This is a genomic window from Enterococcus sulfureus ATCC 49903, from assembly GCF_000407605.1.
GTDB lineage: Bacteria > Bacillota > Bacilli > Lactobacillales > Enterococcaceae > Enterococcus_G > Enterococcus_G sulfureus.
On sequence record NZ_ASWO01000001.1, the window covers coordinates 519,043 to 576,713 of the forward strand.

Below are 57,671 nucleotides of genomic sequence, written 5' to 3' on the forward strand. Positions count from 1 at the left end.
GGGGAAGATCACGTAGTAAAAGATTTGCCAAGGTGTCGCTCCGTCGATTGCTGCGGCTTCATCTAATGCTTCCGGAATCTTCTTAATAAACCCTGTATATAAGAACGTATTCATCGGTAATCCAAAAATAATATACAAGAAGGTTAAACCAAAGATATTATCCATATTAAAAATTGAAGCCTGTTTTACTAATGGTAACATCAAAACATTAAAAGGGATAAACATTGCACTGATAAAATAATAATAGAGTAAGTTAAAGAGTTTTGACTTAGAGCGATTACGCGTGATTGCATACGCTGCTAAACTATTGGTAAAAATCGTGAATACTAAGTTTATTGCTGTGATAAATAAAGTATTGCCAAATTTACGTGGATAATCCGTCAATGTCCAAGCTTGACTAAAATTTTCCCAATGAAAAGTCGATGGCCATTTTAAAATATTATCCATTTGAGAAGGATCTTTTACAGCAATCATCAACGTCATATACAATGGACCAAAAATTGTAAATATCGCCAAAGCCATCAAAAGGATCGTTAAGGGCCAGTTGACCCCCCCATCATGTTTGCGTAAAAATTTTTTACTTGAATTCATCGCATATTCGCCTCTCTTTTCTCAAGGATACGTAACTGAATGATTGAAATCGTTACGACGACTAAAAACAAGACTACAGAGTTTGCAGATTGGTAGGCAAATTGACCACCAGTAAATCCTTTTTTATAAATCAATAGCGAAATCGATGTTGTAGATACTCCTGGTCCACCACCAGTCATGGCAACGATTTGGTCGAAGGCCATTAAAAATCCTTTGGCAGATAATACCATATTGATGGTAAAAAAAGGGGCTAATAACGGAAACGTCACTTTTCTAAAAAGCGTAAATCCACTTGCTCCATCGATATCTGCGGCTTCATAAATATCTTGATCAATCGTTTGTAGTCCAGATAAATAAATCAATGTAGTAAAAGCTAATGATTGCCATACTGTAACGACTACAATTCCGATCCAAGCATGTTCTGTTCCTAATATATTCACACTTAAAGATTCGATTCCTGCTGCAATCCCAAAACCTGGGAGAAGTTGTGCAAAAATAAAATTAAAAATAAATCCTACAATCAATGTCCCCAACATATAAGGAAGAAAATAGACGGCTTTCAAAAACTTTTGAAATTTGATTTTAGCATTCAAACCTAAAGCAATCGCTAGTCCAATAATGTTAACTAACACAGTTGAAACAATTGCAAATTTAAAGGTGAATAAGTAACTTTGCGCGATATCGGGATCTTTAAACATATGCAAATAATTGCGAATCCCAACAAAGTCCCACTCGCCATATCCACGCCAATTTGTAAAGCTATAAAAGATACCTTGTAAAAAAGGTATCGTATGAAATAAGAAGAATACAGCAACTAATGGAAGTGTCATCCAATAAAAAGCTTTATGAATTTTCATATTTTTCATGTCTTTTTCCCCTTTTATTTAATATTAGCTACATCATAAGTATCATCCATTTTATTTAAAATACGGTCAGTATTCGCTTTTAGATCTTTAGGATTGTTAGTTTGATCTAATGCAAATTCAGATAGCATAGATGCAAGATCGTATCCATTTGGCAATAAATGATCAATAAAATCAGTTACCTTTCCATCTTCAATATATGGACTGATCCCACTTAAAGAAGATTCTGTTTGTGATACTCCCTTGATTGCTGAAAAAGCAAATTGATCATCACAATAACGAGCAAGTTGTTGTTTTTCTAAAAGAAATTGAATAAATTCTTTTGCTTCTTTTTGATTTTTAGTCCCTTTTCCAATCATAAACATAACATCAACTCCACTTGTGACTACGTTTTTTGATGCTTCATTGCTAGCTGGAAGTGGAAAAATATTTACGTTTAACTCCGGATTTGCTTTCACGACTTCTGGAATCGCCCATGTTCCATTGATCAACATAGCAGATTCTCCTTTAGCAAATGCTTGAGTACCATCTGCATAGCTTGTTCCCATTGCATCTTTTTGAGTATACGTCATTGCTTCAGCCATTTTTTCTAATACTGTCGGCCATTCATTTTGAAATTTTGTTTTATTTTCTTTGCGATCACGCATCATTTCATCTGGGGATAACGTACCTGCGATTGGATTGAATAAAGCTTGTAACGTCCAAGCATCTTTAAAGGTCCCCTCGATTGGCGTAATATTATTTTCTTTGAAAATTTGACATACTTGAATAAATTCGTCCCAAGTTTGAGGGATTTCAAGATTGTAACGCTTGAATAATTCTTCGTTATAAATGACACCAGATGCATTCGCTACGTAAGGAACACCATAAAGTTTTGTGCGATCTTGTTGTAGATCCTGAGTCATTTTTTTATACGCTGGGAGAATGTCTTGCACAAAGGATTCATCGGATAGATCTTCTAACATCCCTACATTGGCAAGTTCGGTATATGTCACATCTCCGCCATATGCGATAATCGTTGGAATATCATCTTTAACTAAACGTGTCCGTAAAACCGTTCCCGCATCGGCAGGTGTACTCAAGACGATTTTGATATCTGGATGACTGGCTTCATATTCATCAACAAATTGCTTTAAAATAACTTGATTTTCTGATTTACTACTGAAAAATTCTACCTGCTTTTTCCCTTGATCTGCAGCAGAACCACAACTAGATAAAAAAATGGTAGCGATTACACTAAAAGCCAAAAAAATAATTTTTTTATTCATCCTTGATCCCTCTCCCAGGTGTTACGTCACACCTAACCTTATTTTTAAAAGGTGTCACGTGACACCTTATGGAAAAAGTATAGCATCTGACAAATAATTGGTCAAGATGCTTTTTAGTTCTTTTCAATTCGACAAACCGACTCTCTCACAACAAGTTTAACAGGAATGCTCACTGACTTTAATTCTGTAGTATTTTTTTTGATAGCTTGGATCAATAATTCTATAGCCGCGAGCGCTTTTTTTGTCACATCTTGTTGGATCACAGTTAATCGTGGGGTAGCATATTGTGACAATAGCGTCCCATCAAAACTGACAATGGATAGATCCTTAGGCAAACGAAGTCCATGTTGATAAAAATGTGAGATCGCTTGAACGGCTAATAAATCAGATGAGAAAAAAAGTGCAGTATAGTTCAGCAACATTTGCTCAACAAATTGTTCTAAATAGTTATGGTATGGTCCTCGTAATGCAGGCACACATAAAATATCTGCTTTGAGTTGATGTTCTTTAAATACATCTTGAAATCCTTTTCCACGAACTTGATCTAATCCTTCAATCCCCTTAGCTACTTCTCCTTGCGCCACAAATGCGACTTTTTCATGTCCCATTTCTACTAGATATTCGCCAGCTAAACGACCTCCAATATAGTCTTCAATTCCTACATTCATTTGAGCAAGTGGTGTATATTCCGTATACATATCTAGAAAAACGATTGGTACTTGAATTTTTTCACGCCATTTCTTCACTTCTGAACTATGTGAACCAGATAAAATCAAACCTTCTAAATTCCACATTTCCACTAAACGTAGTCCTTCTTCAATCGTAGAAATTCGTCGAAACATCATAAAATATCCTGCTTCTCCGATACTTTGCTCGACTGCTTGTAAAAATTCGCCTTGATAAGGATTATCATAAATATGATCCGAAACAGCGGTAGAGTCTTGGATGATCACACCAATAATTTTCGATCCATGTTTTGCTAATAATCGACCACCCATATGTGCAGTGTAGTTGGTTTCTGCTAGTGCTTGCTTCACCTTTTTTTGGGTTTCTTCAGACACTTTACTCGTTCGTCCATGGATTACGTTTGCTACTGTAGTCGGACTGACACCAGTCATTTGCGCAATATCTTTAATCGTCGCCATCTCTTCACTTCCTTTAAGTACAATTTACTTTAGTGTAACAGGAATTTTTAAAATTGACTATTTTATATCTAGTGATTGTAAAAAAACTACACAAAACAGAAAAACTAATTTCTGTTTTGTGTAGTCCTATATGTTTATTGCTTTTGAAATCGGAACTTACTCCAAGGATAGATATACTCTAATAAAAAGCGTTCTTCTTTAAGAATCGTGCCGATTTTATTTTTACGTGAATCTTCATGTGCCACTAATACCACTTGTAATTCGTTTTTATATTTTCCAAACGTATCGTTTCCTAATACGATATCTCCCACTTGAAAGACATGACTTTCTGTATTGAGTGGGTTGGCTTCTTCTTGATACTTTACGCGCACTTGTGTTGAACGAATAACATCTTCTGTGATATCCCCTCTACGATAATGCTGTTCAGCTAAAATCTTTTGTTCTAGATCGGTTTGGGTTGTAGTTGGCTCGTAACCAAATTCAATTTGTGTGCGATTGACTTTTGACATCGCCAGTAATTCTTCATCGCTTGCGTATCCATTTCCAATAATCACAACATCGATTAATTCAGTCGCAAAGAGATGTTTAACTTGTGTGGTCAATGGCAAATGACGATGCATTTCAAGTGTTGGCAAACCATCATTGATATCCCAAGGTCCTTGATCTTTTGACGCGCATGTGACGAATGCGGCTGTTTTTAATCCATATTTTTTAAAACGCTCACTACATGATTTAAAAAATTCATAAGGTAATCCTGTACGTTCTTGTGGATAAAAATTATGACAGCCATATAGTGCAGACGTATTCGCTTGATAACTTAAGATATTATCTAAATATGCAATATCATGACTCATATTTAATTCAATGATCAATCCTTGCTCATTATAGGTCATCATCGATTCTTTAAATCCGTCAAACCCCACATCCAAACGAATTCCATGCGCACCTAGTTCGGCAAAAAAGGACAGATCATCATAGGAAATCTCTAAGTCTGTAAAAATCGAAGGCGCGACATCTAACATCACTTCAAAGCCTAGCTTACGACTAAAATAAATTAAAGATTGAAATTTTTCTTTCGTTTTTTCTTTTGTATCTGTGATTTCTAACATGCTGATAAATAAGCGTGTAAATCCAAGATCAGCGGCTTTTTTTAAATACTCTTGATCGGTTTTTAGTTCACTGCGATCAGGATAAATTGAAATTCCAATTTCTCGTTTCATATACTCTCCTTTTTCGATCCAATATTAGGCATGTAATTCTTGTTCTTCTAATTGTGCGGCTTTATTTGCGGTAATGATAAATGGAATCCAAATCACTAATGCGACAACGATATTCACAATGGATAAAATAATCGAACGCCAGTCTCCTGCGGTAGCTAAAAATCCACTTAAGATCGGTGGCATCACCCATGGTACCGTCACGACTACAGGATCTACTAAGCCAACCATTGTGGAAACGTAGGCAATCGTTGCTGTACATAAAGGAGCGAGCACAAAAGGAATCATATAGATTGGATTCAACACGACTGGTAAGCCAAACATGATTGGCTCATTGATGTTGAACAATCCAGGTGCTAAACCAAGTTTTGCTACAGTTCGTTGATCTGCACGTTTTGAAAACCATAGCAATCCAATGATCAACGCCAGTGTCACACCAGCACCTCCAGGCCAAACAAATACATCAAAGGAAGCTGCAGACCATTTATAGGGAATGGCTTCTCCATTTTGAAAGGCATTCGTATTTGCGACCATTGCTGTTCCATATAAAGATTGTAAAACCGCTCCCATAATATTCGTACCGTGTAAACCAAATACCCATAAAATATGCACAAGTAACGTCACAATAATGACAGAAAGGTAGCCCTGAGATAAATTGATCAGTGGAGCTTGAATGGCACTAGCAATAAAATCAATCATACTTTGAGCTGTTACTTTTTCAAATACATAATAAATAAGTCCAGATGCATATAAGGCGATCGTTCCAGGAATGATTCCAGCAAAAGCTTTCGAAACCGCTGGAGGAACAGATTCAGGTAATTTGATAATAATATTTTTCTTCAATAAATAGACATAGATCAATACCGAAATAAAACTAAAAATCATTGCAGCAAACAAACCTGTCCCACCAAAATATTGACCAAATGAAAAATAACCCCAACCACTTGTACCGATCGTCGATACCCCATCTGCTGTAGTTACAGTTCCGCCAGCTTCTTGGATCATCGTTGCAGCCTCAGATGACAGTACTCCTTTTAAAACAGTGGATATCGCAGCCGTCTGTGGAATCCCCATAACAAAAGCGGATAAGGAAACAAACATTCCGCCAATTGGATTGACATCGTATGCTTTTGCCAATTGATATCCTAAAGAAGCTGAAAATACCAATGCCATAATCGCGAGTGACCCCGTCCAAATCAGTCCATTGATGGCAATAACAGGCTCAAAAAAATGAGTGATCGCATTTCCTTCTCCTAAATATTGATTCGGAAAATCACGCATGAAGGCATTTAATAATACCGCGATCGCTCCAGCCATGGTGATCGGCATCATCGTGATAAATGCATCCCGAATGGCAAGTAGATGTTTCTCGTTCCCAACTTTCATAGCAATCGGTAAAATGTATTTTTCAATCCCTTTTGAGAGCTTTTTCATATTTATCCTCCTACTTCATCGTGCTTATTTTTATTACAAATAAATTGTGCTAGCAAAATCAATTTGATTTGTATCTTTATCTTACGTTTGAAAGATACCGTTTTCAATAACAGTTGTATCGAACAAGACTAGCACAGATTGAAAACTATGCTATAGTAAAGAGACCAAGTATGGAGGAGAAATAGATGGAAAAATATTTAGTGATTAGTCATGATATTGCTAAAAAAATACGTGATGAGCAGTATGCAGTAGGCACAAAATTACCTTCGATCAATGAATTGGCACAACAATATGCTTGTAGTCGCGGGACTGTAATTCGAGCGTATCGACAGTTACTCGAACAAAACCTAGTTCATGTCCGTCATAAAAGTGGATACTATTCCTCTTACTCACCAACTATCGAAGAAAAAGCTACAGGATATCATTTGGAATCTGGAAATCCAACAGTGGGTAGTTTCCATCTTCCATTTGCTAAACAAAGTTTGGCTCTGGCTTTGGATCATTATCAATTAGAATCACTGGATGTTGGGGCGAATGGTGTGTCTTCTGTGATTGCAGCCTTGACGACTTCTTTAGAAGATGTTGCCGTCTATACTGAGGCAGATCACGTTTTTTTAACTATGGGAATCCAGCAAACAGTTCACGCTTTATGTAAGATGACGTTTCCAAGTGGTCATCATGCGATTTTAATCGAAGAGCCCACGTATCGATTTGTGATCGAGGCCTTACAAGCACAACCTGATCTAACCATCTACACCATCAAACGCGATGAGAACGGAATCGATTTAACTGAGTTAGAACGGCTATTTAAAGAGAAATCCATCAAGTTTTTCTATCTTGTTCCACGAAATCATAACCCATTAGGTACAACGTTATCGTTGAAGCAACGTAAAAAAATTGTTGCACTTGCTCAAAAATATCAGGTCTATCTAGCGGAAGATGATTACTTTTTAGATGCTTACAAAACTGCCAATTATACGCCACTTTATTATCTAGCTGCTGGTAAAAATTGTATTTATTTAGGTTCGTTTACTAAAATCTTGCCTTATCTTCGTATTGGATTTACCATTTTGCCACCTGAATTGCAAGCTTACTATATGGATACAGTCAATGAGATCATGCATTTGCATTACTACACGCCCCCACTGATCTCACAATCGATGCTTGGCGTATTGATCTACAATCAATTTTTAGATAAAAGCAAGCAAATGATCGATCAAGATTTGAAGAAAAAACTAAAAAAAATCAAATCGCTTACAAAAAAGTGGGATCCAAATATAGCTTTTTACACAGGATACGAAGGCTATTATGCTACGATTCGCATTCATCCTTTAATTCCTGTCACAACGATTATCAAAGCATTGGCTTATAAACAAATCTATGTCGTCAGTAATCAGTGTAACTTTTTTGATTCGACTCATTTCGATAACTCGATTCGAGTATCCTTAGCCAAAATTTCTGTTTCCGATATCGAGATCGTCTATCCTGAGTTATATGCAACTATTGCCTCTTTTGCTAAATAACCAATCATTTTTATGCGTTGCTTTATTTTTTAGCAAAATCGACAGATCGATTGAGCGTTTTCTCTCCCTATTCTGTGTATACTAGACAAAAAAGGAGTGTATATCATGCGATTTATTTATTTTTCTTCACTATTATTGGTTATTAGTTTTGTGTTAGCCGGTTGTACAACAAAATCAAAATTAACGGAAGAAACAGCTTTGACGACTTCCGTTAGTTCTTCCTCATCCTCTATTGAAACAACGGCTACCACATATAACTCGACATCTGCAGCTGAAATCATTCACTTTCCTTCCCAAAGCTTAATTGATGCCGTCAATACTAAAAATTTAGCCAGAGTACAGCAAATTTTAAAAGATAAAACCTATGATCTCAACGAAACGAATAACGAGCAAAATACTCCGTTGCACTTGGCTGTTCAACAAAATGAAGTCGAGATCGCCAAGCTTTTAATTGAAGCAGGTGCAAATGTTAATTTACAAAATCAAATCCAGGATTCTCCATTTTTATATGCCGGAGCTGAAGGAAGAACAGAAATTTTAGACTATATGCTCCAACATAGCCAAATAGATTTCACTGTTGTCAATCGTTTTGGAGGCAATGCATTGATTCCTGCAGCTGAAAAAGGACATCTTGAAAATGTACGCTTGTTATTAGAAGATGGACGTTCCGATATTGATTTTCAAAATAATTTTGGATATACCGCTCTAATTGAAGTCGCTGCTTTACGTGAAAATACCGAATTGTACCATACGATTGCACAAACACTGATCGATGCTGGTGCAACTACCGAAATTCGAGATCATTCCAATAGACGTGCAATCGACTATGCTCAAACAAAACAAGATACCGTCTTATATAATCTTTTGAATAAGTAGTTTTACACTTATGAGCTTTTCGCTTTCTTTTTGTAAGTATTATGCTATACTCACACTACTATAGCTATTCATTTTAATGAAAAGAGGAACTCTTATGAAGTATTTAGTTACAAGTGCTACTGGCGATTTAGCCTTTCAAAGTGTACAATTTTTAGTCGATTTAGTTGGAAAAGAACAAGTTGTTGCCACTGCACGTTCTTTAGAGAAAGCTCAACCTTTACGCGATTTAGGAGTAGACGTGCGTCAAGCAGATTATTTAGATAAAGAGTCATTGATCCAAGCCTTTACTGGAATCGATCGTGTGTTATTCGTTTCTTCAGGTGATCTTGAGACTCGTGAACAACAGCATCGTAACGTAATCGAAGCATTACAAACAGCTGGAGTTTCTTTTGTGGCCTACACGAGTGCACCAAATGCACAAGATTCAACGGCTTTAGTTGCTCCTGATCATAAAGTAACGGAAAATCTAATCAAAGAATCCGGTTTAGAATATGCTTTCTTACGTAACAACTGGTATTTAGAAAATGAAGGAGCGTTACTGGAAGCAATCGCAGCGAAACGTCCCTTTACATATTCTGCTGGAGAAGGTAAAACCGCTTGGGCAAAAAAACAAGATTATGCTGAAGCTGCAGCGCGCATCCTAGCCAATGTGGCACCTCAAAAAACCATTTATGAATTAGGTGGAACACCTCTAACCTATCCAGAATTAGCTGCTCTATTACAACACGATCAAACAGAAAAAATCGAATTGATTGCGACAACTGATGAAGAATATGCAAGCCAATTAACTGAAATCGGATTACCAAAAGACGCAATCGGCTTTATTATTGGAATCCAAAAAGATATCCGTGAAGGTCAGCTAGATGTGGATAGCCAAGATCTACCAAACGTTTTAGGGCATCCGTTAACACCTTTCAATTAACACAACACGACTCAGTGATGAGTCGTGTTTTTTTGTAAAGTTTCGCAGTATACCGCAATGCCTTAAGATAAGAAACGAACAGAATTGACAGTTTATACACATCTTCAAATCTGTCTATTTTCTTTAAGCTATGACTTGTGATAATTCATACGAAGTTCTACAATGACGTTGTAAATCTAACAGAAAGAAGATGGAATGTATGAAAAACACTGCACTTAAATTAGGAATCGGTGTTGGGCTTCTCGCAACTGGTCTCATCATTTTAGGAAAGAAAACAGGATTTTTCGAAAATGATGATGCACTCTATGAAGAATACGATACCAGTATGGAACGTTAAAGCGAAAGGAGCAAAAAAATCATGCGTAAAAATAAAGCAATTATGATCGGTGCCGGAATCGCGAATATGGCTGCGGCAGTTTATTTAATACAAGAAGGAAAATGGCATGGGTCACAAATCACGTTCTACTCTTTAGACGACCACGGCTCAAATGATGGTGCACCAACAGATACAGTAACAGATGAATATTGGAATAAAGAACATCCAATGGAAAATACGAAAGGTTATATCGCGCGTGGCGGTCGTATGCTAAATTACCGTACGTATGTCGATTTAATGGATCTATTAAGTCGCATTCCTTCTGCAACTGAACCTGGTATGACTGCAGAAGAAGACACACGTGACTTTGATGAAAAACATCGGACATATGATAAAGCGCGTTTACTAGAAGGCGGCAAAGGAATTATTGATGGCGGGAAACTTGGTCTAAATAATGAAGACCGTAAATTGCTCACAAAATTGATCATGATGCCAGATTCTGAAGAAGAAAAACTAGACAATGTGACGATTATCGACTATTTTAAAACATCGCCTCATTTCTTTGAAACAAATTTTTGGTTCATGTGGGAAACGACCTTTGCTTTTCGGACACGTAGTTCTGCTCAAGAATTACGTCGCTACATGCATCAAATGATCTACGAATTCACACAAATTGAACATTTAGTCGGCGTCAATCGAACACGTTACAATCAATTTGAAAGTATTATGTTGCCTTTGATCAACTATTTAAAAGCGCAAGGTTGCGAAATCGTACTAGATCGTTTAGTAACTGATTTTGATTTTAAAGAAACTACGATGCAAGATGAAATCACGGTAACCGGAATCCATATGACTGATACCGATACAAACGAAGAATTGTATATACCTGTTGATCAAGATACTGCGGTCCTCTTTACCAATGGTTCGATTACGGATTCGGCTACATTAGGTGATTATCATACTCCAGCCGCTGAAAATATGGATTATGGTGCAGCTTCGACCTTATGGAAAAATATCAGTGAAAAATTCTATAATCTGGGAAATCCTGATAAATTCTTTGCTGATCGTGATGCTAGTGAATGGGTAAGTTTTACACTAACTTCTAAAAATCACATCTTGCTAAATGAGATCGTACGCATTACTACGCAAACACCAGGAAATGCCTTGAATTCATTTATTTCGACTACACCGATCACACCTCTTGGTCAAAAAGATGTGAACATGTCGATCGTAGTCCATCATCAACCGCACTTTACAACACAAAAACCAAATGAAACGGTCATTTGGGGCTACTTCTTATATCCAAGACGTCGTGGCGAATTTGTGGACAAAGAGTATATCAAAATGACAGGTAAAGAAATGACACAAGAATTACTGGGTCAATTATCTAAAGTCGATCCTGGTCCAATCAATATCATGGAAAAAGAGGCCGAAATCTTAGACAGCATCGTAAACTGTATTCCAGTCTACATGCCATACGCTTCTGCTTTATTTAATAATCGTGCGAAAATCGACCGACCAAAAGTCATTCCAGAACATTCCACTAATTTAGCGTTCACTGGTGAATTTGTGGAACAACCGTATCAAATGATCTTTACTGAACAAAGCGCCGTCCGCTCAGGTGAAATCGCAGCGTTCCACTTTGCTGGTGTACCGATGTCTAAACTTGTAAAAACCCCTCGATATGACAAAGATATCCCTACTCTAATGCGTGCTGCGAAAAAAATGTTTGACTAACCAAAAAATCCCCTCGAATTTCGAGGGGATTTTTTTAATTGCGTAATTCACTCACCATGCCGCTAATAAATACATGGTGTGTATTTGGCATATCTAAGCGTTTATAACTTGCACCTAACGCTTCGACTTGTTCTTTGCACTCGATATCATTATCGTATAGTGTTTCTAGGTTATCGGCTACAAAACCAAATGGCATATAAATGATCTCTTCATATCCTTCGACCGTGATCAAGTGTTCTGTCACGTCTTCAACATTAGGACCGATCCATTTATCTGCTGTACGTCCTACACTTTGCCAGGCATTGTCAAAATCGACTTGACCCTTCACATGAGAGACGATCGCTTTTGCTGCACCTTTGATTTCATCCACATACGGATCTCCGTTTGCTAACAAGCGTTCAGGTAGACTATGTGCAGTAAATAAGAATTTTTGTTTTTTTGTCGGATCTAAAGTCGCTTCGATTTGGCTTGCCCAAAATTCTAAAAAGCCCTCTTCTTGCCAAAAATGATCATGTTTGACATACGTAATATCTGAAAATGACGCCAATTGATCCGTCACTCGTTCATGATATTGTTGGATAAATGTTGAATTATGTGGTGCTAATACCATACCATGAATCGTTTTAAATCCTTTTTTCACGATCTCTTCTAATACTTCTTCAATAAAAGGATGAATATGACGTAGTCCGTTGAAGACTTCATATTGGATGTCGCTATTTTGATTCATCGCAACTTCAATCGCCTCACGCTGAGCCTCTGTTACAGCAGCTAATGGAGACACACCACCGATTTCCTCATAACGTCCTACTAATTCATCATATAGTTCTTTTGAAGGTTCATGACCATGGCGAATATGGGTGTAATAATCCCAAATCTCATCTAAATTATTTGGTGTTCCATAACTCATTAATAAAATCGCTTGTTTTTCCATGGTTATCTCTCCTTTTTGCTTAACACTACGACACTCAGTACCGTACAGACAATCAAGACAAGTAACATTGGTTTTAATCCAATCGAATGTGTCATTACGGCAAATAAGCTAATGACTGTTGTTCCGACAACCATTCCCATTTTTTTAGAAATCGAAAGTAAACTCAATGAAACATTGCGATCACTAGGTGACGCTTCAACGACCATCACTTGTAACGGTACTGTCATCACCATTCCGATCGATAGTCCAAATAAAAATAAAGAAGCTAAAAATAAACCAAATGAAGATAAAGTTAAAAACATTAAAACCAAACTGATAGAAATCAATGCCATTCCACCACGAGTCGCACGCATCGCCCCACGTTTTTCTGTCCACATCCCAGCAACTTTCGCACCAATCAATGTGCCAATCGCCATCAATGTCATAAATGATCCTGCTTTACGACCATCGACTTGATAAGAAAATTCAATAAATGAAGGCAAGAACGCAAACAATGACATCACAAATCCTGTGACTAAACCACTGATGAGTCCGGTACGATAAAGCGGTTGTTGCCATAAACGTTTTGAAAACAATACGGTTTGATTTTGCGCTTCACGTTTTGCTTCAATTTTCATAAACCAAAATAATGCAAGTGCAATGATCACTACAAATACTCCGATTTCGATCGTATTTCCAGTACGCACACCGCGACTAAGTAGTAAGTTAAAGGCGACTAAACCAATCACAAAAATCGTATTTCCTTTGATATCAAAAGATTCTACTGTTGTTTTTTCGTCTTTTGGCATCAAGAAAAAGCCTAATAAAAACATTACTGCGATCAAAGCAGCTAAAATAAAGTAAATCGCACGCCAGTCGTGAGTTTTGACTAAACTAATCACACTGATGATCGGTGCGACAATCGTAGACAATGCCACTAAAGCTCCGACACTACCGACTTTATTGCCGACTTTTTGTGCTTGTGTTGCAAATACTAATGAAACCACTAGTGTTAATAACGAACTACTTCCAAAGGCTTGTAATAAACGACCGACCATTAGCATCATAAAAGATTGGCTCAATGCGATGCCGATTACACCGATAAAATATAGTCCTAATTCAATTAAAAAGACTGCTCGATATCCAATGCGATCGATCAAACTCCCCATGACCGGTGTCGCAAGTAATAATCCAATCGTGTAAATCGCAATGATCCAGCCTCTTTGTTGTGGTATTAATGCCAAGTCACGTGTCATTGAAGATAAATTTGTACTAATAATTCCTGAATCGAGTTGCGTAATAAATAAACTGATTAATAATAACCAACGGAAACTTCGCGCTGATTTTGACATTGATAATTCCAAAATTGCTCCCCCTAAATGTTACTTCCCTTGAAAATAGCTAGTTAAACGTACTCGATCATTTAATGACGTCCCGACGATAAAGTACGGAAAGTCAGAATACACACTACTTGCCTCAGAAAAACGCATCTCGTAAATAATTTTTTTAAATTCTAATGGATCATTTGCAAACAGTGTCACGCCCCACTCGTGATCATCAAATCCAATCGATCCTGTGATAAACTGTTTTATTTTTCCAGCATACTTGCGACCAATCATCCCATGTTCTTTCATCAATTCTTGACGCTTCTCATAAGATAACGTGTACCAATTGATTTCACCCGAACGAACTTTATTCATTGGATAAAAGCAAATATACTCATCTTTAGGCAATTCTGGATATAGATGTTGATTCGTCCGTTTCATCGCAGCTTGTGTTTTTGGCATCCCGCTATACGTCCCAAGCTCGATTACCGAAACATAGCTATGAACAGGTGTAAGATACGTAAAAATCTCTAACTGTCTGAAGCGATTTTCTTCTTCGTTTAGCTGATTTAATTCTGGTCGTAAAATGAAAAAACTAAAATCTCCTTTGTGACCTGTGACATTCCACAAGTAATGGCTGCCTTCTTTGGCTGTTTCGACTTGTTCCCATTTTTCGATCAAATCAAACAGTTCAGCTAATGCTCGTTGTTTTTTTTCGTCGTCAACAGTGGACCACGCATGCCAATCCATATTGTAAAGCATATGTAAGGCATACCATCCATCTAGTGTTTCTACACTTTGTGCAATCATTTTTTTCACCTCTGTTATTCAAAATATGGTTTTGATCGCCAACTACGTGAAATCACTCACCAGTAACCCATCCTACTCCTAGTACTTGTAAAAAAAAACATTAATTATAGAATAAATCTTTTTCTTAAGAAATTCTTAATAAAAAATGTAGTTTTTCACAAACTTTGCCCCAAATTCTCAATTAGATGATTACTTTTTAGACTTTTACTCTTTATTTTTTAGTTAAAGCGCACATTTACTACTAAATCGCTTACGTCAAATACAAACTAGTTCCTTTTAAAAAAACTGATATGATGACATTTCGTCACTTTTATAGCTAACAACCGCTGGATCTATTCTCATGTTAAAAAAAATATGCATTGATTATATCAAGCGCAATCTACTATTTATTCAACTAAAAAAGTTTGTGAATTTTAATTTTTGCATTCGCTTTTTTTACATTAAATCCTCCAAAAATACTTGATTTCTATTTGTTTATCGACTTTTTTTTCAAACTAAAAAAAACAACAGCTTGTGCATTATTGACACGAGCTGTTGTTTATGTCTGTTATTTTTAGATTGTTTCTAAAGCTAATTTCTCAATAATTTCCACTTGGTCTGGATAGAGTCTCAATAGTTCACGTTTTTCGAATAATTTAAAGTCATCAAATGTAAATCCTGGAGAAACCATACAACTTACTAAGGCATATCCTTCTTCTACCGTAGATCCGAAAACCGAACCTTTTGGTACAGTGTAACTCAACCGTTCTTCATTTTTTATATCCAAACCGATTTTAGTCTTACGATATTCTCCTTCATAAAGCTCGTGTACCGTCAATGCTGAACCATAATGAAAATACCACACTTCGTCCGCTGTTAATTGATGAAAGTGTGAAGGACTTTCTTTAGTCAACAAAAAATAAATATTTGTATATAGCGGACGATTCTGATCTGTTAACCATTCTGAAGCTGCCGGCAGTTCCTTATAGAATCCACCTTCAGGATGTGGAACCAATCCCAATTCTTTGATCCAGTATTCTTTTTGATGCATATTTTTTCCCCTCCTGATTTAACAATTAATCAAAGAGCTATTCTTTGATTTTAAACGTTCGTGGTGCGATAAAATATATGATAACTAAACCGACCAAGACATAGGTGATACTAATAAAAGAAATTGTAATGACGTAAAAAAAACTCGAGAACTTAAGTTGTGTATTCATATAAGAAAAGAAATAAAAAAGCCATGTTACGACCCGATATGTCGGACTTTGAACCGTCATATCAGCTGTAAAAGGTTGTAATAGATAATAAATAAATAGCTCGTGAAAAGAAAATAACAGTCCTAACGCACTTAATAATAATAGTAACACTCCAAAAAATGACCAACTTAAATAAAAATTATTAAGAACTTGAAATAGAACAAATAATAAGAAAATCCCACTGATAATGACGCTATTGTATTTTATGATTTGTCGAAATCGATAGTTAAATCCTTCTAAGATCGTATGACTCTCACGATAAAAAGGATAGTACAACATTGAAGCATCACAATTTACAAATACCATTTGAACAATCTGTTTACCAAAAGATAAACCATACATCACAAAAAATAAGATTGGGAGCAGACGAAACATATCGTTTTCACTTAAATAATGCTGAATGTTAGCTATACGTAAACCAACTAAAATAATAGCTATAATCGAAAAAGCAGCAATGAGATAACGAATTTTCTTACGAAAAACATGCTGATAGCGACTAAATAATAATGCATTCAGATAATAAGTTCCAGTTAATTTTTCAACATGTTGATCATGATTGACTTGCAATTGTTTTTGCATCTTCAAACCTTTACTAATGTATTCATTATTTTTTAGTTTAGCATCAGCTAGGCCGTCATAAAATACGACAGATTGCGCAATCACTTTTTGAATAAATAAAGATTGCTTAGGGTAATACCAAGCACGATAAAAACCCATACTAGCCATTATTAACCAAACTAGTAAAAACCAACTACTAGTAAAGAAGTCTGTCAGCCGCCAAATTTGATCATATTTATAGATTGCACTGAGTAGCACCAAAAATAACACCGTTACACCTAAGCCGATAAAGCGCCTAATCACTATACCCTCATAATGCATATATAAACTACGACAAAAAACAAATAAAACGAGTTGACAAGCTAAATAAGAAAACAAAATAAAAAAGATAATCGTACTCTTCTGTAAAATCAAACCGCACAGTAATGCAGCTCCAATATAATAAATCGTATGCTTAAATATTTTTACAAATTCTTGACCTAAAATAAAATGATTGCGTGACAAAGCGAATTCTGTGTAAAAATCCATTGCTTTTTTAGAAATCGTCACTGAAAAATGAGTAAAGAAACCTCCAAAAATTACTAGTACTAAAAGCCAAAGAAAAATCCCTTTCTGAATCGTTATTTGATCGATTCTAGAAAACATCGTAGCAAAATTTTCCCCTTCAAAAAATGTTTGTAAAACCAACTGAAATAAAACAGCTAATCCCATAATTAAGATCTTTTTTAAAAAGGAAAAAACAACTTCCAAAATTACTAGTATGATTCCTATGAATCGTTTGAATTCGTATGTACGATACACTTTTTCATCAAACATTCTGCTCAAAACTGGAATTCTTCCCAAAAAATACCAGAAGCCATTGATTCTTTTAATCAATGTATACTGAAAAAATTGCCAATCTTCTAAAAAAAAATTAGCGAAGCGCCTCATCTATCGATTCCTCCTCTTCGGTCAGTAACGCCACTACTTCTGCTTCAAAGTTTTTATCACGTATATGTTCTGCTTCAATACTTCGAAGTTTTCCATGATGCAATAAGACGACTTCATCACATAAATCTTGCGCTAACTGTAAAATATGAGTGGAAAAGATTACTACAGATTTGGCCTTCATTTTGATAATCATTTCTTTCATCTCGTGAGCCGCAACCACATCAAAAGACGTTAATGGTTCATCTAATAACAATACTGGTGGCTGAACCATCAGAGAAACTAACAGTTGAACTTTATTTTTCATACCATGAGAAAAATCTTTTAACAGACGATGATGGTCTTCTTTTGAAATTCCTACCATTAACAAATAGTCTTCTGGCTGCTTCATAGAAGTTATTTTTTTGCTATGGATATCCATAAAAAAACGAACGAATTCATACGCTGTCATAAAAGCAGGTAAATGAGGCATCGTGTACACAAATCCAATCTCGGTATTGTCGTAATCGAAATTTCTTTGACTTTCATCTTGTATATAAATTTGTCCGCTATCTAATACTAAATTTCTTGAAATACAATTAAATAAAGTTGTTTTTCCAGCACCATTTCGACCTAACAATCCATAAATTTTTCCTTTTTCAAAACGAAAACTCGCATTATCAAAAATAATTTTTTCTTCAAATTTTTTTGTTATTCCATCAACTATTAACTCCATCTTTTCACCTCTTAAATTCAGTGTACTAAATTCTAATTTATTTTGATAGAGAAAATTTTACCCACAAAAATGAATTTATTTATCAAGTAAGTCTTCGTTTAGATAAATAAAAAAGCAAAGCATTCATCCAAATATTTACTTTACTTTCCAATAAATTCAATCCTCTTCAGGAAAATAAAAAAGACAGACTGTCACCACAACAGTCTATCTCCTCAAAAACTCTCTATCTTTTTTTGCTCTTAAATTCTACTGCACACTATTTTATGAAAATATCTACTATGAGCTTACTATATATGAAAAATTAATTTTTTAACATTCCATGCTCGACTAGATAATCATGTGCCACAGTCGCTGGATCTTTTTGTTCAACATTGACTTGATAGTTCATATCGCTCATTTGTTCGGCAGTGATTTTACCCACTAACGGTTCTAACAAGGTTTTAAGCTCTGGGTATTTCTCCAATGTTTCAGCTTTCATCAATGGTGCCCCTTGATAGGGTGGGAATAGTTGCTTATCGTCTTTTAAAACAACTAAATCATATTGTTTTAATTCACTATCTGTTGAATAAGCATCCACCACATTCACATCACCATTGTTGATGGCTTGATATCGCAAGGAAGGTTCTAATGATTTCACTTCAAAATTCAACCCATACAATGACTGTAATCCCTTATAGCCATCTTCACGATCAATAAACTCTAAAGTAAATCCTGCTTTTAATTGATTTTCCACTTTTTTTAGATCACTGATCGTTTTTAGGTTATTGGCTTTTGCGAAGTCACGTTTGACTGCTACCGCATACGTATTTTCATATTCCATCGGCTCTAAATAATCCATGTTTTCTTGTTTTTTGATTTCATCCCGTGCGTATTCGTATACAACTTTAGGATCATTAGAAGTATTTTGATTATCTTTGATAAATGTCTCCAAAACAGTTCCTGTAAATTCTGGGTAGATATCGATTTCGCCAGATTTTAAAGCATTAAATAAAAAAGTCGTTTTCCCAAAATTAGGTTTTAGATTTACCTTGATGTCGCTATTTTCCTCAATTAATTCTTTGTACATATTGATTAAAATATCTGGTTCTGCGCCCAATTTACCTGCAATAGTAATTTGTTTTTGTTCGCTACTTTGATGCGTTAAGAAAAACGAACCAAATAATAATGCAACCAAGACGACTAATCCAGTAATCGTACGCATCGGTGTGGCTTTTTCTAGTAATTTGATTCCAAAGTTAAAGACAACAGCAAGAATCGCAGAGGAGATCGCTCCAATTAGAATCAAGTAAATGTTGTTGCGGTCGATCCCTAGTAAAATAAAAGTTCCCAATCCACCAGCACCAATCAAAGCAGCTAGCGTTGCTGTTCCGATAATCAAAACGGTCGCCGTTCGAATCCCGGAAATAATATAAGGTAAAGCGAGTTGTAACTCGAATTTAAATAATTTTTCTTTCTTACTCATCCCAAACGCTTCAGCTGCTTCTTGAAGCGAAGGATCGATCTCAGTCAAACCGGTATAGGTATTTTGCATAATTGGAAACAGTGCATAAATAACTAATGCGACAATCGCTGGCGGGCTACCGATCCCAATTAGCGGAATCAATAATCCTAATAAAGCTAAGGAAGGAATCGTTTGAAAAATCCCTGTGATCTGCAATACGATTTCGGCAATTTTTTTATATTTTGTTAGCAAAATCGCTAATGGTATAGCAATCAAGATCGCAATACATAAAGAAACTAAGGATAATTGAATATGCTCAAGCAAGGCTTTTATAAATTCTTCTTTACGTGCTAAAAATGTTTCGACTAATTGTCCCATTTTACATATCCTCCCGTTCTAACACCAGGCTTAAATGTGACAATAATAGCGCATTATCTAAATAACCTAATGATTTGCCATCTTGGATGATTTCCAGTTGGTCGACTTTATCCAACGCTTGGATCACTTGAGCTAGGGTTGCGACAAAATCCGTTTTTTGGGTCGTTTGGTTCGTCACCGTTGGATAGAGCACACTCGAATCGAACCATTCACTAAGTGGAAGATGCATAAGATCAGCCTGTTCTTGCTGAAAGAACTGTGCTACGAATGCATCTGCTGGATGTTTACGAATTTGCTCTGGGGTATCTAATTGAACCACTTTCCCCTCTTTCATCACACAAATCCGTTCGCCTAATCGCATCGCTTCGTTCATATCATGTGTGACAAATACGATCGTACTTTTTAGTTCGTGATGCAACTCTTTAATCAATTCTTGCAACTGATTTCTTGAAATTGGATCAAGTGCACTAAAAGGTTCGTCCATTAAGATCACATCAGGTTGAGCTGCGATCGCGCGCAAGATTCCAATCCGCTGCTGTTCTCCTCCAGATAATTCTGAGGGTTTTCGTTGTAAGTACTCTTCTGGTGCAAGATTCACTTTTTTAAGCAATTCAATCGCACGTTTTCGGCGCTCTTCTTTTTTCCAACGCTTCATTTCAGGGATTAGTTCAATATTCTCGGCAACCGTCAAATTAGGAAATAATGCAATTTGTTGCAAGACATAGCCAATCGATAAACGAAGTTCTTTCAAATGATAACTAGTCAAGTCTTTACCGTGTAATGAAATCGTCCCTTCTGTTGGTTCAATTAGTCGGTTGATCATTTTTAAGGTCGTTGTTTTTCCACTACCACTTGGTCCAACTAAAACAAAAAATTCGCCTTTTTTTATTTTAGCGTCAAAGTTGTCTAGTACGATTTTTTCTTGATAACGTTTGGAAACATGCTGAAATTCAATCACAAGGTTCACCTCTATTCTATTTATATCTAAAAGTATACCCAATAATCATAGATGCTTCTAAAGATTTGTCTTAGCTATTTTCTAATTGATCAAAACAAAAAACCTCTTAGCATTTTGCTAAGAGGTTTTTCGACTAATTTGTTTCTTTTCTAGAACGTCTTTTCGCAAGCAATAATGCAGTAGTAATCGCTACAGTCCCAAGTAATGTCATTTCATTAGAGAATATCGTATCCTCATTTGTACTTGGTAAAGTACCGTATTTACTATAAGAATCGCTTGTTCCATTGTAACTTGTTCCTGGAGTTGTAGTTGTACCATAGCCATTTGACCCTGTCGTACCTGATCCTGTACCACCAGTATTTGGTAACACACCGATTTGACTATTCGAGTTCGAATCTCGGTTTGCGTTGGATAAAGAAGTACTGCTAGATTGGCTTAGGCTTGTACTTGTACTCATGCTTGTTGACGCACTATTACTTCCATAATCACTTACAATAGTCGAGTTCACTTTACTTGTTGATGTTGATAGACTATCTGAAAGACTCGTAGAACCGCTTAGAGAAGTACTTATACTATCACTACCACTTTCTGGAGTGCTTGTACTATTGCTTAGACTCGTACTCATACTTGTGCTAGTTGAAAGACTTGTACTAACTGAACTACTGATACTATCTGAAGTGCTACCTGGTGTACTCATACTATTGCTTAGCGAGATACTAGTAGAAAGACTCGTACTCATAATTGTTGACGTACTGCCACTCAAGCTTTGACTAGTACTTACACTTAGACTGGTACTACTTGATGTACTATCTGAACGACTTGTACTTACAGATAGACTCAAACTTGTGCTCGTGCTGTCGCTTAACGATGTACTGTCTGAAAGACTTGTACTGATTGAAGTGCTGCCACTCAAGCTTGCGCTGATACTTGCACTTACACTACTGCTAATGCTTGTACTCATACTTACACTTGTACTATCACTTAATGACGTACTATCTGAACGACTTGTACTGATCGATGTGCTGTCACTTAGACTTGCACTCATACTTGCACTCACACTACTGCTAATGCTTGTACTCATACTTACACTTGCGCTATCACTTAATGACGTACTATCTGAACGACTTGTACTTACAGAGTCACTGCCACTCAAGCTTGCGCTGATACTTGCACTTACGCTACTGCTAATGCTTGTACTCATACTTACACTTGTGCTATCACTTAACGACGTACTATCTGAACGACTTGTACTTACAGAGTCACTGTTACTCAAGCTTGCACTGATACTTGCACTAACACTACTGCTAATGCTTGTACTCATACTTACACTTGTGCTGTCACTTAACGACGTACTGTCTGAACGACTTGTGCTGACCGATGTGCTGTCACTCAAGCTTGCGCTGATACTTGCACTCACACTACTGCTAATGCTTGTACTCATACTTACACTTGTGCTATCACTTAACGACGTACTATCTGAACGACTTGTACTTACAGAGTCACTGTTACTCAAGCTTGCACTGATACTTGCTGAGGTACTTCCACTATAGCTTTGGCTAGTACTTATACTTGTGCTGTCACTTAGTGATTTACTATCTGAGCGACTTGTGCTGACCGATGTGCTGTCACTTAGACTAATACTAATACTTGTACTATCACTCAATGACGTGCTATCTGAACGGCTCGTACTTACAGAGTCACTACTACTCAAGCTTGCACTGATACTTGCTGAGGTACTTCCACTATAACTTTGGCTAGTACTTATACTTGTGCTGTCACTTAGTGATTTACTATCTGAGCGACTTGTACTTACAGAGTCACTGCTACTCAAGCTTGCGCTGATACTTGATGAGGTACTTCCACTATAACTTTGGCTAATACTTATACTTGTGCTGTCACTTAGTGATGTACTATCTGAACGGCTTGTACTTACAGAGTCACTGCCACTCAAGCTTGCACTGATACTTGCACTCACACTACTGCTAATGCTTGTGCTCATACTCATACTTGTGCTTTCGCTTAATGAGGTACTATTTGAACGACTTGTACTGATTGATGTACTGTCACTTAGACTCGTACTCATGCTCGAGCTTAGGCTACTGCTAATGCTTGTACTGATGCTCATACTTGTACTATCACTTAATGAGGTGCTATCTGAGCGACTTGTACTTACAGAGTCACTACTACTCAAACTCGCACTAACACTTGATGAGGTACTTCCACTATAACTTTGGCTAATACTTGTACTTGTGCTATTGCTGATCGATGTACTGTCCGAACGACTTACACTGATCGATAGACTTTCACTTGTACTTGTACTATCGCTTAATGAGGTACTTTCTGAACGACTCGTACTTGCAGAACTACTTCCGCTGTAGCTTGTACTGATACTTGTACTCAAACTATTACTGATACTTAGACTAATACTTGTGCTTGTACTATCACTTAATGAGATGCTATCCGAACGACTCGTACTTACGGATTCACTTCCACTATAGCTTGTACTAATGCTTGTTGAGGTGCTTCCACTGTAACTTGCACTAATACTTGAGCTTAAGCTATTGCTTACTGACGTACTGTCTGAATAACTTACACTTGTAGATACACTGCCACTCAAGCTTTCACTAATACTTGTGCTTACACTCATACTAATGCTGTCTCTAGTACTTGTACTTGTGCTATCACTTAATGACGTACTATCTGATCGACTAATACTTACTGAATCACTGCCACTATAGCTTGTACTAATGCTTGTCGACGTGCTTCCACTATAACTTGCGCTAATGCTTGAGCTTACACTTTCAGATACAGAATTACTATCCAAACGACTAACACTTGTTGAGGTACTTCCACTTAAACTTGCACTAATGCTTGTTGAGGTACTTCCGCTGTAGCTTGCGCTAATACTTGCACTTGTACTGTCGCTTAATGAGGTACTTTCTGAAAGACTGGTACTTACCGACTGGCTTTCGCTAATGTCTGAAATACTACCTAAAGTACTTGCTGAAATACTAGTACTTAGACTAGCACTTGTACTGGTACTTGCTGAAACGCTCATACTTGTACTTAAGCTGATACTTGTCGATGTACTTCCACTATAACTTCCACTAATACTCTCACTTAAACTTTGACTCACTGAACGACTGTCTAAACGACTTAGACTCAATGATTCACTTGTACTAGTACTCAAACTTGTACTTGCGCTAGTACTTCCGCTATAGCTTCCACTAATACTCTTACTTAGACTATCACTAATCGATGCACTATCTGAGCGACTAATACTTGTAGATTCACGAGTGCTATCGCTAAGACTCATACTTACGCTTAAGCTATTAGATTCACTAGAACGAATACTTGTACTTAAACTGCTATCAATCGAGCGACTATCTGAGCGACTAATACTTGTAGATTCGCTTCCACTATAGCTTGTACTGATACTTGCTGAGGTACTTCCACTATAACTTTCGCTAATGCTTGTACTTAAACTATCTGATAATGATTTACTATCTGAGCGACTGATACTTGTTGACGTACTTGCACTATAGCTCATACTGGCGCTCGCTGAGCTACTTCCACTATAGCTTGTACTCTTACTACTACTTACACTATTGTCAACTGATGTGCTACCGGAACGACTGATACTTACTGATGTACTTGCACTAACGCTAATGCTCATACTATCGCTAAGACTGTCGCGCTTACTTACACTCATCGATTCACTAATTGAAAGACTCAAGCTAGCTGACGCACTGCTACTTGTACTGTTGTTTAGATTAGATTCACTAATCACCCGACTCAACGATTCACTATCGCTCACGCTAGTACTAATGACAGAACTTGTTGACGTACTAGTACTTGTGCTTACACTAGTGCTTGTCGATTTACTATCTGATGTGCTATCTAAGCGACTAATACTGATCGATTCACTACGGCTAGCACTTGTGCTCATACTTGTTGAGGTACTTCCACTATAGCTTGCACTAACACTGCCACTTTCTGAATTGCTGATCGATGTACTATCCGAACGACTGGTACTGATCGACTCGCTGCGGCTCTTACTAGAACTCATACTAGCTGACGTACTTCCACTATAACTTGCACTGATACTCTCACTTGTTGAATTGCTTGATGATCTACTATCTGAACGACTCGTACTAATCGATTCACTCTTATCGGTGCTTGTGCTGATACTGGCAATCGTACTTCCACTGTAACTTGCACTTACGCTAGCACTTGTTGAATCGCTTAGTGATTTACTATCCGAACGACTGCTACTGATCGATAGACTTTGACTTAAACTTATACTTGCACTAGCTGATGTACTTCCACTATAGCTATTGCTTAGACTCAAGCTTGCCGAATCACTCATTGAAGTACTATCTGAGCGACTTGTACTTACTGATCCACTGACGATCGTACTTGTACTTAGGCTAACCGATGTACTACTACTATAGCTTTCACTGATACTCTTGCTAGTAGAATCGCTCATTGAAGTACTATTTGAACGGCTTTCGCTTGTTGATCTGCTGCCGCTGGTTGAGCGACTTGCACTCAAGCTTTCGCTTTCACTGATCTGTGAATTAGACTTACTTGTACTGATACTTTCGCTTTCGCTTGTCTCAGAGTTCAATTCACTGATTGACTTACTTGTGCTTAGACTTTCACTTTCACTGATTTGTGAATCAGATTTACTTGTACTGATACTTTCGCTTTCGCTCGTTTCAGAGTTCAATTCACTGATCGACTTACTTGTGCTTAAGCTTTCACTTTCACTTGTTTCAGAATTCAATTCACTGATTGAGCGACTTGTGCTTAAGCTTTCACTTTCACTGATTTGTGAATCAGACTTACTTGTACTGATACTTTCACTTTCGCTTGTTTCAGAGTTCAATTCACTGATCGACTTACTTGTGCTTAGACTTTCACTTTCACTGATTTGTGAATCAGATTTACTTGTACTGATACTTTCGCTTTCGCTTGTCTCAGAGTTTAATTCACTGATCGACTTACTTGTGCTTAGACTTTCACTTTCACTGATTTGTGAATCAGACTTACTTGTACTGATACTTTCGCTTTCGCTTGTTTCAGAGTTCAATTCACTGATCGACTTACTTGTGCTTAGACTTTCACTTTCGCTGATCTGTGAATCAGATTTACTTGTACTGATACTTTCGCTTTCGCTTGTTTCAGAGTTCAATTCACTGATTGAGCGACTTGTGCTTAAGCTTTCACTTTCACTGATTTGTGAATCAGATTTACTTGTACTGATACTTTCGCTTTCGCTTGTCTCAGAGTTCAATTCACTGATCGACTTACTTGTGCTTAGACTTTCACTTTCACTGATTTGTGAATCAGACTTACTTGTACTGATACTTTCACTTTCGCTTGTTTCAGAGTTCAATTCACTGATCGACTTACTTGTGCTTAGACTTTCACTTTCACTGATTTGTGAATCAGATTTACTTGTACTGATACTTTCGCTTTCGCTTGTCTCAGAGTTTAATTCACTGATCGACTTACTTGTGCTTAGACTTTCACTTTCACTGATTTGTGAATCAGACTTACTTGTACTGATACTTTCGCTTTCGCTTGTTTCAGAGTTCAATTCACTGATCGACTTACTTGTGCTTAGACTTTCACTTTCGCTGATCTGTGAATCAGATTTACTTGTACTGATACTTTCGCTTTCGCTTGTTTCAGAGTTCAATTCACTGATTGACTTACTTGTGCTTAGACTTTCACTTTCACTGATTTGTGAATCAGACTTACTTGTACTGATACTTTCGCTTTCGCTTGTCTCTGAGTTCAATTCACTGATCGACTTACTTGTGCTTAGACTTTCACTTTCACTGATCTGTGAATCAGATTTACTTGTACTGATACTTTCGCTTTCGCTTGTTTCAGAGTTCAATTCACTGATCGACTTACTTGTGCTTAGACTTTCACTTTCACTGATCTCTGAATCAGATTTACTTGTACTGATACTTTCACTTTCGCTCTTTTCAGAGTTTGAATTACTAATACTTGTACTCGTAGATCGACTCACACTATTTGATTCGCTCAAATTAGAATCGCTAGCAATAATACTTAATGAAACACTTGCACTAAGAGATTCATCCATACTCTGACTGCCACTAACCGATCGACTTGTACTCAAGCTTTCGCTTTCGCTGATCTGTGAATCAGACTTACTTGTACTGATACTTTCGCTTTCGCTTGTCTCAGAGTTCAATTCACTGATTGAGCGACTTGTACTTAAGCTTTCGCTTTCACTGATCTCTGAATCAGATTTACTTGTACTCAAGCTTTCACTTTCACTGATCTCTGAATCAGATTTACTTGTACTCACACTTTCGCTTTCGCTTGTTTCAGAGTTCAATTCACTGATCGAGCGACTTGTACTTAAGCTTTCGCTTTCACTGATCTCTGAGTCTGATTTACTTGTACTGATACTTTCACTCTCGCTGATTTTAGAGTTGGATTCACTTGTACTTGTACTTTGACTATCAACTGTCGATTGACTCACACTTGTACTTGAAGAATAAGAAAGGGATACAGGGTCTTCTTCATAGTTCACTTGATACGTCATGGTTGGATCACTATTGTCTTTTAGCGTGTACGTGTTATTCGCAGCTAAAGCTTCACTTAACGTATTATACGTTTGTCCATTTGGCCCAGTCACAGTATAAATATAGCCAGATTTTGCTAAATCAGCATCAGTTACTGGCAATTGAACAGTCGTTTGATAAGGACCACTTGCACTTCCAACCGTTTGTCCTGCTGAAGTGACCACATTTGCTGTGATTTCCATTGGTTGAAGTATAACTGTTAAACTTTGTGGATTACTATCTACGGGACTGCCGTTATTGCTTGTATCATCAAAAGTGAATGTTGAATCAGGATTCGCAACTTGATACCCAAGTTCAGTAACATAACCTGTAACTAATTCTTCATAAGTCAATTGTTGACCAGTAGTTCCATTAATACTTACAGGTGAAGCTTGACTATTCAATGGTTTCCCATCTGAATTTACAAATGTAACATTAACAGTTTGTTTATCCACTGCAACATAAATTGTTTTTAATTCTGGACTTGTTCCTACTGTTGTAGTTGTAGGTTGAGTTTTTCCGTTTAACGCGGAACCTGTTACATAATAGTAACCATTTGGCACATTAGTTTTAGTATAGTAAGAATCAGTCCAATCGATAACATTACCATAGTTAGCTGGAGGTAGTAATGTGTTTGAACCTTCTTCTCCTGAATTTATATAATCAAAATTTATAAGCTGTCCAGTCGCAATATCTTCATATTGATATTGAATAGAATCATTGGCCTGTCCATAAACATAAATATTATAGGTATACTGGTTACCTTCCATGGGAACTATTGCGACATTTGCTTGTCCATAATCATCACCATTATCTGCAGTGGTTGTATTATCTCCACCACTTTGGGCATCATCTTTAGCCGATGCTTTAACTTGTGAGCCAATTGCCCACATATAATTTTCTGGCATATTTGTTTCAGCATAGTACTTTGTTACTAAATCGATGTACTGTCCAATATAATTTATATCATTATCAATTGGTACATCTATAGTTTTAATTATTTCACCATTTTGATTAACATAATTCACTTTAATCGTACCTGGATTAATTGCTACTGTTGTTAGTTCACGTGTCGTATTATCTATAACATTGGAAGTTGTAGTATTTCCAGCAGTGTCAGTAAGTGTTGTTGTACTTCCTTTAATAGTTAAATTTACAAACTTAGCATTTCTATTCCCTTCTGGAACGGCTGTTTGGCTACTTGTCCCTTGCCATGTACTAATTTGAGAATTATTCATGGAAAAACTTCCACTAGTAGAAATATTGAATAACGCTCCAGTTGTAATTGCTCCACTACCAGACAATCTTGCTAAGTGTAGTGCTTTTGGAGAAATAAAAATTACACTTGAACCTGAACTAATACTAACTACACTGTTATTATTCCACTGTTGTAAATCTAATACAGTTCCAGCATTAAATGTAATAGTAGAACTGTTAGCCGCATTTAATGAGTTGCTCCCAACAGTACGTGTAGCAACCATATTTAAGTTCTGTCCAAAAGTGACTTCACGACCACTAAGATTACTTCCAGAATAGCGCCCCATGTCCAGTAACATTTGGAATCCATCTTGTGACCAATTCACATTATCTCCTACTAAAATACCATTGAATCCATAGTATACCAAGGGATAGTTATTTGAGTTATAAGAACTTAATTCGTTACCAGATATCGTGGCATTGTCTCCGACAGTAAACGTATGAGCGTAACCTGTATCTGTCGTTTGATTTCCTCTAATCGCCATATAATAAAACATCGAATATCCGGTTGTTCCCTGTGTACGATTCAATGTAACTTTAGCTCCATTAGCAATATCTACTTGTCCAATTTGCATCAATTCTTGCTTAACGTTCGCAGTAACTACTCCAGAAAGGGTAACCTGACTGTCTTCAGCATCTAATAGACGACGGCCGTTTTCATTAGCTGTATCTCCAATACCTTTTAATGTTATATTATCAATATTGTAATTCCAGTAACCATATCCACCAGTTTGATTTCTAGAATCTATTACTGCATCAGCACTTCCTGTTCCGCTATCCCCAGAATTTGTTCCTGTTTGATAATGAATCAAATTAAGATTTGTAATAGTAAAAATGCTACCTTTTGTCGTTGAAGTAGTTCCTACATTAAAGGCTGCATTTTGCATATTAACCGTATGTCCATTTCCATCGATAATCACAGATGTTTGTCTCCAACCTAGATCACGTGTTGCCACATTGCTAGCAGCAGAAAAATCACCTGTTACTTCAATATAAGTTATCGATTGATTAGAATATGCAGTTTTTAAACTTGCCCAGTCAGATACTGCAGCATACGTATTATTTTCTTTTGCTGTTTGTTTGTATATTTCTTTATTGGTTATTTGATCTGATACTGTTACCGTCACAGATGTTGGTGTCTTAGCAGTTCCACCATTATTTAAGATATCTTCAAATTCTGCTCGATTTGCATCTGGATCTGAAGATACTTTAACTTTAGTTGTTTTTCCGGCAGCATCACGTAATGCAAAATATGCCACTAGATTATTCACTGCTGCATATTGCTGTGTGGCACGGATCAAGGCCGAACTTGGTGCTTTATAGTCTTGGGTAACGATCGTTAACTCACTCGTCTTGGAATCGACCGTAACATCCACTTTTTCTGATCCTAACTGATCAAACAAATTTTGTGCTTGTGAAGTCGCCTGAACATCAGATTGTGACGTCATCGATTGATCTGTTACCACGCTTTTTGACGCAGATTGTGATGTTGAAATCGATTGTGATGTCGAATTTGAGACACTCTCACTTTGTGTTTGTTTAGATTGACTTAGTGAAGTCGAGCTACTCAAACTAGATGACAAACTACTTGAATAAGACTCACTGATTTTATTCGATGTACTAAGAGAACCTGATAGACTCATCGAACCAGAAAGACTTTCAGACAGTGATAAACTTGTCAGATTTGATGTACTAGTTGAAGTAGAGAGGCTAGTCGATTGGGATAGACTCGCTTGTTCTGAATCCAAGCTAGTTGTCGTCGATGTCGTTGTACTAGTCGATTCACTACTTGTATTTTTAATGACTTCTGTACTACTTGTACTTGTGTCTGTCGTGCTTGTATCTGTTGTATTTGTCGTCGATTCACTAGATAATACTTGATTACTTGGTATCGTTGCGGTTTCTTGCGTGGCCAATATGTCTTTATCTTCTACTTCTCTACTCGTATCTAAAGTTGTATTGGTTTCTTCTGCATTTGCAGTATTCGTATACGCCGTTAACCCCAACATTCCCCCATATGTTGTAATCATCGCGTAGACCCAGTGTTTCCCGCTTTTATACATCCGATAGTGTTCTTTTTTATTCGAATGCAAAAGCTTATTCAAATTATTCTTCTTACTCATCTATCAGAGCTCCCCTTTCTGAAAATAAATAAATAAAGTTATACTAGTTCATTGTCTCACAAAAAAAATCAAATAGTTGAAACGTCCCAAAATAGGGACAGTTATTTAATTACAAAAAAAGAAGTAGCTGAATCAGCTACTTTTTTTAATACGCCCCATGGATCAACCAACGATTGGTTCCAGCTACAAGATCAAATGAAGTTCCTGCTGTACCCGATTGATTTAATAGATGCAAATTCACTGCACCTTTCATCGTAACGTCTTGTCCATTTTTAAGTACTTTTAGATTTCGTAATTGTAACGAAGCACCTCGTTGTTTCCAGTCCTCTACTTGTGCATGCAACACATACTGATTTGGCGTCGTTAATTTCGTTTTATAGATTCCGACTGTTTTGCCATTTAATTTGGTGACGACAAATTCACCACTACCAGTTTGATAATATTGAACGGAAATTTTAGCCGCTTGATCCATATTGATTCCTGTATTGACCGAATAAAATTGTTGTCCTTGATTTCCTGCACCAGCTGGGAAATTGACCGTTTTTACAGAAATTCTATTTTGGGCAAATTCTGTAGATGTCCCTTCTTGGAACCCAATATCTAACCCGATTTGTCCCCCTGCTGTTCCATTTCCGGCAATGATAAACTGCATACCATAAAAGGCATTTTTCTCGCGAATCCCTTTTAAGACGATATCTGCGGAAAATTCAATCACTGGTGGTTGTGTCGTATTCGGCATCGCATCAAATGGTTTGTTCGAATACAATAAGCGATACGATCCTGGATTTTGACCTTCTCCACCACCTGCTGTTGTGATGTCTTTGTCGACTTTTCTTGGTGGAACCGTACTGATCGGTGGTTCATTACTGGTGTCGAAAGTACCCAGTGCATACCACGCAACACCTTCACCTTTCCAACCGATCTTCATCAACTGATTGTATTCTGCTTTATTCAACGTGTAATGGTGCGCTCCTGCAGCTTTTGCATTCGGATTGTACAATCGATAGACTGGAGTGGATCCTCCTGAATACCACCCGATCTGCTCATATTTCCATCCTACTTTGACCAACATATTTTTTTCTGCACCATTTGTCGTGTAATGATGATCTCCTGCGTTTGGATTGTATAAACGATAGACTGGACTTCCACTATTTGGTGCAGTCCAAGCACCCCCTTCATACTTCCAGCCAATCTTAGCAAGCTGGTTTCGTTCTGCAGGATTTCCTGTATAAAAATGTTCACTACTATTTGGATTATACAATCGATACATCCCTGTTTCATCTGCCGCGAACACGCGCTGACTGATCATACCAATACTTATGACCCCTAATGTTAGCGCACCCATCAGTTTCCATTTCATCCCAAAGACGCCTCCCTTTTTTACTCATTTGATAAAAAATGTGAACTGGTGATCAAAATGATCATGACTCCATTTCAGCTGATCTTTCTAACTTTATTTAACCAAAATTTGTGGAATTCGTCTATTGATTCTATCCTTTATATCATTAAGGTTGCAAGATAGGGTCGATGTTCTCTATACTAAAAGAAAAGACTTTTATGCCATGAAAAGGAAGAAAATATGAAATTTATTACACCTTTAGCCAAAACGGATAATTTCTGGATCAATATCGACACGGAAGATCCCCGAGAATTAACGGAACTCAATGAAAAATACCATATCGAACAAGAAATGATCGACTATGCCTTGGATGAAAATGAACGCGCCCATTTTGAGTACAATCGTAAAGATGGAACGTTTTTGCTGATCTACGTCGTACCAAAGGAATTTCAAGAAGACAACCACTATGAAACGACGCCAATTACCTTTTTGATCAAAGATAATGTATTGTTTACGATGATGAATGAAGAAACACGTTACCTCTTTCCAAGAATCGAGCGAGTATTGTATGACGATCAAAATATTTCGCTTTATAAAGCCCTCTTCAATGTGTTGTTCATGCTGACAGATCAATTTTTCCCTTTGATTGAAGGAATCGAACGCAAACGGAAAGTCGTAAACCAACGCTTGCGTCAAAAAGCGAGTAAAAAAAATCTATTGGAACTTTCCGATTTAGAGATCGGGAATACCTACTTATTTTCTGCCGCAAAGCAAGATGCCGTAGTATTAGAGCAATTACGCGTACACTTTATGTACAATAAATTTAACGAAATCGAACGTGAAGAACTAGAAGATACGATTATCGAGGCAAGGCAGTTAGTCGAGATGGCCAGTTTGTCTTCACAAGTGTTAAACCAACTTTCTGGAACCTACAATAATATTTTGAATAACTCCTTAAATGATGTGATGCGTGTCCTGACCGTTCTTTCTGTGTTACTGACGATTCCAACAATTATCACCGGATTTTTCGGGATGAATGTTCCCCTGCCCTTGGAACACAATGTAATGGGCTGGCTCATTATTGTCGGCTTAAGCACCGTATTACTCGTCATCTTATTATTTGCTTTACGTAAGTTTATGAAAAACTAAAAAAAAACGATCCTCAAAAGACAGCATCTATTCGCTATCTCTTGAAAGATCGTTTTTTCATTTATCTTTATGGACGATTGCCACCACCCATTGGTCCTCCACCCATCATTTCAGCTTCTGGAATCCCGTCTTGTTGTTCACCATTGGTAATGATCGTCCCACTATTATATGTCGCAGTTCCATCATAATCAAAAGTTGAATTTCCAGTAATCGTGATCGTTCCACCATTTACCGTAATATCCCCATTTGAATCGATTCCATCTGTATCGCCATCTGCCATCGTGATATCGATCGTTCCATCATTGATCGTAATCAATGGATTTGAAAATGTTGAAGCTGCAGCATTGATCCCATCATCAGAAGCTTGAATCTTGATATCGCCACCATTGATCGTAAGTAAAGTCGCTTCTAGTCCTTCTATACTCGATTGAATATCGATCGTTCCGTTTTCGATGACTAATTTTTCTTCACCATGGATCGCATCATCGCCACTATTGATTGTAAACGTGCCATTTTCAATATAGACAAAGCCTTTTGTTTCATCTGTATCATTCGTTGCTTTGATACCATCACCTTTTGCCTCGATCGTAAATGTACCATCTTTTACATATACAGAATCTTTTCCACGGATCCCATCATCTTCACTGGTAATCGTATACGTTCCAGAAGTGAACTTCAAGTCATCTTTAGACACGATACCATCCGCAAAATTAGCCGTTACAGCTAACTCTCCTGTTCCAGTAAAAATCAAATCGTCTTTAGAATAGATCGCGCCGTCAATCGTTTCGTCACTTCGTGTTGCAGCATCTTCGATCGTATTTTTCGTTCCGTCTTTTAACTCGATCACAGTGTTTTCCGCTTGTTCGACATAGATTGCAGCACCCGTTGTACTTTTGATCGTCGCATTATCTAAAATCAATCGCACGTTACCTTCTGTATTGATGTGGACACTAGAAGTCGAGGTTCCTGTTAGGACATACGTTCCTGCCTCGGTAATCTCTAGAGTTTCATCACTCAGTGTTACATTTTTTGTCGGTAAACTATCCCAATCGATGTCTTCTTCACCATTGTCTAAATCAATATCGTCAGTTGTACTTGTCGTAGTCGTAGTCGTTGTATTTGTGTTTGTTGCGACAGCCTTAGTTGACGTTGAGGTCGTTTGATCAGTCTCGCTATCTGCATTTGAGTTCATTTGACTAAAGAGTACTGCACCCGCCACAACGACTAATGCAAGTGCTGCATAAATCATTTTCTTAAATTTTTTCATAATTGCTTCCTCCTAAAAAATAAGTTGTATTTGCTATACATGAAGCATACAAAGTGAACCTTAAATGAACCTAAAGGGAATCAAAAAAAAATAAAAAAATCGTTGAGGACTATCCTCAACGATTTTTTATGTATGTTCAGATGCACCAAAGATCGTATCTGTAGCTCCCGAATTATTCTGTGTTCCGTTTGAATTCGAACGATTTTGATTATTTGACTTGCGATTAAATGGACTTTCAGATTACGTGTCACCTTGATTCGAACGTTCGACTTGCTCTTGGCCATATTGAGTTGAAGAAACTTCATGTCCGTGATGTCTTGTACCAAAATTTAGAATACTAAACATGACTAACATTCCAAATAGAAAGGTTCCAAATGATACAGCTAAGGTTTGTTTTGTGATTTTTTGAACGGTTTCTGCAATCTTATTACGTGCACTTCGCGTTCGACTGACTTCTGTTTCCTGGCTAACTTCTACTGTCGACTCTTTTGTTTCTTCTGGTTTTTGTTCCATCCACTTCTCTCTCCTTTTGTGAAATTGATACGTTTATTTCAACAAACTAACATGAATATTATTTTGTTGATTTAAGGAAAAATAGTGAAGTTTTCAGGATTTTTTTAATTATGCTCAACAAATTAGACCATTGTTTGAACAGCTTGCACAAACGTCGTCACATCTAAGGTATCTTGAACGGTATGTAAAATCAATTTTGCATATACTGGTTCTGGCAAAAATTGTCTAATTTGAACGTATTGTTCCGATACGAGTTGTTTCATCGCAATAAACGTTTCATTGGTGCTCAATTGACTCATAAGTACATAAAAATTCATCTCGATCCCTCCAGTAGTTGATGTTGACTTGAGTCTACTAAAGCTTTCTTAAGCTAAACTAAAAAAACACGAGTCTTGATTGACTCGCGTTTTATTGTTGGCATGCTTCTTCAAATTTAGCCACTAAAGTTTGCAATGCTTGATCTAAATAGGCCGCATTTTCTAAATCACGTATCATATTTTGAACTGGCGTTGTTTGAAGATCGATCAATTTAGTGGGAATAAATTCATCGCCTTGTTTTTCAAGTGTGATTTGTGGATGCACAATACTTCCACCGCAAGGATCCGATAGTAAATAGGCTAGTTCTTTTGTGTGTTCATCTAGTGTACGAAGACGATAATATCCATCTTGATACCATTGTTTTTCCGCATGGAAGCACTGTTCTAAATTTTGGATGACCTCTTGTTTCATACGCACAAACTCCTTTGATCACTTTTTTTCTCAAGTATAACATGTGAACAAAAGACTTTCAGCTTCTCCAACACAACTAGTGTTGTACGTCGATTTTGATTGTAATTCCATTAGGATCAACTAACCACAGTGCCATGTTTTCAAGTTGATAAGGGATATTTTTTTCAATTAGATGTGTACGTAAACGCTCAAGTTCATGTTTAGTCGGTACGAGAAAAGAAAAGTACGAAAGGCCCAAATCATGCTCTTGCATCGCTGGTACATGCTCGCCCATCCAAATATTTGAACCAATATGATGGTGATACGTTCCGGCAGCGAAAAATTTCGCTTGGCGGCCAAAATTACTTTTTAACGATAAGCCGAGTACATCCGTAAAAAAAGTCTCCGTTTTTTCTAAATCTGCTACTTTTAAATGAACATGACCGACAATCGTTTCTTCAGAAAACCCTTGCCATTCTTTTGTTGCCGCATCTATTACACCTTGAGCATCCATCTCGATGGTAATTCCATGGATCTCACCATTTTCACGAATATCCCATTCACTCATCGGTTTATCACGGTACACTTCGATGCCATTTCCTTCTGGATCCGTTAAATATAACGCTTCACTATACCCATGATCACTAGCACCAACTAGCGGTGCGTCGATAGTTAAATAATGGCGCAATGCTTCACCTAAAGCACCACGATCGGGAACTAAAAAGGCTACATGATACAATCCTGTACGCTTTGTTAAAGGCAAAGGATGATCGATTTTTTTTAAAACCAACAAAGGGTGTGCATCGAGGACCCCTAAATTCGTTTGGGTAGTCGTTTGCGATAAGATACGCAACCCAATCACTTGAGTATAAAAATCCGTCATGTTTTCTAGATCTGCTACGTTTAATGCAACCAATCCAATATGTGTTTCTGAAGCTATCTGAAAAGGAATAGATGTCGTCATGTACTTTCCTCATTTCTTATAATTACTATTTGTAAGTAAATTATACAAAACTTATAAAAAGTAAGCAAATAAACAAACCTAAAAAAAGAAGCCCTAATAGGACTTCTTTTAAATTATGCATTTAAGTCTTCACGGTAACAAATGCCTAAACCTTTTAAGAAATTACGCGTATATTTATCTCCACATGGTTTGAAGTTACGATGTCCTTCTTTACGTAGAATCGCACCCATTTCACCTTTTGATGGATAAACACCCACTTCTGCTAAAATCTCCAGCATATTGTCACTAGTTAAAGCTAACGCAATTTTTACTTTTTTCAATAAAATATTGTTCATATGACGTAGTTCACTATTTGGTGCTGGTGGCGGTGTTTTCCCGTCTTTTGGCAGCCCACGTTTTAAGGTAATAAAGCCATTTAAAAAGGCATCCAACGTTTTATTGTTGATCGATTTGACATAAACGTTTTTTCCAAACTCTTCTTGCTCTTCCTCGCTTGGTTTAGGAACTTTCGTCAGCATTTCGCGAACTTCTTCTTTTGAAAAACTCAAGCCACCAAGTTCAAATGCCTTTACGATATCAACATCTTTAATATCCAAAGCATAGCGCAAACGAAGTAGTAAATCATTGTTATTCATTAAAATCCTCCAATATATTGTTCTACGCCTTACTATACCATAAACTAAAATGAAGACCTAAAAAATCCGGTACATTCATTCTTTTGAGTGCACGTATTTATCTTCTAGAATATAAATTCCAATTACTATCTTGAAGTGAGTAGTTCGTTTCACCTAGAGCCTTCACTAAATCAAATGAAAAAGGTTGCGGTCCTGGAGGAAGTATCCCATATTCATAAGAGAAGGCATCCACATCCCATACAATATATAGTTTTGGGTAAATATCTTGTAGAATGGTCAATGTTTTAATTAAATATCGTTTATTAGTTGAATGATCAATAAAATAATTGTCGTCAATTGAAAATTCAGGAGTAGTTTGGGTCGATGTATAGTAATCGCCCTTAAACGTCTCAATCAGTTCCTTGGTTTTATCGTCTTTGACTGGGATACTAGATTGCACACCGTACCAACCGATTCCTTCATTTTTCCATCCTAAGTCAATCAGTTTTTGGCTCTCGTTTACTTTGGTCGTATAGTGGTGACTGCCAGCACCTTTATTATTCGGATTGTAGACTCGATATAATGGAACTTGTTTATTCGTATCTGAATTCCAACCAATCCCTTCATAATGCCAACCTAGATTAGTTAGCATATTTTTCTCTGCAGCACTCATTGTATAATGATGGTCTCCATTATTAGGATTATACAGACGATATACTGGAATCCCTTCTCTCGGTGCATACCAACCAATTCCTTCATTATACCAACCTAGCTGAATCAACTTTTTTTGTTCAGCATTACTAGCGGTATAAAAATGCTCGCCACTGTTCGGATTATACAGCCGATACATTTTTGACGATTCATCTGCTAACACTTGTGTTGAAATACATAACCCTGCTAAAATCGATAAACCTAATACCCATTTTTTCATGTTTTCTTCCTCCAAACACAATAATTGTTTACGCATTTAGTATACTTATTTTTTCATATTAAAGCGACCATTTACTGGTAATGATTTATTAGACTGGCCATTTTCTACGTGATGCTTTTTCTAAGTAAGGTTGTGGAGTAGGATATGAAATCAACTCGATCGTCGATCCCCAAGGTGTTTTACAATAGCAAAACAAATTCCCTTTCCCTGCTTCGACACCACTCAGTTCAATAGGATCAGCATTACGTTTACCCCCTGCTCGTTCTATATCATGAACTGCTTGATCGATATCATCGACATAAAAGGCTACATGTTGCCATCCAAAATCTGCTGGTGTAATCGCTGATCGTTGTGTACCACCTTCAAATTCAAATAATTCGATTTGTGGTCCATTCGGCAATCCGATCATCCGAATCGCTCGTTCTGCCATATTTTCCGCGATGCCTAGTCGTGTCGTAGTTTCATGACTAGTTCTTGGAGTCTCTTTTTTTGTATACGTATCGTACACGATTTCTGCTGAAAATGCCTCGATAAAAAATGTCGTTGCGTCTTCAATATCCGGAACAGTTAATCCAATATGATCGATACCATGTGTATTGTGTTTCACTATTCATCACTCCTTTTGTATATTATTTAGCTTACAAAATACTTGTATGCGATGCGAATAATATGCAATAGACCTACACAATACATTATTGTGTAGGTCTGTCTAACTGCTTATTTTCTTAAATAGATAACATTATTAAACGAGGTCAATCCGGTACCTTCTACACCATTATAGCTATCATATACGAATTGTTGAGCACCAATTGGAATTTGATTGTACATATACGTATACGCATCGATATCCCAAGAAATCATATAACGCGTTGCATTTCCAAGCGATTCTGTTGTAATCTTTGTAATCAAAAATTTTGTATTTGTCGTCCGATTAATATAATAATCATCATTGATTGTAAAGGCAGGTGTATTTTTTCCATCGGCATAATATGTTCCTTGGATTTGATTTAGAATTGATTGCGTTTGTTGGTCTTTTACAGGGATACTCGGCTGCACACCATACCAACCGATTCCTTCATTTTTCCATCCTACATTAACTAATTGTTGACGTTCACCTGCACGAGTGGTGTAATGATGGCTTCCCGCACCTTTATTATTTGGATTATACACACGATATAATGGTACTTGTTTGGCATTATCTGAATTCCAGCCAATTCCTTCATAACGCCAACCCACATTGACTAGCATATTTTTCTCCGCGCCATTTAGCGTGTAATGGTGATCCCCGTTATTCGGATTGTACAAACGATAGACCGGAGTCCCTTGAGTTGGTGCATACCAACCGATTCCTTCGTTTTTCCAACCTAAGCGCAATAATTGCAAAAATTCAGTATCATTGGCAGTATAAAAATGTTCGCCACTATTCGGATTGTATACCCGTTTCATCGCGACTGACTCATCAGCAAGCACTTGTGTTGAAATACATAACCCTGCTAAAATCGATAAACCCAATACCCATTTTTTCATGTTTTCTTCCTCCAAATCTTATAATCGCTTACACTCTTAGTGTACTCATTTTTTTACATTAAAGCGAGTCGTTACTGGTTAAATTAAATCAATTCTTTAGTCATTATTTTTTTTGGTATCATAAATACTCACGATCCCCATTAAAATAAATAAACTAAAAAAGAGCAAGTTCGACTGTCGATCAGTTCGAAAGTAGTTGATTAAAAATAAAATTGCCGCACATAACCAAACATATTTTGTGTAGCGATAATTCCAATTTTTCCCCATAAAACTCCTCCAGTAAATAAAAGTGGATTCAATACCCCGGCGTAGATTTTTTGATCTATCGTATCCTACATTAACTAGTATAACAAAAGAAACTTTTTTTCTCATGCGACAATAAAAACGATCAAAAGACTGTATTATCTTTTGATCGTTTTTATAATTTAATTATTCTTATGTATTTATTTTATCATCAAATTCAGAGAACAAAAAAAGAGATTGGTGAGTTTATAAAACCACCAACTTCTTTCATCTATATACTTCAATTTACTTGCCCTATACGATAACCGCACTATTTGATTCGCATATTGAGAGGAACTCAAAAAAATTTTTTTCTTTCGATAATTGATTAACTACATTTTGATCACTTAAAATTGAAACTAATTGCTCGAAAAGAAGCTCAAATGAACTATCTCTTTCTTCAGTCAATGCTAATAACAAAACCAGTTTTACTCGCTTACCATTCCAATTTATAGGTTTCTTTAAAGAACAAACAGCGATTGCATTTTTTTTAGCACATCGTTGAATCGCATGAGGAATAGCATAGTAGTTCCCATAAGAAGTTCCAGATAATTTTTCCCTAGATAGGACTTTTTCTGTATAGTTTTCGCTACAAAAATCATGAGAAATAAGTTTTTTACACAAAAAATGAATCACTTCATCTGATGTACTAAAATTTTCTCCAGGAAAAAATAATTCTTTTTTGAAGAATCGTTTTGCAATGCTACTGTTTTTTGAAGATGAGTCCAACAAATATTTGATTTTAGTTAAATCCTCATTTGTTAAAGATAGATAATACTGATAAATAGGAATACTTGTAGAGAATTCCAAGTGTTCAGCAGTCAATATCAAATCAATCTTCGAGGATTCTATGACCTCTTGTAAATCAAAAACGGACGGAGCAAAAATAATTTTTATAGAATAATCTAAAATTTTTTTCAGTTGGTTACTTACTAAACGTTGGCTTCCTACTCCATAAGGTGAAACTAATAATATTGTACGCTGTTTACCATGATTAATTGTTTCAGAAGCCGATAAAAAGTGTAAGGCTATATAGGCGATTTCAGCATCAGGAAATACAATTTTTAACCGATTTTGAATCCAAGCAGAAGCAAAAACACTGACATTATAAATAAAAGGAAATTTATTTTTTAATTCTTCAGTTAATGGATTAGACAAAAATTGTTTAGAGTTAGCTCGCTGGTAAAGTAATGTTAAATGATTTAGTAAGTATGTTCTCATTTTTTGATCTTTAGAAAAATCGATACCAAATGATAGTTTTATATAAACTAATAAATCATCTACTACAGATTCAAAATTATCATGATTATTAATAACTATGGGCGTAATTTTTTTAGAATATAATTGTGAAATATAGTCGATTTCTTCTTTTGGTATTTGAATAGAAAATTCATTTTCTAAAAGGAAGGCTAATTTTTTTGCTAGTTCGTTACTTTTATCATCAGATACATCTTTTTTCAAATGTTTAATATAACTACCATTACTTGTTCGATCCAGCAATATAGCAATATGCAAAATAAAAGATACCGTAGCAAAATCATTCGTATAATAATTAATTTTTTTATGATAATCAAGAATTAAGTCAGATAAGTCATTTAAATCACAAAAATCAAAATAATCTGCATATTTTTTTAAATCTAAACGATATGTTTCTACTTCTTTACTAAGGAATAGATTAAATATCTGTCGTTTTTCTTCTTCTTTTGCTTCTATAAGCAAATTATTTTTCTTTCTGATGATACAAAAATACTCGTTTTTATCTGCAATAACTGTATTTATTTCATTCAAAATTCGAGTAAGTGTCGACTCACTAATATAAAAACGATCAGCTAATTCAAAAAAATCATTTTCTTCATTATCGACTATACATTTTAATACTTCAAAAACTAAGCTTTCATTTTTTATTTTATTTGTATTTTTTTTAGTTATCAAAAAATTATCTGATACAAAATATCCTTTTCCAGCTTTAGATCTTATGACTTTTTCTTTATACTCTTGATTAATTTGGCAAATATCATTCCGAACAGTCTTAGAAGAAACACCTAAAAATTGTGCTAAAGAATTAGCAGTTAGCATATTTTTTTCTCTCAACCGTTCGATTAAGAGTTGCTGTCTTTTAGAAATAGTCATAATCACATACAGCCTTTCTACAAAAATTAAACATAATTATTTTACTAAAATTCAATATGGTTATAATTAAAAATACTATTCATATTCTTTCTCTAATTTCACTAGATTTTTCTCATAAACTTTCAAAAATGGATAGTACATTAGTCCATCTAAGAAAATCAATACTGTAACTAAGATAACAGAACGCCAATCCATGGTTGATAAAAATGCTCCTATAGGGGCTGGCATTTGCCATGAGAATACTGCAAATGTTTTACCGACTAATCCAGAAGACATCGACAAATAAGTAACAATTCCATTAAATACTGACGTAAAAATGAATGGGATAAAGAAAATAGGATTTAACATCAATGGCGTTCCAAAAATCAAGGGCTCCGAAATACCAAAAATAGAAGGCAGAAATCCAACTTTCCCTACTGTTCTCAATTGTTTAGATTTAGAACGCATCATCAAAAAAGCAAGAGCTAAAACTGATCCAGAACCTCCAATAATAACAAAATATGTCCAAAAAGGTGTCGTAAAAATATTCGTTAATTCTTGCCCTGAAACTTTTTCAGCAGCATTGATCGATAAATTACCATCGCGTATTGGTCCTAAAATACCCGCTAGAGCAGCATCGTGAATTCCAAAAAACCAAAATAAATGAATCAAAAAGATACTAATGATCGTAAATGGTAAACTATCTGCTGCCTTGAAACTAGGTGCCATTGTATTGTAAATAAATTCTACAAATGTTGTATCCAGTGTATGGAAAATGATGAACAATACAGAAAAAATCGACATTAGAATAATTCCAGGAACCAAAGCTGCAAATGTTTCAGATAAAGAAGCTGGTACGCTATCCGGCATACTAATTCTTCCAATATTTTTTTTGCGCATCCAATGATATCCTTCTACTGTAATGATTGCTACAAAAATAGAAAGTAAAATACCTCTACCATCTAGAAATCCAATATCGACTTGTTTTCCATCCCATCCTAATTTCAAAGGATCTAAACATAACATTAAAAATCCAGCGATTGAAATCATTAATGGTCGTAAAATATCTTCTTTATAGTGTCTACATAAATAATACGTAATTCCAATACAAATATATAGAGACATTGCACTAAGTGTAATTCCGCTAATCCAGTTTAAGATAAAATCATTTTTTTCAGCAAAGCGTCCCCATGCGAGCAAAAAGCTATTCTTAGTGTCTTCAGTCACTGGTGCCGCTTTCAAAATAATTGGTATCGAACCAAAAAGAGTAATGGGTAACATAGACATAAAGGCATCTCTCGTTGCTTTTAAATGTCGCTGTTGACTTAGTTTATTGGCTAAAGGAGAAATGTATTGGTCCATTTTATCGCTAAATGTATCAAATCCCATTTCATTATACCTCAATCAGTTTTTGAATATCTTCAAAAACAGCCTTTCCATCCATCATTCCATATTTTACTGGTGAAATAGCATGTACTGGAACTGAAATTGCCTGTTTTATTTGTGGCATTAAAAAACGAATTTGAGGACCTACTAAAACTAAATCAATATCCGATAGATAGTCTACATACTCTGATTCACTATAAGCACTAACTTTCAAAGAATTATTTGATGCTGCTTCTATTTTTTTAGCAAGAATCCCCGTTGACATACCCGCATTACAAATTAACATTACTTTTTTCATCTCTATCTCTCCCTTTTAATAACTTTTTCGTTTAATCAATGCGCCATTGGTTTCAATCATTTTTTTAAACCAATAATAAGAAGCTTTTGGTTTACGAACTTGATTGTCTACAAAATCTACTGCTACTAAACCATATCTTTTTTCGACACCATTTTTCCAAGAATATAAATCAAATGGCGACCACACATAATATCCACGAACATCGCATCCTAAATCAATAGCATTGAAAATCGCATTAATATGATCGTTCATGAATGAAATTCTATATTCATCATTTATTTGATCCACAGAAACATCTTCTCTTACGCCAATTCCATTTTCTGTTACATATAATGGTAATTTATATCGCTTGTATGCTTCTACTAAACCATCTTGAAGTCCTTTAGGGTAAATCTCGGTATCCCATTCTGTTGTTTCATTAGAAGGATCTTTAACCTGTTCAAACCAATTTTTTATTAAAACTTTGCTTTCTCCTTTTTTGCCGGAGTGATTAAATTGTAATTGTGTTTCACCTTCAGTATATGATTTAACTAACGTTCGAGAATAATAATTTAAACCAATAAAGTCCACTGTATATTGTTTAATTTTTCTAAGTTCCTCAGGTTTCATAAAACTAATATCATATGATTTGGACAGATAAGCAATCAAATCAATCGGAAACTCCCCTAAAGCTGCTGTATCTAAAATCCAATTATTACAATAGTTGTCAGCATAACGCATAGCAATTTTTGTTTCAATACTATCATCTACACCATTGACTGGAGTATAGCTATGAACAATTCCAATCTCTCCTGAGTAATTACCCTCTCTGAATACTTCAATTGCTAATGAATTCGCATACATTACGTTGTATGCTGCTTGCATCGTTTTTGCAGTATCTTGATATCCTGGTGGATAATTTCCAATTTTATATCCATTTACCACAAACCATTTCGGTTCATTAAATGTTGTCCACAATGAAATTTTATCGCCAAAATATTCAAAACAAACTTTTGCATATTGTGCGAATGCTACACATACATCATGGTTTAACCAGCCACCGATTTCTTCCCAATATTGTGGAAGATCCCAATGGTATAAAGTAACAAAAGGTTCAATATTGAATTTCTTACAAGTATCCAATATTTTAGTATAAAATTCAATTCCTTTTAGATTAATCTCTCCTTCTTTATTTTTAATAATTCTTGGCCAAGATAAAGAAAATCGATACGTATTTTGTCCACCTTCGCTCATCATACGAATATCTTCTTCATAGCGATGATAATGATCGCTTGCCACATCTCCATTTTCTAAATTTTCCTGATGAAGATAATGGTCCCACATTGATTCTGCTTTTTCATCTACATTCCATGCACCTTCACATTGGTATGATGCCGTAGCTCCACCCCATAAAAAATGATTATCCATTTATAATACTCCCTTTCCATTGATAAATTTCACATAATTCTCCTATCATATCAACTGCAAATGCTGTAGATGATAAATGACCTTCTGCATGAACTAATAATAAATCTACTTCTTTCATTTTATCTGCTGCGGACAATTTCCTTAACAATTCAGCATGCGCTCGATGTGCCAAATTTAGTTCTTTTTTCGCTTCAGAATATTGTAGTGCGAAATTTTCAAATTTTAATTGTTTTGCTTCGACTAATGCTTCATATGCAGAACTTTTAGCATTTCCTGCATGTAAAATAATAGCCATCGAATCCAACTCTGTCTCAATAATATCTTCCATAACTAAGCCTCTCTTTTCTGTAATATACTCATACTATATCGAGAAGTATGAAACGAATAAAATCAATTTTTGCCACTTATAAAATGGTAAAAATTGATTTTATTTTTTACACTATACTGATGATTAAAAAAATTACATAACAGTTTAACTAAGCATTAAACACCAAGATTAAAAATATAAAGGTAAAATAATTTTGATTTTTTATTCATGAAAGCGTTGACATATTAAAATGTATGCGCTATTATAAAGGCAACCAAGAGGATAGTGATTATTCAGTTAAGCTAGACCTAAACAAACGAAACTCCATCCGAGTTTATTTGTTTAGGTCTTTTTTGTGTCATTTTATCCGAAAGATAACATGAAAGGAGTTTACTTTACTTCCTTGGACGGGAGAAGTTCAATGGGTTGACCATCTTTAAATAAAAATGAATTTGGAGGTTTCAAACATGGGAAAGTATGAAGAGTTAGCAAAAAATATTGTCAGAGAAGTCGGCGGTAAAGAAAATGTCAATTCCTTAACAAATTGTATTACTCGCCTACGTTTCAAATTAAAAGATGAAAGTAAAGCCAACACTGAAGTATTAAAAAATATGGATGGCGTTGTAACAGTTATGCAAGCTGGTGGTCAATATCAAGTGGTTATCGGAAACCATGTGCCAGACGTGCGTAAAGATGTCGACGCTGTGTTAGGAACATTAGAACCTACAACAGATACAGGTCCAAAAGGAAATCTATTTGATCAATTCGTTGATATGATTTCTTCAATTTTCCAACCGATCTTAGCACCATTATCTGCAGCCGGTATGTTAAAAGGGGTCGCAGCTATTACTGTTTTCTTAATGGGTGCTGATTTTAAATTAACATCGACTTACGCTATTTTAAACGCAATGGGCGATGGCCTATTTATGTTCTTGCCATTCTTTATTGGATATACTGCAATGAAAAAATTCGGTGGTTCGCCATTCGTTGGAATGATGATTGCCGCAAGTTTGATTTACCCTGGATTTTTAGACGGTTCAGCTACTGCTACATTTGCGGATACTGGTGGCTTAAACTTCTTTGGCATTCCATTTTCAATTCCACCAGCAGGTTATGGCTCAACTGTAATGCCGATCATCGCTTCTACTGCCTTTGCAGCGATTTTAGAAAAGCAATTGCGTAAAGTGATTCCAGATGTTGTGAAATTATTCTTGGTACCATTTATTGTCGCTATTATTACGATTCCTTTAACATTCTTAGCAATTGGTCCAGTAATGAATATTGCATCTGACGGTTTAGGAAATGCATTGATTGCAATCCAAGGCTTCAGTCCAATCGTTTATGGTGTGGTTTTAGGTTTTGGTTGGCAAGTACTCGTAATGTTTGGTTTACACTGGGCGATCGTACCGTTTGCTATCATTGCCTTATCTAGTGGTACTCCTACTGCTTTACTAGTGCCTTCAGGTAGCGTAAGTTTTGCGCAAACAGGTGCTGTTTTAGCAATCATGATCAAAACACAAAATGCGAAATTACGTGAATTATCTATTCCAGCTTTTATCTCAGGTCTATTCGGGGTAACTGAACCTGCGATTTACGGAATTACGTTACCGAAAAAACGTCCTTTCTGGGCTTCATGTATCGTTGGTGGTGTGACTGGTGGTATCGCAATGGGTCTAGGTATCCAAGCATATCAAATGGGTGGTTTAGGAATCTTCCGTTACACCTCTAACATTTCTCCAGACGGCGACATCAAATATGCAATCTACTCAATCATTTTAGATATCGCAGCACTTGCTGCAGGTTTCGCTTTAGCTTATGTCATCGGCTTTAAAGATGATGCACCAACAATTGCTTTATCTAAAGAAGAAGCAAAAGCTATGGCAACAGGTAAAACAATCAACAATACAAACGCTCCAGTTGTAGCAAAAGAAGAAATTATCGTTCCTGTTGAAGGAACTGTATTACCATTAAGTGAAGCAAAAGATGCTGTGTTTGCTGAAGGTCTACTTGGTTCAGGTGTAGTCATCGACCCTACTGATGGCGATGTATTCGCTCCATTTGACGGAAATGTGATGACGATTTTCCCAACGAATCATGCGATCGGCTTGATTTCAGATTCTGGTGTCGAAGTCTTGATCCACATTGGTTTAGATACTGTTCAAATGGAAGGTAAAGGATTTACAGCTTTTGTAAAACAAGGCGATACTGTGAAAAAAGGTCAAAAATTGATCCACTTTGATATTGAAGAAATCGAAAAAGCTGGCTACTGTACACAAGTTCCAATCATTATTACAAATACACCAGATTTTTCTGATATCATTCCAACATCAAGTAAAACTGCAAAACACAACGAAGTGTTGATGACGACGATTCGTTAAATCAAATTGAAAAGGAGATTCTTATGAGCTTTCCAACAAATTTCTTATGGGGTGGCGCGACTGCTGCCAACCAATGTGAAGGTGCTTGGGATGTCGATGGGAAAGGTCCTTCGATCAGTGATCATAGCCGTGCGGGAAGTCGCACGGCTTCTGGTCGTCGTGTCTTTGATCTAGAGATCGATACCGATCAGTACTATTACCCAAGTCATACCGCCATCGATTTTTACCATCATTACAAAGAAGATATCGCATTATTTGCCGAAATGGGCTATAAAACGTACCGAATGTCCGTCAATTGGACCCGAATTTTTCCAAATGGCGATGAAGACACACCGAATGAAGCTGGACTAAAATTTTACGATGATGTCTTTGATGAATGTTTAAAATATGGCATCGAGCCACTTGTGACGATCTCGCATTTTGAACTTCCCTTCCACCTTGGAAAAACATACGATGGCTTTTTAGACAAACGCGTCATTGACTTTTACGAGCGTTATGCCACTACTCTATTTACTCGTTACCAACATAAAGTAAAATACTGGTTGACCTTTAATGAGATCAATTTTGGTACCCTTCCCCACGGTCTTCGAATCAATGGTTTATTTAACCGTGAGTATACAGAAACTGAACAATACCAAGCACTCCACAATGTCTTTTTAGCTTCTGCTAGAGCAGTGATCGCTGGCCATAACATCAATCCAGACTTTAAAATCGGTTGTATGCTAGCTTATATCACGATGTATCCTAAGACTTGTAAGCCTGCTGATGTCTTAAAAACCCAACAAATGAATGATAAATTGAACTTTTTCTGTGGCGATGTCCAAGTTAAAGGAAAATATCCTTACTATATGAAGCAATATTTTAAAGATCATGGTATCGATTTTGAAATCACAGAAGAAGACAAGGCTTTGTTAAAAGCAGGTACGGTCGACTATTACACATTTAGCTACTATATGAGTACTTGTATTGCCGCTGATATCGACAATCGTGAAGATAAATCAGGTGGGAATCTCTTTGGTGGAGTTGCCAATGAGTATCTTGAAACCAGTGACTGGGGTTGGCAGATCGACCCGATTGGTCTACGTTTTACGTTAAATCAATTGTATTCACGCTATGAAGTCCCACTAATGGTTGTAGAAAATGGCTTAGGTGCCTTTGATGAATTAAACGATGACCACACGATCGATGATGATTATCGTATCGATTATTTTAGACAACATATTATCGAAATGCAAAAAGCGCTTGACGATGGTGTGGAGCTGATTGGCTATACGCCTTGGGGTTGCATCGATCTGATCAGCGCGGGAACTGGTGAAATGAGTAAACGATATGGATTTATCTATGTCGATCGCGATGACGAAGGCAACGGTACGCTCGCTCGCTATCCAAAGAAATCATTTTACTGGTATAAAAAAGTCATTGAAAGTAATGGAACTGAGTTATAAATACGAATACTCCAAATTTTTCTTCAAATCAGAAAATTTGGAGTATTTTTTTTACTTAATCTAAATAAGAAATCTTCAACTCTTTAAAATATCCTTGTGTGCCGATATCAACAAATAAACCTACTGCACCTTTACTATCTCCAAGTTTTAAGTCTTTCACAGTTAATACATGTTTGTCATTAATATAAAATTCTCCTTGGGTCCCTTGAATTACCGCTTTTAAGTCAATCCATTCATCAAGATCAATCGCTGCTGCACCTTCGTATTTAGTAATCCCCTTTTCTCTAAAATAATCAAATGTATAATTAGGATATGAAAAGTATTGGAATGCTCGTTGTCTTCTAACAAGATCTTCACTGTATCCATTTGTTGGTCGAATGTAGAATGATTCAAATGCTGAATCTTTTTCATCGATTCGGAAAGCTAATCCAATAAAACCACGAGCAAAATCTGGAGCATCAGCTAATAAACGACTACGCACTTGGACTTCGATCGTACCGTTATGAAATTCTTTATCAATCAATTTCGTATATGTATTTTCATCGAATTCCATTAATTTTTTAGCTTTAGTTACAACTAATACCGAGTCATCTTCTAAAAATATTTTTTCATATTTTACATTTACTGGTTTAAAATTCATTTTATGAATATCCATTCTAAACACTCCCCACCTTCTAATACAAAAAGCATACTAAATTTTTCGTAGTATGAAAAGTAGGCACAAAAAAGTAACTATTCTTTGATAGCTACTTTATAAATCGCTCCCCATTTACGCATTTCTTCGATTACTGGAAGTAAAGACTTTCCTAAATTCGTCAATCGATACTCTACATGTGGAGGATTTTCCTGAAAATCGATACGTTCAACTAAACCGTCACTGATCATTGAATTTAGACTCTGTGTGAGAATTTTTTGTGAGATGCCTTCTAATGAACGCTTTAATTCTGCATTACGTTTTGATCCAGTCATTAGATCTCGAATAATCAAAGTTTTCCATTTACTGCCGATTAATTGAACTGTTGTCGCGACGTCACATGCTGGCATGTTCTCTTTTGTAATCATCGTACTACCTCCAAGTTATTGTTAAATTAAGTATATAACAAATAATTTGGATAAAGAATAATTTCCTCTTGCCTTGAAGCCCACTCCAAGGTTTACAATAAGTCTATCAATTAAGTAAAGGAGAATTATTATGAAAAAGACCCTCTATCTAATGCGCCATGGCGAAACTTTATTTAATCAACAAAAGAAAATCCAAGGTTGGTGCGACTCCCCGCTAACCTCAAAAGGTCAGCAACAAGCATTGATTGCTAAAAAGTATTTTGAGACACAAGGAATCGTATTTAAGGAGGCTTACTCCTCCACTTCCGAACGTGCATGTGATACCTTAGAGCTAGTAACTGACGCTCCTTACACACGTATCAAAGGATTAAAAGAATGGAACTTTGGTACGTTTGAAGCAGAACATGAATATCTAAATCCTAAATTACCTTATGGAGATTTCTTTGCTGCATATGGCGGAGAAAAAGAGTTAGACTTTCGCACACGAGTGGCAAATACTGTATCCGATATTTTATCGCAAGCACAGGCTGATTCTATTTTGATCGTTTCACACGGTGCAGCCTGTCGTCAATTCATGCGTGCTTGGGAACATAAAAGTCTGGTTGAACAAAAAAGTCGTATTGGCAACTGCTGTATCTTAAAATTTGAGTACGATGAAGATGAAAAAGAATTCGAACTGCTTGAGATCATCAATCACGATTTTAGTCACTTGGAGGAAGTATGATGAATATCAAAAAAGCCGCTGAACTTTTTGACTTAACGCCAGATACACTGCGTTACTATGAACGAGTCGGTGTCATTCCACCAGTTACACGTAATGAAAGTGGCTATAGAGACTATCAAACCAATGATTTAAACTGGATTTACTTAGCCAAAAGTTTACGAAATGCCGGCATTTCTGTTGAGTCTTTGATTGAATTTGCCCATCTTGCTCAACTAAGAGGAATAGAACCGATCGAAGCAGCACAAAAGCAGATCTTAATCGATCAGCTAGAAGAATTAGACACAACTATTCAAGAATTAGCACAAGTTCGCGACCTATTGACCTATAAAATCAATACCTATGACGAACATATTGCGCAATTTAAAGCAGGTACTCGAACACCAGATACTGTCGAAAAATTATGGGAACAATCTTTTAAAGGAGGAAACAAATATGGAAACCATCACATTGAATAATGGTGTCATCATGCCAAAATTAGGATTTGGAGTCTATCAAATCCCGCAAGCAGAAACAGCAGAAGCAGTGTATCAAGCAATCAAAATCGGTTATCGCTTGATCGATACCGCAGATATTTATGGAAACGAGGTGCAGACCGGTGAAGGAATCAAACGCGCAATCTCAGAAGGATTAGTTACGCGTAAAGATTTATTTGTTACGACTAAACTCTTTATTTTACAAGCTTCTGAAGCTGGGGCGAAAAAAACGATTGCACAATCGCTTGAACGATTAGGGTTAGACTATATCGATTTATATTTGATACACCAACCTTATGGTGACATCTATGGTGCATGGCGTGCTATGGTCAGTGCACAAAAAGCGGGAGTCGTACGTGCGATCGGTGTTTCTAACTTCAAATCGGCAAAAATGATTGAATTTTCAAGTCTAGTCGATGTCAAACCTCAAGTCAATCAGATCGAGATCAATCCTTGGTACCAACGTATCGAAGATCAAGAGTGGCATGAAAAATACGACGTGCAACTTGAAGCTTGGGCTCCTTTTGCAGAAGGTCGTCATGACTTATTTACCAATCCTACGCTAGCAAACATCGGTAAAAAGTATGATAAAACAGTTGGCCAAGTCGTGCTTCGTTGGTTGATGCAACGCAATCTTGTCGCACTCGCTAAATCTGTGCGACCTGAACGGATGGCAGAAAACTTTGCGATTTTTGATTTTGAATTGTCAAAAGAAGATATGGAAACAATCACGAAATTAAATCAAAATGAATCCGCGTTCTTTGATCATGATGCACCTAAGCAAGTCGAAGCCTTTATGAAACGTATGTTGAATGTGAAGTGATTTTTTAATTTCTAGTGTAAATCAAGCTAAACAATTAGAGATTCTATTTATACTACATTCAAGATATATACAATAAAAGAAGGATAAAAAATAGATTCAAAAAATCTATGATAGAAAAATACTATATTTTATTATCATAAACAAAAATTAGGAGGACTATAGATGAAAACAGCAATTTTTGAAGAAGCAGGAAAAATGGAAGTATATGATGTGGAGAAACCACGATTACAAGCTGAAGATGATGTGATTATAAAGGTAGTGCGTGCCTGTGTATGTGGATCTGATCTATGGTCATATGCACATGGGGATAATAAAGAAGCACATTCTGAAAACTCGGGGCATGAAGCATTGGGTATCGTGGAAGAGATTGGATCTGCGATCACTACAGTCAAACCCGGTGATTTTGTGATCGTACCGTTTACTCATGGTTGTGGAGAATGCGCTGCCTGTCGTGCTGGTTTTGATGGGACATGTGATCGTCATCAAGGTGCGAGCAATTGGTCTCATGGATTCCAATCAGAATATATTCGCTTTCATTATGCTAATTGGGCGCTGATTAAAATTCCTGGGCAACCTGCTGATTATACAGAAGGAATGATCAAATCATTGTTAACATTAGCTGACGTGATGCCGACAGGCTATCATGCGGCGCGTTGTGCAGAAGTGAAGCCTGGTGATAAAGTCGTTGTTATTGGAGATGGAGCAGTCGGACAGTGTGCAGTTATTGCAGCGAAAATGCGAGGAGCTTCCCAAATCGTTTTGATGAGTCGTCATGAAGATCGTCAACAATTGGCACAAGAATTCGGCGCAACTGCTATCGTTGCACAACGTGGCGAAGAAGGTATTCAAAAAGTACGTGAACTATTAGGTGGAGGTGCCGATGCCGCATTAGAATGTGTCGGGACGCAAGCTGCAATCGACCAAGCGATTGGAGTACTGCATAATGGCGGACGAATTGGGTATGTCGGTGTCCCGCATTATGATAACCGTCCGATTGGATCGACTTTTGCTCAAAATATCGCTATTGCAGGCGGATCGGCTTCAGTAACGACTTATGATAAGCAATTTTTACTTAAAGCAGTCTTAGATGGCGACATCAACCCAGGAAAAGTCTTTACCCAAACCTATGCGTTGTCAGATATCAATCAAGCTTATCTAGACATGCAAGAACGTAAAACAATCAAATCAATGCTCGTTGTGGCTGAATAAAATAAAAATGTTACTGTAACATAAGTTTCTAAAAAGCCATCTCTTGCATCCAACGTTTCTGAACATAATTCTATTTATTTATACAGATCAATTTGAAGTGGATCATTCTGATTAATTTTTTGTTGATTATTATCTAAGATTTTAATTACTGTTTCTAAAGATGTTTTTTAGAAACAGTAACTTTTTTTAGTAAATGCCAAAACTTTAAAAAAAATCGGTCACCGCAAATAAATAGGATATGCCGTATTTATTTGTAAATCCACAAGTCACTCCTTACGCTGTCTGATAACGAAACTAGTCTTGTGTCGCACTTTTTGAAAAAGATTTTTTTATATGTATCATAAGAACTAGTAGGAACATCATTTAGCAATTTCCCACTAAAAATCGTAGTATACTTTCTCAGTTTTTAGCTTAGCCTTCGTAACGATAGTCATGCAATCGATAGCCCACACCAATTTCCGTTAATAGATATTCTGGTTTTAGCGTTTGTCCTTCGATTTTTTTACGGATATTCGACATATTGACTCGTAGTGTTTTTTGATCGTCCGCATATGGCCCCCAGACACTCGTCAATAACGTTTGATAATTTACGATTTTCCCAATATTCAAGAACATGACTTCAAGAATACGGTATTCATTTTTTGTTAAGTGAATTTCTTGATGGTTCTTGTACACTAGCTTTTTATCAAAATCAATGCAAAGATCTCGATTTTCGATACTTTGTAACATTTCTGGTCTACGAATTTGTCGTCTGAATGCCATGCGGATTCGCGCAAGCAATTCTTGTGTTCCAAATGGTTTGGTTACATAATCATCTGCACCTAAATCGAGTACTTTCACTTTTTCCAGTTCATTATTTCGCGCAGAAAGAATCAAAACAGGTAGATCCATTTGTCTACGGATAATTTTTAACAAGTCGATTCCATCGATATCAGGTAGGCCTAGATCCAATAAAACCAAGTCGATAGTCTGTGTCTGAAACATAACTAGAGCATCTGAAGCACTTGTCGCGGTGTAAAGTTGGTAGTTTTCTTGCATTAAAACGACTTCCATAAATGAAACGATTTTTGGATCGTCTTCTACTAATAAAATCGAATACTTCATCTACTCACCTCATTTTAAAAAAATTTGTACACATGTTTTTCCATTGTTCACCGTCATATTGATGCGTCCATGATGAGCATGTACGATCGTTTTCACAATACTCAACCCAATGCCTAAACCATTTTTAGAATCTACTGGTACTTCATAGGTTTGCGTTAAATTCGCTTGTAATTTTTGGAATTGTTTAAATGGAACTTCACCTTTATTTTCTATTTCAAATACAGTTTGATCTAGATCTTGATAGATACTAATCCTAATCAGCTCTTGTGGTTGACCATGACGTAGTGCATTTTCTACTAGGTTAAACAGTGCTTGTTCGATCAAAATCGGGTCGACTTGCACAAATAACATCTCTTCTGGTAAATCGATATTTAGTTGTGCTTTGGGGTAGACTTTTTTTATATGTTGATACACAGCCTCCATGATTTCTTCGACTGGTTCCGCTGTTTTTTCTACATCCATCGTCGTGCTATCGATTCTAGTGATCGACAATAAATTTTCTACCATACGAATCAACCATTGGGCTTCAACTTGAATATCTTGTAAAAAACGTTTTTGCATTTCAGGATCCAACTTGTTGCCTTGTTCTAACATTTGAGCGATCCCTGAGATCACGGTTAAGGGCGTTCTTAGATCGTGTGATACCGCCCGAAGTAGATTACTACGAACTTTTTCCTGTGCATTTTCAATTTGAATCGCATTTTTTTCTTGTTTCAACTCATTTTGTTCTAAAACGATTGCAATTTGTGCCAAGACCAATTTGATATAATTAAACTGATCATTAGTTAAAGGCGGTTCGTCAATTGTTTTTATGCCTAAGACAGCTAACGTATTTCCGCGAGTTAAGATGGGCAAATAGTAGCCCTTCGCTCCAATCAAAGTGTCCGTCTTGTGCCCTGCTTCTTTTTGATTTTTTGCAGTCCAGTAGGCTACAGCAGCTTCAGCTTTTTCCGATAATACCGATGTTTGTTCTTCAACACAATGGACATGCTCCACTTGTCCTTTTGCATCAAAGATTGCGATTTCTCGATCTAGCAATCTAGAAAGATACGTCGTTGAGATAGCTAAAATTTGTGCACGATTTTCTGTTAAAATAAATTTTTTACTAAGTTCATATAAAATTTCCATTTGTTTTTCTTTTGCAATTGCAGTTTGCGCTTGTTTTTTTAGCCGAACCATTAAGTTACTGACCATCAACGCAACAGCAAACATGATCAATAACGTAATTGGATAGCCTTGTTTATAGACGGTCAATGAATAAAGGGGTTCGACAAAAAACCAGTTAAAGGCTAACACACTGATGATAGAAGAAATCGCGCTCCACACATAACCTGAGGTCGCACGTGCAATCAATAATACAAAAAGAATATACACGAGCATCAAATTTTGATCGCCTACATGTAAAAATTTCATACCTTCAGTAATCAGCGTGGCACAAATCACGCCTCCAACAGCGATACTCGCATTTCTCCCACTATCGGTGAGCATCTCTTGATAGTTGAAGCGCCACACTTTTTTGGATTCATGAAATGGAATAAGATGTAACTCTGTATCCTGCAATCTTTTTAGCAAACGATTCTCAAAAGATTCCGCAAAGACGTTTTCATACCAATGCTGCTTGATATTTTTTCCCATGATGATATCGGTGACGCCTGTCATTTTGGAAAATTCTATAATCGTCTCAAAGCTATTTTCTTCTTCGATCACGATAACCTTTGCGCCTAATTTTTCGGCCAGTGTACTACTCGGTTCAATTTCTTCTTGTGTTTTGATCGTAATGACAGTCCACTCGGCATGAAATCCCTGTGCTAAGCGAGCCGTCCAACGAATACATTTCTCTGACATCTTGGGGAAGTCGTCATAAACGATCGTAAGTAAATTACTTTGGATTCCCAACGTCTTACTATTGATACGATTGATATGATCTGAAGCACGTTGAATCGCTAAACCACGTAGTTTTTCTAATTTTTCAGGAATAAAAAAATTTGCTAAAGCCTGTTTTATTGCATGGTCAGCATATATTTTCCCCTGTTCTAAACGATCGATCAACTCTTCAGGTTCAACGTCTACTACCTTGATTAGCGCTTGCTGTAAACATGTATCGGGTACCGTCTCTTGAACATCGATTCCGGTAACTTGAGCTACGATATCATGTAAACTTTCGATATGCTGTACATTCATCGTAGTAAATACATCGATACCAGCTTTTAAGATTTCTTCGACATCTTGGTATCTTTTTTTGTTTCTCGATCCATATGCATTTGTATGGGCAAGCTCATCGATCAACACGATATCTGGTTTTTGTTTGATGATCTGATCAACATCTGGCTCATTTAATTCAAGTGTTTTATAGTGAATTTTCTTTGTTGGAATATTTGGTAATCCAGCAATCAAGCGATTCGTTTCTGGCCGATCATGAGGTTCAATATAGCCAATCACGATATTTTTGCCTATTTCTTGTAATTCATGTGCTTCTACCAACATCGCATAAGTTTTCCCAACTCCAGCTGCA

At 36.5% G+C, this 57,671-nt stretch carries 47 protein-coding genes (2 of these 47 only partly in view); 12 read left to right on the forward strand and 35 right to left on the reverse strand.

Annotated features, from left to right (window positions below):
• The 6 genes from I573_RS02385 to I573_RS02410 form a co-directional block, all read right to left on the reverse strand.
• Window positions 1-591, reverse strand: partial view of a carbohydrate ABC transporter permease gene (locus I573_RS02385; protein WP_016184977.1) — the 5' portion only. Its footprint begins 261 nt before the window's first position; only the first 591 of its 852 coding nucleotides appear in the window; its start codon is at window positions 589-591; the stop codon falls past the left edge of the window.
• Entirely contained in the window at window positions 588-1,457 is an 870-nt protein-coding gene (locus I573_RS02390) for a carbohydrate ABC transporter permease (RefSeq protein ID WP_016184978.1), read from the reverse strand. The genes I573_RS02385 and I573_RS02390 overlap by 4 nt, the downstream gene beginning before the upstream one ends.
• Window positions 1,458-1,471: 14 nt before the next feature.
• Complete coding sequence (locus I573_RS02395) at window positions 1,472-2,722, reverse strand: ABC transporter substrate-binding protein (protein ID WP_016184979.1); 1,251 nt, start codon at window positions 2,720-2,722, stop codon at window positions 1,472-1,474.
• 113 nt (window positions 2,723-2,835) lie between these two features.
• Window positions 2,836-3,867, reverse strand: coding sequence for a LacI family DNA-binding transcriptional regulator (locus I573_RS02400; RefSeq protein WP_016184980.1), 1,032 nt, complete (start codon window positions 3,865-3,867; stop codon window positions 2,836-2,838).
• 134 nt (window positions 3,868-4,001) lie between these two features.
• A complete protein-coding gene (locus tag I573_RS02405) occupies window positions 4,002-5,087 on the reverse strand; it encodes a DUF871 domain-containing protein (RefSeq protein ID WP_016184981.1) in 1,086 nt (361 codons plus the stop codon).
• A gap of 24 nt (window positions 5,088-5,111) precedes the next feature.
• Window positions 5,112-6,518 carry a PTS sugar transporter subunit IIC gene (locus I573_RS02410; RefSeq protein ID WP_016184982.1) on the reverse strand — a complete coding sequence of 469 codons (1,407 nt, stop codon included), beginning with the start codon at window positions 6,516-6,518 and terminating at the stop codon, window positions 5,112-5,114.
• Between the two features lie 185 nt (window positions 6,519-6,703).
• On the opposite strand from I573_RS02410, the gene I573_RS02415 reads away from it, so the two are divergent.
• From I573_RS02415 to I573_RS02435, 5 genes are all read left to right on the forward strand, one after another.
• Window positions 6,704-8,041 (forward strand): aminotransferase-like domain-containing protein, encoded by a 1,338-nt coding sequence (locus I573_RS02415; RefSeq protein ID WP_016184983.1) that lies wholly within the window; start codon window positions 6,704-6,706, stop codon window positions 8,039-8,041.
• 105 nt (window positions 8,042-8,146) lie between these two features.
• A complete protein-coding gene (locus I573_RS02420; protein ID WP_016184984.1) occupies window positions 8,147-8,917 on the forward strand; it encodes an ankyrin repeat domain-containing protein in 771 nt (256 codons plus the stop codon).
• Between the two features lie 94 nt (window positions 8,918-9,011).
• Window positions 9,012-9,839: an SDR family oxidoreductase gene (locus I573_RS02425; protein ID WP_016184985.1), complete on the forward strand. Its 828-nt coding sequence runs from the start codon at window positions 9,012-9,014 to the stop codon at window positions 9,837-9,839.
• 199 nt (window positions 9,840-10,038) lie between these two features.
• Entirely contained in the window at window positions 10,039-10,176 is a 138-nt protein-coding gene (locus I573_RS02430) for a hypothetical protein (RefSeq protein WP_016184986.1), read from the forward strand.
• A 21-nt stretch (window positions 10,177-10,197) separates the two neighbouring features.
• Complete coding sequence (locus tag I573_RS02435) at window positions 10,198-11,892, forward strand: oleate hydratase (protein WP_016184987.1); 1,695 nt, start codon at window positions 10,198-10,200, stop codon at window positions 11,890-11,892.
• Between the two features lie 34 nt (window positions 11,893-11,926).
• On the opposite strand, the gene hemH is transcribed toward I573_RS02435, so the two are convergent.
• The 10 genes from hemH to I573_RS02485 all read right to left on the reverse strand — a co-directional run bounded on the left by hemH (window position 11,927) and on the right by I573_RS02485 (window position 32,500).
• On the reverse strand, window positions 11,927-12,823 hold the full coding sequence (hemH, locus tag I573_RS02440) for a ferrochelatase (protein ID WP_016184988.1): 897 nt from the start codon (window positions 12,821-12,823) through the stop codon (window positions 11,927-11,929).
• A 2-nt stretch (window positions 12,824-12,825) separates the two neighbouring features.
• Window positions 12,826-14,166 carry an MFS transporter gene (locus I573_RS02445; RefSeq protein WP_245555056.1) on the reverse strand — a complete coding sequence of 447 codons (1,341 nt, stop codon included), beginning with the start codon at window positions 14,164-14,166 and terminating at the stop codon, window positions 12,826-12,828.
• 18 nt (window positions 14,167-14,184) lie between these two features.
• A complete protein-coding gene (gene hemQ, locus I573_RS02450; protein ID WP_016184990.1) occupies window positions 14,185-14,937 on the reverse strand; it encodes a hydrogen peroxide-dependent heme synthase in 753 nt (250 codons plus the stop codon).
• Window positions 14,938-15,490: 553 nt separating this feature from the next.
• Window positions 15,491-15,967: a cupin domain-containing protein gene (locus tag I573_RS02455; RefSeq protein WP_016184991.1), complete on the reverse strand. Its 477-nt coding sequence runs from the start codon at window positions 15,965-15,967 to the stop codon at window positions 15,491-15,493.
• A gap of 37 nt (window positions 15,968-16,004) precedes the next feature.
• A complete protein-coding gene (locus I573_RS02460; RefSeq protein ID WP_245555057.1) occupies window positions 16,005-17,444 on the reverse strand; it encodes a hypothetical protein in 1,440 nt (479 codons plus the stop codon).
• 202 nt (window positions 17,445-17,646) lie between these two features.
• Window positions 17,647-18,375: an ABC transporter ATP-binding protein gene (locus I573_RS02465; protein ID WP_016184993.1), complete on the reverse strand. Its 729-nt coding sequence runs from the start codon at window positions 18,373-18,375 to the stop codon at window positions 17,647-17,649.
• 301 nt (window positions 18,376-18,676) lie between these two features.
• Window positions 18,677-20,194: an ABC transporter permease/substrate-binding protein gene (locus tag I573_RS02470; protein ID WP_016184994.1), complete on the reverse strand. Its 1,518-nt coding sequence runs from the start codon at window positions 20,192-20,194 to the stop codon at window positions 18,677-18,679.
• A 1-nt stretch (window position 20,195) separates the two neighbouring features.
• The gene (locus I573_RS02475; protein WP_016184995.1) at window positions 20,196-21,152 is read right to left on the reverse strand and encodes an ABC transporter ATP-binding protein; all 957 of its coding nucleotides are present in this window, start codon (window positions 21,150-21,152) and stop codon (window positions 20,196-20,198) included.
• 133 nt (window positions 21,153-21,285) lie between these two features.
• Window positions 21,286-31,140 (reverse strand): KxYKxGKxW signal peptide domain-containing protein, encoded by a 9,855-nt coding sequence (locus tag I573_RS02480; protein WP_016252702.1) that lies wholly within the window; start codon window positions 31,138-31,140, stop codon window positions 21,286-21,288.
• 145 nt (window positions 31,141-31,285) lie between these two features.
• Window positions 31,286-32,500 carry a hypothetical protein gene (locus I573_RS02485; protein ID WP_016184999.1) on the reverse strand — a complete coding sequence of 405 codons (1,215 nt, stop codon included), beginning with the start codon at window positions 32,498-32,500 and terminating at the stop codon, window positions 31,286-31,288.
• A gap of 219 nt (window positions 32,501-32,719) precedes the next feature.
• Between I573_RS02485 and I573_RS02490 the strand changes: the two genes are divergently transcribed.
• Window positions 32,720-33,628 (forward strand): magnesium transporter CorA family protein, encoded by a 909-nt coding sequence (locus I573_RS02490; RefSeq protein WP_016185000.1) that lies wholly within the window; start codon window positions 32,720-32,722, stop codon window positions 33,626-33,628.
• A gap of 67 nt (window positions 33,629-33,695) precedes the next feature.
• On the opposite strand, the gene I573_RS02495 is transcribed toward I573_RS02490, so the two are convergent.
• From I573_RS02495 to I573_RS02560, 15 genes are all read right to left on the reverse strand, one after another.
• Window positions 33,696-34,895, reverse strand: a complete 1,200-nt coding sequence (locus I573_RS02495) for a carbohydrate-binding domain-containing protein (protein ID WP_016185001.1) — start codon at window positions 34,893-34,895, stop codon at window positions 33,696-33,698.
• Window positions 34,896-35,135: 240 nt separating this feature from the next.
• The gene (locus I573_RS02500) at window positions 35,136-35,408 is read right to left on the reverse strand and encodes a hypothetical protein (protein ID WP_016185002.1); all 273 of its coding nucleotides are present in this window, start codon (window positions 35,406-35,408) and stop codon (window positions 35,136-35,138) included.
• 122 nt (window positions 35,409-35,530) lie between these two features.
• A complete protein-coding gene (locus tag I573_RS02505) occupies window positions 35,531-35,725 on the reverse strand; it encodes a hypothetical protein (RefSeq protein ID WP_016185003.1) in 195 nt (64 codons plus the stop codon).
• A 91-nt stretch (window positions 35,726-35,816) separates the two neighbouring features.
• On the reverse strand, window positions 35,817-36,137 hold the full coding sequence (locus tag I573_RS02510) for a hypothetical protein (protein WP_016185004.1): 321 nt from the start codon (window positions 36,135-36,137) through the stop codon (window positions 35,817-35,819).
• A gap of 76 nt (window positions 36,138-36,213) precedes the next feature.
• Complete coding sequence (locus I573_RS02515) at window positions 36,214-37,080, reverse strand: VOC family protein (protein ID WP_016185005.1); 867 nt, start codon at window positions 37,078-37,080, stop codon at window positions 36,214-36,216.
• Window positions 37,081-37,193: 113 nt separating this feature from the next.
• The gene (locus I573_RS02520; protein WP_016185006.1) at window positions 37,194-37,715 is read right to left on the reverse strand and encodes a YehS family protein; all 522 of its coding nucleotides are present in this window, start codon (window positions 37,713-37,715) and stop codon (window positions 37,194-37,196) included.
• 97 nt (window positions 37,716-37,812) lie between these two features.
• Complete coding sequence (locus I573_RS02525) at window positions 37,813-38,625, reverse strand: hypothetical protein (RefSeq protein ID WP_016185007.1); 813 nt, start codon at window positions 38,623-38,625, stop codon at window positions 37,813-37,815.
• Window positions 38,626-38,713: 88 nt separating this feature from the next.
• Complete coding sequence (locus I573_RS02530; protein ID WP_016185008.1) at window positions 38,714-39,232, reverse strand: VOC family protein; 519 nt, start codon at window positions 39,230-39,232, stop codon at window positions 38,714-38,716.
• A gap of 110 nt (window positions 39,233-39,342) precedes the next feature.
• Window positions 39,343-40,152, reverse strand: a complete 810-nt coding sequence (locus I573_RS02535) for a hypothetical protein (RefSeq protein ID WP_016185009.1) — start codon at window positions 40,150-40,152, stop codon at window positions 39,343-39,345.
• Window positions 40,153-40,248: 96 nt separating this feature from the next.
• Window positions 40,249-40,419 carry a hypothetical protein gene (locus I573_RS11490; protein WP_016185010.1) on the reverse strand — a complete coding sequence of 57 codons (171 nt, stop codon included), beginning with the start codon at window positions 40,417-40,419 and terminating at the stop codon, window positions 40,249-40,251.
• Window positions 40,420-40,689: 270 nt separating this feature from the next.
• Window positions 40,690-42,564 (reverse strand): BglG family transcription antiterminator, encoded by a 1,875-nt coding sequence (locus I573_RS02540; protein ID WP_016185011.1) that lies wholly within the window; start codon window positions 42,562-42,564, stop codon window positions 40,690-40,692.
• A gap of 75 nt (window positions 42,565-42,639) precedes the next feature.
• Entirely contained in the window at window positions 42,640-43,932 is a 1,293-nt protein-coding gene (locus I573_RS02545) for a PTS sugar transporter subunit IIC (RefSeq protein WP_016185012.1), read from the reverse strand.
• 4 nt (window positions 43,933-43,936) lie between these two features.
• Window positions 43,937-44,227: a PTS sugar transporter subunit IIB gene (locus tag I573_RS02550; protein WP_016185013.1), complete on the reverse strand. Its 291-nt coding sequence runs from the start codon at window positions 44,225-44,227 to the stop codon at window positions 43,937-43,939.
• A gap of 15 nt (window positions 44,228-44,242) precedes the next feature.
• Window positions 44,243-45,634, reverse strand: coding sequence for a glycoside hydrolase family 1 protein (locus I573_RS02555; protein WP_016185014.1), 1,392 nt, complete (start codon window positions 45,632-45,634; stop codon window positions 44,243-44,245).
• Window positions 45,627-45,962, reverse strand: a complete 336-nt coding sequence (locus I573_RS02560) for a PTS sugar transporter subunit IIA (protein WP_016185015.1) — start codon at window positions 45,960-45,962, stop codon at window positions 45,627-45,629. Before I573_RS02560 ends, I573_RS02555 begins: the two co-directional genes overlap by 8 nt.
• Window positions 45,963-46,408: 446 nt before the next feature.
• Here I573_RS02560 and I573_RS02565 point away from each other — a divergent pair, with 446 nt between their 5' ends.
• Window positions 46,409-48,319 carry a beta-glucoside-specific PTS transporter subunit IIABC gene (locus tag I573_RS02565; protein WP_016185016.1) on the forward strand — a complete coding sequence of 637 codons (1,911 nt, stop codon included), beginning with the start codon at window positions 46,409-46,411 and terminating at the stop codon, window positions 48,317-48,319.
• 23 nt (window positions 48,320-48,342) lie between these two features.
• Window positions 48,343-49,764: a glycoside hydrolase family 1 protein gene (locus I573_RS02570; protein WP_016185017.1), complete on the forward strand. Its 1,422-nt coding sequence runs from the start codon at window positions 48,343-48,345 to the stop codon at window positions 49,762-49,764.
• A gap of 55 nt (window positions 49,765-49,819) precedes the next feature.
• Here the strand turns inward: I573_RS02570 and I573_RS02575 are convergent, their stop codons facing one another.
• Together I573_RS02575 and I573_RS02580 are read right to left on the reverse strand one after the other, a co-directional pair.
• Complete coding sequence (locus I573_RS02575; protein ID WP_016185018.1) at window positions 49,820-50,419, reverse strand: hypothetical protein; 600 nt, start codon at window positions 50,417-50,419, stop codon at window positions 49,820-49,822.
• A gap of 77 nt (window positions 50,420-50,496) precedes the next feature.
• Entirely contained in the window at window positions 50,497-50,826 is a 330-nt protein-coding gene (locus I573_RS02580) for a winged helix-turn-helix transcriptional regulator (protein WP_016185019.1), read from the reverse strand.
• 130 nt (window positions 50,827-50,956) lie between these two features.
• Here I573_RS02580 and I573_RS02585 point away from each other — a divergent pair, with 130 nt between their 5' ends.
• From I573_RS02585 to I573_RS02600, 4 genes are all read left to right on the forward strand, one after another.
• Window positions 50,957-51,550: a histidine phosphatase family protein gene (locus tag I573_RS02585; protein WP_016185020.1), complete on the forward strand. Its 594-nt coding sequence runs from the start codon at window positions 50,957-50,959 to the stop codon at window positions 51,548-51,550.
• Complete coding sequence (locus I573_RS02590) at window positions 51,550-52,005, forward strand: MerR family transcriptional regulator (RefSeq protein WP_016185021.1); 456 nt, start codon at window positions 51,550-51,552, stop codon at window positions 52,003-52,005. The genes I573_RS02585 and I573_RS02590 overlap by 1 nt, the downstream gene beginning before the upstream one ends.
• The gene (locus tag I573_RS02595) at window positions 51,983-52,846 is read left to right on the forward strand and encodes an aldo/keto reductase (RefSeq protein ID WP_016185022.1); all 864 of its coding nucleotides are present in this window, start codon (window positions 51,983-51,985) and stop codon (window positions 52,844-52,846) included. The genes I573_RS02590 and I573_RS02595 overlap by 23 nt, the downstream gene beginning before the upstream one ends.
• A gap of 162 nt (window positions 52,847-53,008) precedes the next feature.
• Entirely contained in the window at window positions 53,009-54,055 is a 1,047-nt protein-coding gene (locus I573_RS02600; protein ID WP_016185023.1) for a zinc-binding dehydrogenase, read from the forward strand.
• 411 nt (window positions 54,056-54,466) lie between these two features.
• On the opposite strand, the gene I573_RS02605 is transcribed toward I573_RS02600, so the two are convergent.
• Window positions 54,467-55,159 carry a response regulator transcription factor gene (locus I573_RS02605; protein WP_016185024.1) on the reverse strand — a complete coding sequence of 231 codons (693 nt, stop codon included), beginning with the start codon at window positions 55,157-55,159 and terminating at the stop codon, window positions 54,467-54,469.
• 9 nt (window positions 55,160-55,168) lie between these two features.
• On the reverse strand, window positions 55,169-57,671 hold the 3' portion of the coding sequence (locus I573_RS02610) for a sensor histidine kinase (protein ID WP_016185025.1). 74 nt of this gene lie beyond the right edge of the window; 2,503 of the gene's 2,577 nt are visible here — the last part of the coding sequence; its start codon lies off the right edge, out of view; it ends in the stop codon at window positions 55,169-55,171.

Coding starts and splice junctions, on each gene's coding strand:
- I573_RS02505 (WP_016185003.1), bottom strand. CDS start 35,725: ATGAATTTTTATGTACTTATGAGTCAATTGAGCACCAATGAAACGTTT.
- I573_RS02425 (WP_016184985.1), top strand. CDS start 9,012: ATGAAGTATTTAGTTACAAGTGCTACTGGCGATTTAGCCTTTCAAAGT.
- I573_RS02510 (WP_016185004.1), bottom strand. CDS start 36,137: ATGAAACAAGAGGTCATCCAAAATTTAGAACAGTGCTTCCATGCGGAA.
- I573_RS02465 (WP_016184993.1), bottom strand. CDS start 18,375: ATGGAGTTAATAGTTGATGGAATAACAAAAAAATTTGAAGAAAAAATT.
- I573_RS02395 (WP_016184979.1), bottom strand. CDS start 2,722: ATGAATAAAAAAATTATTTTTTTGGCTTTTAGTGTAATCGCTACCATT.
- I573_RS02545 (WP_016185012.1), bottom strand. CDS start 43,932: ATGGGATTTGATACATTTAGCGATAAAATGGACCAATACATTTCTCCT.
- I573_RS02540 (WP_016185011.1), bottom strand. CDS start 42,564: ATGACTATTTCTAAAAGACAGCAACTCTTAATCGAACGGTTGAGAGAA.
- I573_RS02605 (WP_016185024.1), bottom strand. CDS start 55,159: ATGAAGTATTCGATTTTATTAGTAGAAGACGATCCAAAAATCGTTTCA.
- I573_RS02600 (WP_016185023.1), top strand. CDS start 53,009: ATGAAAACAGCAATTTTTGAAGAAGCAGGAAAAATGGAAGTATATGAT.
- I573_RS02400 (WP_016184980.1), bottom strand. CDS start 3,867: ATGGCGACGATTAAAGATATTGCGCAAATGACTGGTGTCAGTCCGACT.
- I573_RS02515 (WP_016185005.1), bottom strand. CDS start 37,080: ATGACGACATCTATTCCTTTTCAGATAGCTTCAGAAACACATATTGGA.
- I573_RS02575 (WP_016185018.1), bottom strand. CDS start 50,419: ATGGATATTCATAAAATGAATTTTAAACCAGTAAATGTAAAATATGAA.
- I573_RS02570 (WP_016185017.1), top strand. CDS start 48,343: ATGAGCTTTCCAACAAATTTCTTATGGGGTGGCGCGACTGCTGCCAAC.
- I573_RS02560 (WP_016185015.1), bottom strand. CDS start 45,962: ATGGAAGATATTATTGAGACAGAGTTGGATTCGATGGCTATTATTTTA.
- I573_RS02535 (WP_016185009.1), bottom strand. CDS start 40,152: ATGAAAAAATGGGTATTGGGTTTATCGATTTTAGCAGGGTTATGTATT.
- I573_RS11490 (WP_016185010.1), bottom strand. CDS start 40,419: ATGGGGAAAAATTGGAATTATCGCTACACAAAATATGTTTGGTTATGT.
- I573_RS02420 (WP_016184984.1), top strand. CDS start 8,147: ATGCGATTTATTTATTTTTCTTCACTATTATTGGTTATTAGTTTTGTG.
- I573_RS02580 (WP_016185019.1), bottom strand. CDS start 50,826: ATGATTACAAAAGAGAACATGCCAGCATGTGACGTCGCGACAACAGTT.
- I573_RS02390 (WP_016184978.1), bottom strand. CDS start 1,457: ATGAAAAATATGAAAATTCATAAAGCTTTTTATTGGATGACACTTCCA.
- I573_RS02490 (WP_016185000.1), top strand. CDS start 32,720: ATGAAATTTATTACACCTTTAGCCAAAACGGATAATTTCTGGATCAAT.
- I573_RS02415 (WP_016184983.1), top strand. CDS start 6,704: ATGGAAAAATATTTAGTGATTAGTCATGATATTGCTAAAAAAATACGT.
- I573_RS02500 (WP_016185002.1), bottom strand. CDS start 35,408: ATGGAACAAAAACCAGAAGAAACAAAAGAGTCGACAGTAGAAGTTAGC.
- I573_RS02590 (WP_016185021.1), top strand. CDS start 51,550: ATGAATATCAAAAAAGCCGCTGAACTTTTTGACTTAACGCCAGATACA.
- I573_RS02595 (WP_016185022.1), top strand. CDS start 51,983: ATGGAAACCATCACATTGAATAATGGTGTCATCATGCCAAAATTAGGA.
- I573_RS02495 (WP_016185001.1), bottom strand. CDS start 34,895: ATGAAAAAATTTAAGAAAATGATTTATGCAGCACTTGCATTAGTCGTT.
- hemH (WP_016184988.1), bottom strand. CDS start 12,823: ATGGAAAAACAAGCGATTTTATTAATGAGTTATGGAACACCAAATAAT.
- I573_RS02585 (WP_016185020.1), top strand. CDS start 50,957: ATGAAAAAGACCCTCTATCTAATGCGCCATGGCGAAACTTTATTTAAT.
- I573_RS02525 (WP_016185007.1), bottom strand. CDS start 38,625: ATGAAAAAATGGGTATTAGGTTTATCGATTTTAGCAGGGTTATGTATT.
- I573_RS02565 (WP_016185016.1), top strand. CDS start 46,409: ATGGGAAAGTATGAAGAGTTAGCAAAAAATATTGTCAGAGAAGTCGGC.
- I573_RS02455 (WP_016184991.1), bottom strand. CDS start 15,967: ATGCATCAAAAAGAATACTGGATCAAAGAATTGGGATTGGTTCCACAT.
- I573_RS02405 (WP_016184981.1), bottom strand. CDS start 5,087: ATGAAACGAGAAATTGGAATTTCAATTTATCCTGATCGCAGTGAACTA.
- hemQ (WP_016184990.1), bottom strand. CDS start 14,937: ATGATTGCACAAAGTGTAGAAACACTAGATGGATGGTATGCCTTACAT.
- I573_RS02480 (WP_016252702.1), bottom strand. CDS start 31,140: ATGAGTAAGAAGAATAATTTGAATAAGCTTTTGCATTCGAATAAAAAA.
- I573_RS02435 (WP_016184987.1), top strand. CDS start 10,198: ATGCGTAAAAATAAAGCAATTATGATCGGTGCCGGAATCGCGAATATG.
- I573_RS02550 (WP_016185013.1), bottom strand. CDS start 44,227: ATGAAAAAAGTAATGTTAATTTGTAATGCGGGTATGTCAACGGGGATT.
- I573_RS02520 (WP_016185006.1), bottom strand. CDS start 37,715: ATGAATAACAATGATTTACTACTTCGTTTGCGCTATGCTTTGGATATT.
- I573_RS02430 (WP_016184986.1), top strand. CDS start 10,039: ATGAAAAACACTGCACTTAAATTAGGAATCGGTGTTGGGCTTCTCGCA.
- I573_RS02555 (WP_016185014.1), bottom strand. CDS start 45,634: ATGGATAATCATTTTTTATGGGGTGGAGCTACGGCATCATACCAATGT.
- I573_RS02470 (WP_016184994.1), bottom strand. CDS start 20,194: ATGGGACAATTAGTCGAAACATTTTTAGCACGTAAAGAAGAATTTATA.
- I573_RS02460 (WP_245555057.1), bottom strand. CDS start 17,444: ATGGGATTAGCTGTTTTATTTCAGTTGGTTTTACAAACATTTTTTGAA.
- I573_RS02485 (WP_016184999.1), bottom strand. CDS start 32,500: ATGAAATGGAAACTGATGGGTGCGCTAACATTAGGGGTCATAAGTATT.
- I573_RS02410 (WP_016184982.1), bottom strand. CDS start 6,518: ATGAAAAAGCTCTCAAAAGGGATTGAAAAATACATTTTACCGATTGCT.